62 protein-coding genes, 8 pseudogenes and 1 riboswitch (2 of these 71 running past the window's edge) are annotated in these 57,011 nt (G+C 33.7%); of the genes and pseudogenes, 57 read left to right on the top strand and 13 right to left on the bottom strand.

Going from position 1 to position 57,011, the window contains the following annotated elements:
- Window positions 1-682, top strand: the 3' portion of a protein-coding gene (locus tag AC3WTA_RS23560) for an NAD-dependent protein deacylase (RefSeq protein ID WP_001183796.1). Its footprint begins 47 nt before the window's first position; the window shows 682 of its 729 coding nt (coding positions 48-729); the start codon falls outside the window, past its left edge; it ends in the stop codon at window positions 680-682.
- A 55-nt stretch (window positions 683-737) separates the two neighbouring features.
- Here AC3WTA_RS23560 and AC3WTA_RS23565 read toward each other — a convergent pair.
- Window positions 738-1,315 (bottom strand): annotated as a pseudogene (locus tag AC3WTA_RS23565) (hypothetical protein).
- Between the two features lie 280 nt (window positions 1,316-1,595).
- On the opposite strand from AC3WTA_RS23565, the gene AC3WTA_RS23570 reads away from it, so the two are divergent.
- Together AC3WTA_RS23570 and lepB are read left to right on the top strand one after the other, a co-directional pair.
- Window positions 1,596-3,749, top strand: a complete 2,154-nt coding sequence (locus tag AC3WTA_RS23570) for a peptidoglycan D,D-transpeptidase FtsI family protein (RefSeq protein WP_001249218.1) — start codon at window positions 1,596-1,598, stop codon at window positions 3,747-3,749.
- An 82-nt stretch (window positions 3,750-3,831) separates the two neighbouring features.
- Window positions 3,832-4,353, top strand: coding sequence for a signal peptidase I (gene lepB / locus AC3WTA_RS23575; RefSeq protein WP_000806886.1), 522 nt, complete (start codon window positions 3,832-3,834; stop codon window positions 4,351-4,353).
- Between the two features lie 33 nt (window positions 4,354-4,386).
- Here lepB and AC3WTA_RS23580 read toward each other — a convergent pair whose 3' ends face one another.
- A complete protein-coding gene (locus tag AC3WTA_RS23580; RefSeq protein ID WP_002096491.1) occupies window positions 4,387-5,019 on the bottom strand; it encodes a cephalosporin hydroxylase family protein in 633 nt (210 codons plus the stop codon).
- 251 nt (window positions 5,020-5,270) lie between these two features.
- Between AC3WTA_RS23580 and AC3WTA_RS23585 the strand changes: the two genes are divergently transcribed.
- A complete protein-coding gene (locus tag AC3WTA_RS23585; protein WP_000874724.1) occupies window positions 5,271-5,456 on the top strand; it encodes a hypothetical protein in 186 nt (61 codons plus the stop codon).
- 206 nt (window positions 5,457-5,662) lie between these two features.
- A complete protein-coding gene (locus tag AC3WTA_RS23590; protein WP_078183336.1) occupies window positions 5,663-6,520 on the top strand; it encodes a PhzF family phenazine biosynthesis protein in 858 nt (285 codons plus the stop codon).
- A gap of 49 nt (window positions 6,521-6,569) precedes the next feature.
- Here AC3WTA_RS23590 and AC3WTA_RS23595 read toward each other — a convergent pair whose 3' ends face one another.
- The gene (locus tag AC3WTA_RS23595) at window positions 6,570-7,331 is read right to left on the bottom strand and encodes a class I SAM-dependent methyltransferase (protein ID WP_078183337.1); all 762 of its coding nucleotides are present in this window, start codon (window positions 7,329-7,331) and stop codon (window positions 6,570-6,572) included.
- A 476-nt stretch (window positions 7,332-7,807) separates the two neighbouring features.
- Here AC3WTA_RS23595 and AC3WTA_RS23600 point away from each other — a divergent pair, with 476 nt between their 5' ends.
- The gene (locus AC3WTA_RS23600) at window positions 7,808-8,008 is read left to right on the top strand and encodes a hypothetical protein (RefSeq protein ID WP_000479692.1); all 201 of its coding nucleotides are present in this window, start codon (window positions 7,808-7,810) and stop codon (window positions 8,006-8,008) included.
- Window positions 8,009-8,083: 75 nt separating this feature from the next.
- On the top strand, window positions 8,084-9,067 hold the full coding sequence (locus AC3WTA_RS23605; protein WP_070168928.1) for a hypothetical protein: 984 nt from the start codon (window positions 8,084-8,086) through the stop codon (window positions 9,065-9,067).
- 110 nt (window positions 9,068-9,177) lie between these two features.
- Here the strand turns inward: AC3WTA_RS23605 and AC3WTA_RS23610 are convergent, their stop codons facing one another.
- The 3 genes from AC3WTA_RS23610 to AC3WTA_RS23620 form a co-directional block, all read right to left on the bottom strand.
- Window positions 9,178-9,948, bottom strand: coding sequence for a DNA alkylation repair protein (locus AC3WTA_RS23610; RefSeq protein ID WP_000521688.1), 771 nt, complete (start codon window positions 9,946-9,948; stop codon window positions 9,178-9,180).
- A 33-nt stretch (window positions 9,949-9,981) separates the two neighbouring features.
- Window positions 9,982-10,287, bottom strand: coding sequence for an iron-sulfur cluster biosynthesis family protein (locus AC3WTA_RS23615; protein WP_001026165.1), 306 nt, complete (start codon window positions 10,285-10,287; stop codon window positions 9,982-9,984).
- Between the two features lie 113 nt (window positions 10,288-10,400).
- Window positions 10,401-11,867 carry an amino acid permease gene (locus tag AC3WTA_RS23620; RefSeq protein WP_001083398.1) on the bottom strand — a complete coding sequence of 489 codons (1,467 nt, stop codon included), beginning with the start codon at window positions 11,865-11,867 and terminating at the stop codon, window positions 10,401-10,403.
- A gap of 112 nt (window positions 11,868-11,979) precedes the next feature.
- Window positions 11,980-12,172: riboswitch (Lysine riboswitch) on the bottom strand.
- 323 nt (window positions 12,173-12,495) lie between these two features.
- On the opposite strand from AC3WTA_RS23620, the gene AC3WTA_RS23625 reads away from it, so the two are divergent.
- Window positions 12,496-12,945 carry a GNAT family N-acetyltransferase gene (locus AC3WTA_RS23625; protein ID WP_000764636.1) on the top strand — a complete coding sequence of 150 codons (450 nt, stop codon included), beginning with the start codon at window positions 12,496-12,498 and terminating at the stop codon, window positions 12,943-12,945.
- 39 nt (window positions 12,946-12,984) lie between these two features.
- Here the strand turns inward: AC3WTA_RS23625 and AC3WTA_RS23630 are convergent, their stop codons facing one another.
- The gene (locus AC3WTA_RS23630; protein ID WP_002096492.1) at window positions 12,985-13,995 is read right to left on the bottom strand and encodes a sulfite exporter TauE/SafE family protein; all 1,011 of its coding nucleotides are present in this window, start codon (window positions 13,993-13,995) and stop codon (window positions 12,985-12,987) included.
- A 98-nt stretch (window positions 13,996-14,093) separates the two neighbouring features.
- Between AC3WTA_RS23630 and AC3WTA_RS23635 the strand changes: the two genes are divergently transcribed.
- From AC3WTA_RS23635 to AC3WTA_RS23680, 10 genes are all read left to right on the top strand, one after another.
- Complete coding sequence (locus AC3WTA_RS23635) at window positions 14,094-14,891, top strand: VOC family protein (RefSeq protein ID WP_078183339.1); 798 nt, start codon at window positions 14,094-14,096, stop codon at window positions 14,889-14,891.
- A 14-nt stretch (window positions 14,892-14,905) separates the two neighbouring features.
- Window positions 14,906-15,844: an aminoglycoside phosphotransferase family protein gene (locus tag AC3WTA_RS23640; RefSeq protein ID WP_078183340.1), complete on the top strand. Its 939-nt coding sequence runs from the start codon at window positions 14,906-14,908 to the stop codon at window positions 15,842-15,844.
- A gap of 13 nt (window positions 15,845-15,857) precedes the next feature.
- Window positions 15,858-16,601: a metallophosphoesterase family protein gene (locus AC3WTA_RS23645; protein WP_098708386.1), complete on the top strand. Its 744-nt coding sequence runs from the start codon at window positions 15,858-15,860 to the stop codon at window positions 16,599-16,601.
- A 133-nt stretch (window positions 16,602-16,734) separates the two neighbouring features.
- Window positions 16,735-17,403: a nucleoside/nucleotide kinase family protein gene (locus AC3WTA_RS23650; RefSeq protein WP_001079966.1), complete on the top strand. Its 669-nt coding sequence runs from the start codon at window positions 16,735-16,737 to the stop codon at window positions 17,401-17,403.
- Window positions 17,404-17,446: 43 nt separating this feature from the next.
- On the top strand, window positions 17,447-17,989 hold the full coding sequence (locus AC3WTA_RS23655) for a GrpB family protein (protein ID WP_000358236.1): 543 nt from the start codon (window positions 17,447-17,449) through the stop codon (window positions 17,987-17,989).
- A gap of 236 nt (window positions 17,990-18,225) precedes the next feature.
- On the top strand, window positions 18,226-19,050 hold the full coding sequence (locus AC3WTA_RS23660) for a DUF2785 domain-containing protein (RefSeq protein ID WP_000344673.1): 825 nt from the start codon (window positions 18,226-18,228) through the stop codon (window positions 19,048-19,050).
- A gap of 105 nt (window positions 19,051-19,155) precedes the next feature.
- The gene (locus AC3WTA_RS23665; protein ID WP_098708385.1) at window positions 19,156-20,142 is read left to right on the top strand and encodes an alpha/beta fold hydrolase; all 987 of its coding nucleotides are present in this window, start codon (window positions 19,156-19,158) and stop codon (window positions 20,140-20,142) included.
- A gap of 34 nt (window positions 20,143-20,176) precedes the next feature.
- Complete coding sequence (locus AC3WTA_RS23670; protein ID WP_000870355.1) at window positions 20,177-20,848, top strand: response regulator transcription factor; 672 nt, start codon at window positions 20,177-20,179, stop codon at window positions 20,846-20,848.
- Window positions 20,845-21,840 carry a sensor histidine kinase gene (locus AC3WTA_RS23675; RefSeq protein WP_098708384.1) on the top strand — a complete coding sequence of 332 codons (996 nt, stop codon included), beginning with the start codon at window positions 20,845-20,847 and terminating at the stop codon, window positions 21,838-21,840. The genes AC3WTA_RS23670 and AC3WTA_RS23675 overlap by 4 nt, the downstream gene beginning before the upstream one ends.
- A gap of 62 nt (window positions 21,841-21,902) precedes the next feature.
- On the top strand, window positions 21,903-22,217 hold the full coding sequence (locus AC3WTA_RS23680) for a DUF3892 domain-containing protein (protein WP_001034296.1): 315 nt from the start codon (window positions 21,903-21,905) through the stop codon (window positions 22,215-22,217).
- 86 nt (window positions 22,218-22,303) lie between these two features.
- On the opposite strand, the gene AC3WTA_RS23685 is transcribed toward AC3WTA_RS23680, so the two are convergent.
- Both AC3WTA_RS23685 and pdxR read right to left on the bottom strand, forming a co-directional pair.
- Window positions 22,304-22,744, bottom strand: a complete 441-nt coding sequence (locus AC3WTA_RS23685) for a YaiI/YqxD family protein (protein ID WP_000708784.1) — start codon at window positions 22,742-22,744, stop codon at window positions 22,304-22,306.
- A gap of 81 nt (window positions 22,745-22,825) precedes the next feature.
- Entirely contained in the window at window positions 22,826-24,268 is a 1,443-nt protein-coding gene (gene pdxR, locus AC3WTA_RS23690) for a MocR-like pyridoxine biosynthesis transcription factor PdxR (RefSeq protein ID WP_000454901.1), read from the bottom strand.
- A 124-nt stretch (window positions 24,269-24,392) separates the two neighbouring features.
- On the opposite strand from pdxR, the gene AC3WTA_RS23695 reads away from it, so the two are divergent.
- On the top strand, window positions 24,393-25,304 hold the full coding sequence (locus AC3WTA_RS23695) for a DMT family transporter (RefSeq protein WP_000832964.1): 912 nt from the start codon (window positions 24,393-24,395) through the stop codon (window positions 25,302-25,304).
- Window positions 25,305-25,322: 18 nt separating this feature from the next.
- On the opposite strand, the gene AC3WTA_RS23700 is transcribed toward AC3WTA_RS23695, so the two are convergent.
- Window positions 25,323-25,790 carry an NUDIX hydrolase gene (locus AC3WTA_RS23700; protein ID WP_000623997.1) on the bottom strand — a complete coding sequence of 156 codons (468 nt, stop codon included), beginning with the start codon at window positions 25,788-25,790 and terminating at the stop codon, window positions 25,323-25,325.
- Between the two features lie 96 nt (window positions 25,791-25,886).
- Here AC3WTA_RS23700 and AC3WTA_RS23705 point away from each other — a divergent pair, with 96 nt between their 5' ends.
- Genes AC3WTA_RS23705 through AC3WTA_RS23720 form a run of 4 tightly spaced genes read left to right on the top strand, consistent with a single transcriptional unit; the run spans window position 25,887 to window position 28,681 of the window.
- Entirely contained in the window at window positions 25,887-26,288 is a 402-nt protein-coding gene (locus AC3WTA_RS23705) for a DUF3980 domain-containing protein (RefSeq protein WP_002096493.1), read from the top strand.
- 17 nt (window positions 26,289-26,305) lie between these two features.
- Entirely contained in the window at window positions 26,306-26,776 is a 471-nt protein-coding gene (locus AC3WTA_RS23710; RefSeq protein WP_001198089.1) for a GNAT family N-acetyltransferase, read from the top strand.
- 48 nt (window positions 26,777-26,824) lie between these two features.
- On the top strand, window positions 26,825-27,715 hold the full coding sequence (locus AC3WTA_RS23715; RefSeq protein WP_000444204.1) for an AraC family transcriptional regulator: 891 nt from the start codon (window positions 26,825-26,827) through the stop codon (window positions 27,713-27,715).
- Between the two features lie 24 nt (window positions 27,716-27,739).
- A complete protein-coding gene (locus tag AC3WTA_RS23720) occupies window positions 27,740-28,681 on the top strand; it encodes a serine hydrolase domain-containing protein (RefSeq protein ID WP_492333044.1) in 942 nt (313 codons plus the stop codon).
- A 183-nt stretch (window positions 28,682-28,864) separates the two neighbouring features.
- Here the strand turns inward: AC3WTA_RS23720 and AC3WTA_RS23725 are convergent, their stop codons facing one another.
- A complete protein-coding gene (locus tag AC3WTA_RS23725) occupies window positions 28,865-29,620 on the bottom strand; it encodes a CPBP family intramembrane glutamic endopeptidase (RefSeq protein ID WP_033657654.1) in 756 nt (251 codons plus the stop codon).
- A 169-nt stretch (window positions 29,621-29,789) separates the two neighbouring features.
- Here AC3WTA_RS23725 and AC3WTA_RS23730 point away from each other — a divergent pair, with 169 nt between their 5' ends.
- On the top strand, window positions 29,790-30,821 hold the full coding sequence (locus AC3WTA_RS23730) for an SDR family oxidoreductase (protein WP_000697742.1): 1,032 nt from the start codon (window positions 29,790-29,792) through the stop codon (window positions 30,819-30,821).
- A 55-nt stretch (window positions 30,822-30,876) separates the two neighbouring features.
- Window positions 30,877-31,308, top strand: coding sequence for an SMI1/KNR4 family protein (locus tag AC3WTA_RS23735; protein ID WP_000265502.1), 432 nt, complete (start codon window positions 30,877-30,879; stop codon window positions 31,306-31,308).
- 63 nt (window positions 31,309-31,371) lie between these two features.
- Here the strand turns inward: AC3WTA_RS23735 and AC3WTA_RS23740 are convergent.
- Window positions 31,372-31,458 (bottom strand): annotated as a pseudogene (locus AC3WTA_RS23740) (DUF4240 domain-containing protein); the annotation flags it as partial.
- A gap of 302 nt (window positions 31,459-31,760) precedes the next feature.
- Between AC3WTA_RS23740 and AC3WTA_RS23745 the strand changes: the two are divergent.
- The 6 genes from AC3WTA_RS23745 (at window position 31,761) to AC3WTA_RS23770 (ending at window position 35,433) form a co-directional block, all read left to right on the top strand.
- Window positions 31,761-32,150 (top strand): GntR family transcriptional regulator, encoded by a 390-nt coding sequence (locus tag AC3WTA_RS23745; protein WP_001167594.1) that lies wholly within the window; start codon window positions 31,761-31,763, stop codon window positions 32,148-32,150.
- A complete protein-coding gene (locus AC3WTA_RS23750) occupies window positions 32,138-33,010 on the top strand; it encodes an ABC transporter ATP-binding protein (protein ID WP_000432456.1) in 873 nt (290 codons plus the stop codon). Before AC3WTA_RS23745 ends, AC3WTA_RS23750 begins: the two co-directional genes overlap by 13 nt.
- Window positions 32,998-33,615 carry an ABC-2 transporter permease gene (locus tag AC3WTA_RS23755; protein WP_000933341.1) on the top strand — a complete coding sequence of 206 codons (618 nt, stop codon included), beginning with the start codon at window positions 32,998-33,000 and terminating at the stop codon, window positions 33,613-33,615. The genes AC3WTA_RS23750 and AC3WTA_RS23755 overlap by 13 nt, the downstream gene beginning before the upstream one ends.
- A gap of 29 nt (window positions 33,616-33,644) precedes the next feature.
- Complete coding sequence (locus AC3WTA_RS23760; RefSeq protein ID WP_000202083.1) at window positions 33,645-33,938, top strand: YfzA family protein; 294 nt, start codon at window positions 33,645-33,647, stop codon at window positions 33,936-33,938.
- A gap of 361 nt (window positions 33,939-34,299) precedes the next feature.
- Window positions 34,300-34,767, top strand: coding sequence for an NUDIX hydrolase (locus AC3WTA_RS23765; protein WP_000366258.1), 468 nt, complete (start codon window positions 34,300-34,302; stop codon window positions 34,765-34,767).
- A complete protein-coding gene (locus tag AC3WTA_RS23770; protein ID WP_097860244.1) occupies window positions 34,768-35,433 on the top strand; it encodes an alpha/beta hydrolase in 666 nt (221 codons plus the stop codon).
- 48 nt (window positions 35,434-35,481) lie between these two features.
- Here AC3WTA_RS23770 and AC3WTA_RS23775 read toward each other — a convergent pair whose 3' ends face one another.
- Entirely contained in the window at window positions 35,482-37,425 is a 1,944-nt protein-coding gene (locus tag AC3WTA_RS23775) for an elongation factor G (protein ID WP_000207825.1), read from the bottom strand.
- A 264-nt stretch (window positions 37,426-37,689) separates the two neighbouring features.
- Here AC3WTA_RS23775 and AC3WTA_RS23780 point away from each other — a divergent pair, with 264 nt between their 5' ends.
- From AC3WTA_RS23780 to AC3WTA_RS23905, 26 genes and pseudogenes are all read left to right on the top strand, one after another.
- Entirely contained in the window at window positions 37,690-38,118 is a 429-nt protein-coding gene (locus AC3WTA_RS23780; RefSeq protein WP_000204180.1) for a MarR family winged helix-turn-helix transcriptional regulator, read from the top strand.
- A gap of 18 nt (window positions 38,119-38,136) precedes the next feature.
- Window positions 38,137-38,775 carry a nitroreductase family protein gene (locus tag AC3WTA_RS23785; RefSeq protein WP_492333045.1) on the top strand — a complete coding sequence of 213 codons (639 nt, stop codon included), beginning with the start codon at window positions 38,137-38,139 and terminating at the stop codon, window positions 38,773-38,775.
- A gap of 38 nt (window positions 38,776-38,813) precedes the next feature.
- Window positions 38,814-39,107, top strand: coding sequence for a putative quinol monooxygenase (locus AC3WTA_RS23790; protein WP_492333046.1), 294 nt, complete (start codon window positions 38,814-38,816; stop codon window positions 39,105-39,107).
- A gap of 212 nt (window positions 39,108-39,319) precedes the next feature.
- A complete protein-coding gene (locus tag AC3WTA_RS23795) occupies window positions 39,320-39,595 on the top strand; it encodes a TIGR04197 family type VII secretion effector (protein WP_000503629.1) in 276 nt (91 codons plus the stop codon).
- 40 nt (window positions 39,596-39,635) lie between these two features.
- Window positions 39,636-39,971 carry a DUF3958 family protein gene (locus AC3WTA_RS23800; protein ID WP_098631931.1) on the top strand — a complete coding sequence of 112 codons (336 nt, stop codon included), beginning with the start codon at window positions 39,636-39,638 and terminating at the stop codon, window positions 39,969-39,971.
- A 23-nt stretch (window positions 39,972-39,994) separates the two neighbouring features.
- Window positions 39,995-41,566, top strand: a complete 1,572-nt coding sequence (locus AC3WTA_RS23805) for a DNA/RNA non-specific endonuclease (RefSeq protein ID WP_492333047.1) — start codon at window positions 39,995-39,997, stop codon at window positions 41,564-41,566.
- A gap of 12 nt (window positions 41,567-41,578) precedes the next feature.
- Window positions 41,579-42,112 carry an SMI1/KNR4 family protein gene (locus tag AC3WTA_RS23810; RefSeq protein WP_000359353.1) on the top strand — a complete coding sequence of 178 codons (534 nt, stop codon included), beginning with the start codon at window positions 41,579-41,581 and terminating at the stop codon, window positions 42,110-42,112.
- A gap of 226 nt (window positions 42,113-42,338) precedes the next feature.
- A pseudogene (locus AC3WTA_RS23815) lies at window positions 42,339-42,633 on the top strand (cytoplasmic protein); the annotation flags it as partial.
- 423 nt (window positions 42,634-43,056) lie between these two features.
- Window positions 43,057-43,308 carry a hypothetical protein gene (locus AC3WTA_RS23820; RefSeq protein ID WP_000268086.1) on the top strand — a complete coding sequence of 84 codons (252 nt, stop codon included), beginning with the start codon at window positions 43,057-43,059 and terminating at the stop codon, window positions 43,306-43,308.
- A gap of 474 nt (window positions 43,309-43,782) precedes the next feature.
- Window positions 43,783-44,493: a recombinase family protein gene (locus tag AC3WTA_RS23825; protein WP_001103512.1), complete on the top strand. Its 711-nt coding sequence runs from the start codon at window positions 43,783-43,785 to the stop codon at window positions 44,491-44,493.
- A 157-nt stretch (window positions 44,494-44,650) separates the two neighbouring features.
- Window positions 44,651-44,803: pseudogene (locus AC3WTA_RS23830) on the top strand (IS110 family RNA-guided transposase); the annotation flags it as partial.
- Between the two features lie 112 nt (window positions 44,804-44,915).
- On the top strand, window positions 44,916-45,260 hold the full coding sequence (locus tag AC3WTA_RS23835) for a hypothetical protein (protein WP_000691896.1): 345 nt from the start codon (window positions 44,916-44,918) through the stop codon (window positions 45,258-45,260).
- A 565-nt stretch (window positions 45,261-45,825) separates the two neighbouring features.
- Window positions 45,826-46,422, top strand: a pseudogene (locus AC3WTA_RS23840) (hypothetical protein); the annotation flags it as partial.
- A gap of 12 nt (window positions 46,423-46,434) precedes the next feature.
- The gene (locus tag AC3WTA_RS23845) at window positions 46,435-46,962 is read left to right on the top strand and encodes a hypothetical protein (protein WP_001278749.1); all 528 of its coding nucleotides are present in this window, start codon (window positions 46,435-46,437) and stop codon (window positions 46,960-46,962) included.
- A gap of 254 nt (window positions 46,963-47,216) precedes the next feature.
- Window positions 47,217-47,605: pseudogene (gene cdiI / locus AC3WTA_RS23850) on the top strand (ribonuclease toxin immunity protein CdiI).
- Window positions 47,606-47,842: 237 nt separating this feature from the next.
- Entirely contained in the window at window positions 47,843-48,289 is a 447-nt protein-coding gene (locus AC3WTA_RS23855; protein ID WP_000361832.1) for a hypothetical protein, read from the top strand.
- Entirely contained in the window at window positions 48,289-48,747 is a 459-nt protein-coding gene (locus AC3WTA_RS23860) for a hypothetical protein (protein ID WP_000409333.1), read from the top strand. The genes AC3WTA_RS23855 and AC3WTA_RS23860 overlap by 1 nt, the downstream gene beginning before the upstream one ends.
- A 352-nt stretch (window positions 48,748-49,099) precedes the next feature.
- Window positions 49,100-50,428 (top strand): annotated as a pseudogene (locus AC3WTA_RS23865) (hypothetical protein); the annotation flags it as partial.
- Window positions 50,429-50,455: 27 nt separating this feature from the next.
- Window positions 50,456-51,703 carry a PoNi-like cognate immunity protein gene (locus AC3WTA_RS23870; protein WP_492333048.1) on the top strand — a complete coding sequence of 416 codons (1,248 nt, stop codon included), beginning with the start codon at window positions 50,456-50,458 and terminating at the stop codon, window positions 51,701-51,703.
- A gap of 132 nt (window positions 51,704-51,835) precedes the next feature.
- Entirely contained in the window at window positions 51,836-52,678 is an 843-nt protein-coding gene (locus tag AC3WTA_RS23875) for a hypothetical protein (RefSeq protein WP_001234187.1), read from the top strand.
- A pseudogene (locus tag AC3WTA_RS23880) lies at window positions 52,675-52,989 on the top strand (immunity protein Imm33 domain-containing protein); the annotation flags it as partial. The gene AC3WTA_RS23875 and the pseudogene AC3WTA_RS23880, both read left to right, overlap by 4 nt.
- Window positions 52,990-53,128: 139 nt before the next feature.
- A complete protein-coding gene (locus AC3WTA_RS23885) occupies window positions 53,129-53,593 on the top strand; it encodes a hypothetical protein (protein ID WP_000708803.1) in 465 nt (154 codons plus the stop codon).
- A 211-nt stretch (window positions 53,594-53,804) separates the two neighbouring features.
- A complete protein-coding gene (locus AC3WTA_RS23890; protein WP_070168918.1) occupies window positions 53,805-54,737 on the top strand; it encodes an AAA family ATPase in 933 nt (310 codons plus the stop codon).
- Complete coding sequence (locus tag AC3WTA_RS23895) at window positions 54,734-55,843, top strand: DUF58 domain-containing protein (RefSeq protein WP_001075925.1); 1,110 nt, start codon at window positions 54,734-54,736, stop codon at window positions 55,841-55,843. The genes AC3WTA_RS23890 and AC3WTA_RS23895 overlap by 4 nt, the downstream gene beginning before the upstream one ends.
- Before the next feature lie 15 nt (window positions 55,844-55,858).
- Window positions 55,859-56,587 (top strand): hypothetical protein, encoded by a 729-nt coding sequence (locus tag AC3WTA_RS23900; RefSeq protein ID WP_001284440.1) that lies wholly within the window; start codon window positions 55,859-55,861, stop codon window positions 56,585-56,587.
- 258 nt (window positions 56,588-56,845) lie between these two features.
- On the top strand, window positions 56,846-57,011 hold the beginning of the coding sequence (locus tag AC3WTA_RS23905; RefSeq protein ID WP_000805747.1) for a DUF3902 family protein. 341 nt of this gene lie beyond the right edge of the window; 166 of the gene's 507 nt are visible here — the first part of the coding sequence; the start codon lies at window positions 56,846-56,848; its stop codon lies off the right edge, out of view.

Genomic DNA, 57,011 nt, shown 5'->3' on the forward strand with positions numbered 1-57,011 from the left:
AATTACAGTGTTAACAGGTGCAGGAGCAAGTACGGAAAGTGGTATCCCAGATTTTCGTTCAGCAAATGGATTGTATGCTGATGCGAATGTGGAGATGTATTTATCAAGGGGATACTATAATAGAAGCCCGAAAGAATTTTGGAAGCATTATAAAGAAATCTTTCAAATTAATACGTTTCATCAATACAAACCAAATCGTGGCCATCGCTTTTTAGCTGAATTAGAAGAACAAGGGAAAGATATTACGATTTTAACGCAAAATATTGACGGCTTACATCAATTAGGTGGTAGTAAACATGTCATTGATTTACATGGAACGCTTCAAACAGCACATTGTCCGAAGTGTAAAGCGGGATATGATTTGCAGTATATGATTGATCATGAAGTGCCTCGTTGCGAGAAGTGTAATTTCATTTTAAATCCAGACGTCGTTTTATACGGAGATACATTACCGCAATATCAAAATGCAATAACACGTTTATATGAAACAGATGTGCTTATCGTTATGGGAACGTCATTAAAAGTACAACCTGTCGCTTCATTCCCGGAAATTGCAAAGAGGGAAGTCGGGGCAACAACAATTTTAGTAAATGAAGAAAGAACAGGACAAGAATATAACTTTGATTTTGTTTTTCAAAATAAGATTGGTGAATTTGTTGAAGGGTTATCTTCGGCTAAATAAGTTATCGGAAAAACTGAGGTATCTACCTCAGTTTTTTATTTGAGTAATTACTGTTTTAAGCCATATGAAAACATTTCGATAATGTAGTAACCACATCTCTATAATTTATAAAAAAGACTTTGGTAGGTAAAATGGCAGAGTAAGAAGTAGTATTACCTTTAACGAATACACAGTCGTCATAAAGTAAGCTAATATGTAGATGTTGTAAAGGCTCTATTTGGTGTTGCTTTACGTATAAAACTAAATCATTATAAAGTTGCTCAGTATACTCACTTACAGAATAGTCTATCGAAAGCTGACCTGCTATGCTAGTCCACCATACTTTAAAACTACATACTAACTCTTTAAAGGATTCTTCATTACATAATTGGGTGTCAAAAAACTTCTCATAAAAGATGTGGTTTTCCTCATAAAAAATGTGGATATCATTTTTGTCGTCATTAATTTGTTTGCGAAGAGTATGCCATAATTCTTTGAAATTCACTTCAAATTCAGTGGAGAAATTTAATTTTCTTGCTATGTAAGGAAACCGCAAATTTTTTTCTCTTTTTGGTTGAGATGAATATTTTGAATATAAATCATAAAGTTTAAACAATATGACGTATTAGTATGTATTGTAAATGAATCTGTCATTTCATTTTCTCCTTAGTAACGTTTTTTATTGTTAGTATACAGAGAAATGTAAATGAATGGTATAAAAAAACAATTGTATACACTTATTCTTTCAGAAGAAAATTCATGTTATGACGTATGAAGGGGAATGGTAATAAATAGGGTATAAAATTAAAATACTGAAAATTAAATCTTTTATTTCTTTAGTAATTAATATAAAATTCTATATATATCATATAAATAAATTTGATACATAATGGTTCTATGTAGAAATGTTAATAGAATGAAGCGAGGGAGCGAAATGAGACAGAAAAAGGAGCAGAAGAAACAATCGAAAAAGAAAAAGACTCATATTCCTTTTCGATTAAATGTACTATTTTTTATCGTCTTTCTTTTATTTTCAGCTATTATAATTCAATTAGGTAAAGTACAAATCATTGATGGAGAAACGTATAGAAATGAAGTGAACAAAAAGGAAGATGTAACGGTAAGCACACCTGTTCCTAGAGGGAAAATGTTTGATCGGGTAGGTCAAGTGATTGTAAATAACAAACCGCTACGAACCGTTACATATACGAAAATGAAAGGAGCAGATTCGAAAGAAGTTTTACAAGTAGCAAGAAACTTAGCCCAGCTAATTGAAATGTCGCCAGAAGATATAAATAAGTTGACAGAAACAGATAAAAAGGATTTTTGGATGCAGTTAAATGAAAAACGAGCAGCAGAAAAAGTGACGAAAGAAGATGAGAGTACATTTAGGAAGCAAGAGATAGAAGGGAAAGAATTAGATAAAAAAGTAGAAGAGTTGCGCCGAGAAAGAATTACGCAAGAAGAATTAAGCGAACTTTCAAAAGAGGACTTAGAAGTACTAGCAATTAAAAGTAGGATGAATGCGGGATATAAAATGACGCCGCAAATTGTTAAAAAAGATGTAAGTCAAAACGAATATGCAATCGTAAGTGAAAGATTGGCAAGTTTGCCAGGAGTGGATACGACAGTGGATTGGGAACGTGAATACCCAAATGATAAAATACTTCGTTCCATACTTGGTAGCGTTTCTACTGAAAATGAGGGTTTGCCAAGAGAACAGTTAGATTATTATTTAGTGCGCGATTATAACCGGAATGATCGCATTGGTAAGAGTTATATCGAGAAACAGTACGAAGATGCATTACATGGAACGAAAGAACAGTCTAAAAATATTACGGATAAAGCGGGAAATATTATTCGGACAGAAAAAGTGACTGAAGGAAAAAGTGGAAATAATTTAATGTTAACAGTAGATATGGAGTTACAGAAAAAAGTAGAGGAAAGTCTTGAAAAGAATTTACGAGCATTTCATTCTGCAGAGCCGATGATGGATCGCGCGTTCGTTGTAATGATGAACCCGAAAAACGGCCAAATTTTATCAATGGCAGGAAAGAAAATTGTAAATAAAGATGGCGGAATGCAAATAGAAGACTTTGCTTTAGGAACGATGACAAGTTCTTATGAATTAGGGTCAACTGTGAAAGGGGCTACGTTATTAGCCGGATATCAAACTGACACAATTAAGCCGTATACACATTTTTTTGATGCACCGATGTATTTTAAAGGCAGTACTAAGCCGAAGAAATCGTGGAAAGACTTTGGTGATATTGATGATTTAAGAGCTTTACAAGTTTCATCAAACGTTTATATGTTTAATACAGCTTTAAAAATGGCAGGTATAAATTATGTACCAAACAATCCGTTAGATATTAAAAAAGAGACATTTAATAAAATGCGCTACTACTTTAGACAGTTTGGCTTAGGTGTACCGACTGGAATTGACTTACCGAATGAATCGATTGGTCAAATGGGTAGAACAGATAACATACCTGGTTTTTTACTTGATTACGCGATTGGACAGTATGATACATATACGCCGCTTCAACTTGCTCAATATATGTCAACAATTGCAAACGGCGGATACCGAATGAAACCACAAATTGTGCAAGAAGTGAGAGAGCAACCACATAGACCAGAGGATGTTGGAAAAGTTGTTCGGTCTATTGAACCAGTTATTTTAAATCGAGTGGATATGGATACTTCATACATTAATCATGTAAAAGAAGGATTTAGAAGAGTTTTTCAAGAAACTGACGGAACAGGTACTGCAACGTTTAAAGGATTACCGTATAAACCAGCTGGAAAAACAGGAACAGCTGAAACCGTATATGGTGGAGAAAGTGATATTGGAAGAGATGAAAACAATAACCGAAAAAAATGTTATAATTTAACTCTTGCCGGTTATGCACCATATGATGCTGATCCGGAAGTAGCTTTTTCAGTTGTTGTACCTTGGGTGAATGATGACAAATCAGGAATTAATTCCGCGATTGGTAAAGAGATTTTGGATGCGTATTTTGAATTGAAAACGAAAAGAGCGGGTGGAAATCCAGTCCCAGTAGAACAGCCGAACAAGGCCCAGTAAAAATAGTATCACTGCATGGAGACATATTGTGCAGTGATATATTTTTTGAGTTAAAAAGCGTTTAAATAAGGTGGGAATGGATATGAAACAGGAGATTAAAAGAGGCTGGGGGAAATACATACTCTTCGTGTTTGTTTTGGTAGTAGCATATCATTCTTTTACTTTATGTAAAGTGGAAGGGAAATCGATGCAACCGACTTTATATGAAGAAGACTACGTATTTGTAAATAAAGCAGCAGTACATTTTTCTAATTTAGAGCACGGAGAAATTGTCATTATAAAGGAAGAGGATGAGTCGAAATATTATGTAAAACGAGTAATAGGACTTCCTGGTGACGTAATTAACATAACGAATGGATCAGTATATGTGAATGATAAAAAGCAAGAAGAACCGTATACAAATAAAGATTTATTCAATAATACGCAAGTGTTTTATAACTTTCAAAAGACAAAAATCCCGCCAAATAAGTTATTTGTAATGGGAGATAATCGTGAACTTAGTAGAGATAGTCGAAACGGCTTAGGATATATTGAAGAAGATAATATAATAGGCAAAGTGGAATTTGTATATTATCCTTTTTCAAAAATGAAGATTATAGAATAAGTGGGGTTATACACAACCCCACTTATTAAAGTTTCACTTTATCTTCTTTAAAAAACCTTTTGGATTAAATGAGATGAAAAACTTATGCTTAGATTCATCGATTATGAAATTGTTATTTTTAGTTAAAAACTCTTCTACAGCTTCCATTGGACCTGCCCCCCAATCGGGCGAAACAGGATTTCCATTAATAGATGTATCCTCTACAATAATATAACTGCCAGTAGTAACGATAGACTTATAAAGTAAAAGTTCTTTTGAGACATGCTCTTTACTATGATCAGAATCTAAAATAACTAAAATTACATCATCAGGTTTGCGCATACTTAAAATGGTTTGGACGGCCTGTACAGAAACAGAAGAAGCTGTTACATACGTAATGCGGTCATGAGATGGACGATTTGGTTGTGGGAATATATCGATAGTAAGAACGTGACCTTTTCCAATTAGATCTAATATAGAAGCTAAATACAACGCACTACCACCATAACAAGTACCACATTCAATAATTAAATCGGGTTTTAATTCGTAAATAATTTCTTGATACAAAAAAAGATCAGTGGGAAGTTTGAGAATGGGGACCCCAAGCCAATGTGTATCATATAACCAGACTCGACTATCGTAATATTGTTTTAAAAATTCGCTACTTATGTTATCGATTTTGAACACTCCTTTCTGAAACGAAAGTTGTACAATATATTATGTGAAATATAATTATAAGGAGAATGTTTTTTAATAAAAATGAGTAAAATACCTCATTAAAAACCAATTGTTTGTATAATAAAAAACTTAATTCAGCAAGTTCTAATCAAAATGCAATTTAAATATGTAGATGAGGGGAAAAGGAACGTATGTATAAGTACACAATTTGCTTCATTAGAAAAGGAAATGAAAATGATGTGAAGGAGATAACTTAAATTATGGCATTCAAAAGTGAAGAAGAACTGAATAAAGCTTTCGAGGCAGCTAAAGCGACTCTAGCAATAGAAGGTATGATTATTACAAAAGAAATGGAAAAAGTTATAAAAGAAAAGTTAGCTGGAAAGATAACGTGCAAGCAACTTATTACATTAGCTGATGCGATTGCGAGACGTGAACGTACTTAACAATCTAGAAGCCACCACAAAATTTTTAAAAATAAACGGGAAAAAAGAGATGATAGATCCAACTCTCAGGCTCTAGACAAACTATTTTTTGGAGAGTTCAGATGCTAAAAAATAGTTTGTCTCTTGCTTTATGGTTAATTTATCCAACAATATATATATGTAGTACGTTCTATGCTACAATTTATTATAGGGGAGGAAGGTATCTTATGAAAATATCTGTTTATGTTGCAAGTGCATTTAGCAAGGATCATAAAGGCGGAAATAAAGCAGGAGTGGTATTTATGGAGAATACATTGACCACTACTCAAAAAATGGCAATAGCCAAACAACTGGGCTATGCGGAAACCGCATTTATATCAGAATCTGAAATTGCTGATTATAAAATTGAGTATTTTACACCAAAAGAGGAAGTTGATTTATGTGGTCATGCCACAATTGGCTCTTTCGCGATACTGATGCATGTAAATAAACTTTTCAAGAATCGCTATACGATTGAAACGAACAGCGGTGTTCTTACTATTACCATAAAAGATGACATCATATTCATGGAACAAAACGAACCGATATTCTATGATGTTATATCTCCAAACGAGTTCATCGACTGTTTTGATAGTAAAGCTATAGACAATACATACCCAATTCAAATTGTCTCCACGGGCTTAAAAGATATTTTAATTCCTATAAAAAGCGAAACACAATTACATACACTGCAACCTAATTTTGAAAAAATTAAAGAAATCAGCAAGTATTATAATGTTGTCGGGATGCATCTATATACTTTTAATGACAATCGAATAATATGTAGAAACTTTGCTCCACTATACGACATCAATGAAGAAGCAGCGACTGGAACTTCAAACGGTGCATTAGCTTGCTACCTTTATGAACAGCGCTACTTACAAAAAGAAGTCTATGTATTTGAACAAGGTTATTCTTTACACTCGCCTTCCGAAATATTAGTTAAATTAGCAACCGATAGTGATAATAAAATAGAAAAAGTTTATGTTGGTGGCAAAGGCTATTACTGTGAAACGAAGTGTTTAAATATAGAAAATATTGAGTGAAAATAAAAAAAGAGATGGTAGATCCATCTCTTTTTTATATGCTCCATGATTAACTGCGAATCGCCTTAATCATAAAACGATGTTGCTTTACATCAAAATAACCTTTTTGTAAGATGATTTCATGTATACGATATAATTCCTCATAGTAACCTTCGACAGTAAAATCAGGAATTTGCCACGGAATCGCTTTTAAATAATAGACGATAGCGCCAATGTCGTAAAAGCGTTGAAAAGGGAACTCTTTTTTTTCTTCTAAAATAGTAAATCCATTTTCCTTTAACTCAATGCATGCTGCTTCGAGCGACCAACTTGCAAATTCGCTATTTAGCGGTGCGCTAAACTGTTCATTTAGTTCCGCACAATCGAGACCACCAACTTGTTGTGTAAGGAAAATTCCATTTGGAGAAAGAATTCTGTTTAGCTCAGAGGCAGTATACGATTCACGTTGATTTATGATTAAATCAAACTGACCATCTTGAAATGGTAAAGCAGTATCATCTGTTACCTCTATAACTGTAACCCCTAAAGGTTCTAATTTCTTCCGAGCAATTGGCACGTTTGGAGCATAGCCCTCAGTCGCAAAAATAGTTGATGGGAACGGTTGTAACATAGATAAAAACTCTCCGCCGCCAGTACCCATATCGAGCATTGATTCTGCACGCTGCATAAGTTGAAAAGCAGTGCTGCCGTACGACCACGATAAAGGCTCGCTCTTCATTCGACCAGTTTCTGAAATAAAAGAAAAATCCCAACCGCTAAAATTTGTATTAGCACTTTCTAATAAAGTTAAAAATAATAAATCACGTTTCATAATTATATCCTCCTATTTTGTAAGTAAATGATATGATGAGAAAAGAAAAAAGGAGGACCTCTTATTAAAGTGGAACGGTTTTACGTTTCATGTTCGAATAGATTCATATAAATTCGCTCCTTGTTAGAGTGGTTATTTGTATATTCGGGATAATCGAGTGGAAATCCTTTGAAGTTATAAGGGAAGGTGAGAGTGCAACTAAATTTTGGATGGGGTATATAGTGAAACTGCATTGTGCCAACATATTTTGTGAAATATGATATTTCACATTTCTGTTACATAACAATAAAGTCGTACTGTTTATAAAAAAGTGGAACCGTTCACTCCCTTTAGATTTACTTATCTATGGGGATGTTTTTATTAATATAAGAAATTGATATATATACTGAATATAAAAATTTTATTCTTTGAAAATATTCCATAATTTAGTATTGTTTATATATGGAATATTTAGTTTGTACGAAAGGGGGAATAAGATGTTTTTACAAAAGTATAAGGGTTTGATTCTAGGGATAGTGGGTGCTGTATTAGGAATAATATCCTTTATTTACCTTAAAGATTTGGATTATATATATAAGACGGGCCTTAAGTTATTATCTGTAACATTAATCGTTATAGGATGGGTTATTGCCTGTGATTCGACCCGTTTCTATAAAAAAGAGAATAATAATGTATAGGTGTTATTATTCTCTTTTTTATACAGTCTTTAATTAGCGAACATTTCTTATGCAAGGAAGAGGGCAAGGTGCTATATGAAAAGAATGAAAAATGTAATGTTGCTATTGTTATGTTTCTTATGTTTAAGTGGTTGTAATTATGAAGATGAAGATCAGGTGAAAAAATATGTGAAAAAAAAGCACGGAATGGATGTGATTGTAACAGATTGGGGTGCTATACATGAAGGGAATATGGGACATACATATCATACTGTTCAAGCGAAAAATAACAAAAATATTCAATTTAGAGTAGAAGTAGATGGCATCTTATATTCAAGAATAAAAGGTGATGAATATCAATACGGGAAAAAAACATATGAGGAATATAAGAAATTCAAACCCATGCTAGAAGAAATTAAAAAATTAGGTTACGTGGAACCTGAAAATAAAAATGTTTTTCAATATATAGTGGATGATGATTATATAGAGGAGAAACCAACTGATAAGTTAGTATTAACTTTAAAAACGAGTGACAAGATTGATTACAGTCAATTTGAATCAAAAGAATTAGATCGTTTATATGCTTTATTCCAATTCATTCAGAAGAGTAATAAAAAGATAACAAAACTTGAAATTGAGGATCATAATGGTGAATCTATAGGCTTACCTTTTCATAATGTGCAAAAAGCTATAACGAAAGAAGAACTGCTTTTAACAATGAAAAACACTGTAAGCGGTTATTGGACATATTTGATTCAAACTGAAACAAAAGTAGGCGAAAGGTTAAATGAAATTCAAAATGATCGTTTTGTAATTGAAGATATTACTTGTTCAAACCCGAAAGACGGCAATTGTCTAGAGTATGAATTGACTTTAGTTTTCAATGATAGTGAGATAAAATATAGAAATGATTCCTATGTAATAGAGGATTTGAGAAAGGTAGTCACTATTCTTAAAGAAGAACTATATAATAAGGAATTTAACATATTTTTAAGGAACAAGGATGGAACAAGTTATTCACTCTGGCTATCATCAGAAAAAATCAAGAAAAATGATAACATAGAAGAGCTAGTAAAATAAAGGTATAAAGAAGAATTTTAAAGCACTTTTTACGTTTATTATTGCTTTATTCAAAAGGAAAAAACGCTTATACTTCATTTTTGAAGTATAAGCGTTTTTGTTTAAAATACTTAAAAAGAAAAATCTTTTGGCAATGTCCCACTTTTTATTACCGTTCTTAACCCATGTTTTATAATCCAAGGGTTAACTGGATGCTGTTTATGACGTAAATGTTGTAACCATTGAAAAACGAGTTCTTTATCTTCTTTCGTAATATCGTTAATATGATTGGCTACTGATTTTTGGACATATTTAGAAGGATCATTCATTAATGGCTCAAGAAGCTTTAAATTATTTGTAAAGTCACCTTTCAGAGCTCCCATTTTTTTAGCCCACGGAAGTCTTGGTCTTGTACCTTCGGAAACTAATCTTCTAATGTGGCTGTTTTCGTCATGAATCCACTGTTGTAATATGTGTAGTGTGTCTTCATGGTATGTTTTGAGAAAAGGCCGAATGGCATATTCAGCAGTATTCCTTTTTGTTATTGCATACATGGCGTTACATGAGGTTTCAAAATCGTTAAGCCCATATTTTTCAACGTATTTTGCAATAGGCATGTACATATATCCGTTTGTAAATGTGCCTACTTCTGTTGTGTTTTCTGGCCCCAATGTTTTCAGTAAAATATGTATTGCTGCATTAAAATCTTTTTGTAATGCATCGTGTAATTCATCTGCTATTACTTCTATACGTTGCTTTAACTCTAATTTTTCAACTTTACATGTTACGGAAGATACGAAGTTTCTTTTCGGAAAATTAGGATCGTGTTTACAAATAGAATCAGCCATTATTTCTGCTAATTCTTCATTAAATAAAAATTTTAACGGAACATATTTACCCATTTTTTCACCTCATTTGTCAGCTGAAAACAATTTTTATTTTTTAATCGACAATCCATAAACTAAAGTCTCACTCGGAGTCGTAATACTAAAACCTGTCGTCTTATAATCAAGTTTCACCGTATCACCAGTGTAGTCTTTCGTGAATGAATCCATTTGTACGATAAACTCGGCATCTTTATATACAACATCATCTGCATCATATGTATCCCAAATTAAATCAACATCAACGAAAATACTACAAGAGTTTGTCATTGTTCCTCTAATGCGAATGATCTTTTTATCTTCACGTTCTAATTTATGTATAGCTGCTTTTGCTTCATCAGTAATACGAATGTTCATGGTATCCCAACCTTTATATATATTTCCTTTATTATTGCAAAAACAGGAGAAATAGGGAAGGGAGAAGCATCGGAATAAAAAACGAGCAAACATATTTGTTTGCTCGTTTCACTTTATTTCAATTCACATTTATCGAGCGGAATCACTTTCGTTTTCTTCGTAAATTTATATCCTAACCATAGTACTAAGAAGAGTGGTAAACCGATGTAAGAAACGAGTACACCGTTCCAATCGATTGATTCGCCCATAAATGCGCCGTAGTTTTGACCTAAAATTACGATGACACAAAGTGCAAATGCGAAAATTGGACCGAACGGGAACCATTTTGCTCTATATGGTAAGTCTTTCAAATCTTTTCCTTGTGCGATATATGCTTTACGGAAACGGTAATGACTAATTGCAATTCCGACCCATGCGATAAAGCCAGACATTCCAGATGCGTTTAATAACCAAATGTATACAACACCGTCACCGAATAAAGAGGCAATGAAAGCGATACTACCGACAATTGACGTTACGATTAATGCGTTAACAGGTACACCGCGGCTATCTAATTTACCAAGAAACTTTGGTGCTTTTCCTTGGCGAGCTAAGTCCCAAAGCATACGAGTTGATGCATACATACCAGAGTTACCAGCAGACAATACTGCCGTTAAAATAACAGCGTTCATAACAGAAGCAGCAAAGGCAACGCCCGCTTTTTCAAAAATAAGTGTAAATGGACTTACTGTTACATCGCTTGCAGCAAGGCTTTCAGTCGTATAAGGAATTAATAAACCGATAACGAGAATCGCAAGGATATAGAATAAAAGAATACGCCAAAAGATAGAACGAATTGCTTTTGGAATGTTACGCTCTGGATCAGCAGTTTCACCAGCAGCTACACCTAATAATTCAGTTCCTTGGAATGAGAACCCAGCAGCCATAAATACACCGATAATTGCCATAATGCCGCCATTAAATGGTGCATCTGCAACAGTGAAGTTTTTAAAGCCAACAGATTCGCCGCCCATAATTCCGAAAATCATCATAAAGCCGACAATTAAAAAGATAATAATAGTAACTACTTTAATAAGTGCGAACCAATATTCAGATTCACCAAACCCTTTAACAGATAAATAGTTTAAAAGGAAAATAATAGCTAAACATAATCCACTCCAAATAAGAGAAGGGGTATCTGGGAACCAAAATTTCATAATTAATGTTACAGCAGCGAGTTCAGCAGCAATTGTAATGGCCCAGTTATACCAATAGTTCCATCCAAGTGCAAAGCCAAGGGATGGATCAACAAATTTTGTTGCATACGTGCTAAAAGATCCGGTAACAGGCATGTAAGCCGCGAGTTCAGCTAAGCTTGTCATTAAAAAGTAAACCATAATTCCAATTGCGGCGTATGCGACTAGTGCACCGCCAGGACCAGCTGTATGGATGACACCACCGCTGGCAAGAAATAGTCCGGTACCGATTGTACCACCGAGAGAAATCATCGTAAGGTGACGAGATTTTAATCCGCGTTTTAATTCACCTTGTCCTTGTGTAGTTTGCGTTTTAGAGGTAGATTGATTTGTTGCGCTATTCATGTTCAACACTCCTTTTCTTGTAGGTTAGGAAGGAGCGGGGGAGAAAAATACAAAAAACCGCCAAAGGAATTAGGCGGAACGTTTCACAAATAACCACCCCATCATACCCTTCCGTTAAGATAGCACCCCACGTTTACACGGTAATTTTGTAAACGTGACAGTTCTGTTCCTTTCGGAGACAGCCCCAGCTCATATTTCCAGAGAAGAAATATAAACTTCGGCAACTTTTCCTTTCAAACGGAGTTGGTGACATTCTCTGTGTCTCGTCCGTTTTACTCATAAAAGTCGCAACCTCTACCTCATCGGATTGATGAGGATTTGATATATTGCTAAGATTTTTAATATATGGCAATTGTAATGACTTTCTGAATATATTGCAAGATATTTTGTTAGGAAAAGTCAAAAAATATCGGTTATTGTATAGGAAACGCTTGCAAAACTCCACCCGAACCTACTGTTATGTAACAAAAAACAAATAAATAAATTGTTATACAAATGTTTCGCAAAAAATATTGAAAAACCCTTTAAAAATAAAAGAAAATTCTGAAAAAATAATTCGACATTCATAATAAGGTCATATTTTTTGTTATAATTAAAAAAACGTTTAAGCAAAAAAGGGGAAATTAACATGAAATTAGAAACAGAAAGACTCTATATAGTACCGTGTACAGAAGAGAGTATGCAAGTTGCTAACGAGCAAGGATATAACAGTGGTCCGCATATTGTAGGGCATGTAGAAAATGTAAAACAAAATAAGGTTTTATTACCTTGGGGCGCGTGGTATGTCATTCGCAAAGAAGATGACATCGTTCTAGGTGATATAGGATTTAAAGGGAAACCAAATGAGGAACATACAGTAGAAATTGGTTACGGATTTATTGAGAAATATTGGAATAAAGGGTATGCGACAGAAGCTGTAAGAGAATTAATAAATTGGGCTTTTCAAACAGGAGAAGTAGAAACGATTATTGCGGAGACACTTCTTGAAAATGATAGCTCGATTCGTGTATTAGAGAAATTACATATGAAGAGAATTGACACTACAGAAACGATGATTAATTGGAAAATAGAAAAATAAAAAATACCGCTCGAAGTATATCGGGCGGTATTTTTATCGTTATGGTAGCATTTGTTTTTGATCATTCGGATATCCGGCTGTCGATGCGTTAGAACGCTTGGAATGATTGCGAACAGCAATGAAAATAGAAATAATAACGACAAGACCAACTGCCACGTAAGAAAGTGAAATAATAGTTGGATCAACTTTAAATGTAGTAAGCAATGTACGAATGTTTGTAAAGATAATAAGGCCACCAACTAATACGCCAAGTAAATGAGAAGGAACGATGCGTACTAGCCATGCAGCGATTGGTGCCGCAACGATACCACCGAGCATGAGAGAAAATACCCAAACCCAGCTTACTTGTTCCCATCCAAGTGAAATGAAAAATCCAATTGTTGCAGCGAGTGAAACAGGAAATTCGCTCGTATCTACAGATCCGATAACTTTTCTAGCTTCATTTCCTCTTGCCAAAAGTACAGGTGTCGTAATCGGACCCCAGCCACCACCACCAGTTGAATCAACGAATCCAGCGAATAAGCCAAGCGGAACAAGCTGTTTTGCAGACATACGTTTATTTGAAGTAACAATTTGTTTTTGAATGATGAATCGTAATAAAATATAAACCCCTAAAGTAAATAAAAATACGGAAATGTACGGTTTAATTACATCGCCAGGTAAATTGCTTAAAAAACATGCCCCAATAAATGCGCCAATTGCTCCTGGTAATGTAAGCCTGGAAACGGTATATTTATCAACGTTTCCAAATTTGATGTGAGATGCACCAGAAGCGGCGGTTGTAACGACTTCAGCTAAATGAACAGATGCGGAAGCTACAGCTGGTGCGATACCAAACATTAATAATAGTGAGGTAGATGTTACCCCGTACGCCATTCCAAGTGCCCCATCAATCAATTGAGCGAAAAATCCGATAATAGCAAAGACAATTAATTTCTGCATAAATAATCCCCCTGTAATAATAAATGAAAAAGGCACTTTTCCCGTATGAGAAAAGTGCCTTTGGTTTTTCCAATCAGCAATAATTAAATTTGTTTCATTATAATACATATTAATCGTATAAATCAACTGGGTTTTAAAGTTTTTTGAATTGAATGAAAGAAAAATAAAATATACAATAAAAGGATGGAGAGAAAGGGGAGAAAGACATGTTACGATTTGATCATCTCGTACACGCAGTATATGGTACACCGGAGGAAGCGGCAAAACAAATACAGGAGCGTGGATTTCATACTGCAATAGGCGGAGAGCATATTACTTGGGGTACTTGGAATAGTTTATGTTATTTTGATTTATCCTATATAGAATTTTTAGCAGTTCAGCATGAAGAAAAAGCGAAGAAAGCAGACAATCCATTAGTACAAGAAACAGTAGTAAAATTACAAGACGGAGAAGGAATGCTACAAATCGCAATTCGAACAGATGCCATTGAAGACCTAGCAAATAATTTTAGTAAGCACGGTTTACATACGATAGGACCATTTGAAGGAAAACGTATAAGAAAAGATGGCCGTCTTTTAGAGTGGAAAATGTTATTTGTAAAGCAAGAGGAAAACAGACCGAAATTACCTTTCTTCATACAGTGGAATGAAACGGATGAAGAAAGAAGAAACGATTTACGTAACATAGGAACAATCACTGAACATAAAAATAAAGTACAACAAATTGAAACGATTCATTACGCAGTGAAAAATGTTCGAGAAACAGTACGGAAATGGAAAGAAGTAATGGGGCTAACTGCAAGCTCAATCACAAAGAATGAAGAATGGAATGCGGAGTGTCAAAGCGTATCATTTGGTGATGTTCATGTGCAGTTTTGTGAACCAATAGGAGAAGGGTTAGTACTAGAACGTTTGAAGCATCATGGCGAATATCCATTTGCAGTGGAGTTTAAAGGTGAAAATAAACGAGAGCATGAAGTGTTAGGTAGTTTGTACATATATTGATAGAGGTGAATGTTGTGAAGGAAATGCTTAGAGAGATAGAGAGACAACTAGAATGGCATCGTATTGTAAAGTGTACAGCTATTTCAAAAGGTTTTTCACATGAAGAAAAATATAAAGTTGAATTAAAGAACGAAGAAACTTATTTTGTGAAAGTATGTGATGCTGTTCATTTTGAACGTAAACAAGAAGAATATACGTATATGAAACAATTAGAGTTATTACATATTCCAACGCCCAAGTTAATTCATTTCATAAAACTTGAGGAATTAAATAAATGTGTACAAGTATTTGAATGGGCCCAAGGTGTAAATGGTGAAGAAGGTTTAGGGAAGCTATCGGTGGAAGAACAGTATAATGCAGGAAGAAAAGCAGGGGAAGTATTAAAGAGGATCCACTCAATTGGAAGAGAAAGTGCAAGTAATAAATGGGGAACGGTTCGATGGAATAAATACGAAAGATACGTAGAAGCGTTAGCAAACTATGAAATAGACTTCCTTAATTTGAAGCCAGTATTAAGTTTTGTAGGGGAGCATAAACAATTATTGAAAAATCGCCCTATTACCTTTTTACACGATGACTTCCATCCAGCAAATAGTATGATTCATAATAAGGAATTTATCGTTATCGATTTTGGAGGATATGATTTTGGCGACCCAATACACGATTTTTATAACGTAGCGATTTTTACTACAAGAATAAGTAAACCATTTGCGGTTGGACAAGTTCACGGTTATTGCGTGGGAGAACCGTCACTTCATTTTTGGCAACTGTATTCATTATATGCAGCAATGACATTCCCAGCTGATATCGTATGGACAAACCGAAGCACGCCACATTTAGTAGATGATATGAAGGAAAGATTGAACGTAATTTTAGAAGATCATAACAATTTTTCATCCTATATTCCAAAATGGTATCAATCACAACATGAGGATAGAATAAACAATAAGTAATGGAGGGATTCATATGGATAAAATAGCGGTAATTTCAGATATTCACGGTAATATTCCAGCATTAGAATCTGTGCTGCAAGATATTAAAGTAAGAGGAATAAAGCACATTATTTGTCTTGGAGATTTAGTCGGAAAAGGTCCTCATTCTAGCGAAGTAATTGAAATCATTCGTAAAGAATGTGATGGAGTTGTAATGGGGAACTGGGATGATTTTATTACAAAACCGACTGAATTTGAAGCGTTAAAATGGCATCAAAAACAATTATCGGAAGAACAAAATGACTATTTAAGAAGCTTACCATTTTCAATCGAATTTTTTATGAGCGGCAAATTGATTCGTATGTTCCACGCTTCACCTAGAAGTTTATATGAAAGAATTCAACCACACGCTGCAAGAGAAGAGCGTATTAGTATGTTCGAAAACAGTGAGCTCACAGAGAATATAGAAGGGGAAAGAAAACCCGATGTCGTTTGCTACGGTGACGTTCACCAAGCATTCGTTCAAAATTTCAGAGGGAAAACGTTATGCAATGCTGGTAGCGTAGGTAATCCTCTTGAAATTACACAAGCTTCTTATTTAATATTCGAAGGAACTTACAATGAAAAAGAAGCCGCAAGCTTTTCTATTCAACTCGTACGTGTACCGTATGATATTGAATTAGCTATCAGACTAGCAGAAGAACTCGATATGCCAGAAATTGAAGAATACAAACAAGAATTACGGACTGCTTTATATCGGGGGTTTAAGGGAAAGTAAGCCAATTATAATATATCTATCGTAACTTCAAATATATTAACGATTCGAAATAGGATATCGCCTTACCGACAAATAATGAAACGGATTGTTACCTATAATTATATTATGTAAACTGATTGTAGGAGGAAATATCTTGAACCGAATACAACGCATGAAAGAAATTGTAGATCATATTTTAAAATTAAACTTAACCCATCCAACAAGAGTTGGAGTAAGTGGTATTACAGCTTCAGGAAAAACAACATTTGCAAACGAAATAGCTGAAGAAATAAAAAAACGAGGATTACCAGTAACACGCGCCAGCATTGATGATTTTCATAATCCGAGAGCGGTTCGCTATGCAAAAGGTAAAGAATCTGCAAGAGGGTATTATGAAGATGCACACGATTATACAGCTTTTAAAGAAAGATTATTAAAGCCTTTAGAGCTTAACGGGAATTTACAGTATGAAACGATTTCTCATAACTTAATAACGGATATGCCTGTACATAATAAGCCACAAGTGGCCAAGCAAAATATGATATTAATAGTAGATGGAACGTTTCTATTGAAAAAAGATGTTGAGCATTTATTTGATTACAAAATCTTTGTAGATACAGATTTTGAGATGGCGAGAAAACGTGGTGCAAAGCGAGAGACTGAGACTTTTGGAAGTTATGAAGAAGCAGAGAAAATGTTTTTAAACAGATATCATGCTGCCTGTAAGATGTATATAGATGAGCATAATCCGAAAAGTTGTGCGGATGTTATATTTCGGAATAATAACTTTGATGATCCAGTAGTTGTATTTAAAGAAATTTAATATTGTTTATACAGCAAACAATTCGTGAAAGGAGATGTTTTGGATGGATAAAAAAGAGAATCCGAACGATTGGCCTGTATGGGCGAATGAGTCAGTAGAGATAGTGAATGCAAATCCTGATTGGCAAGATAAAGGCAGATGTGAAGAGCAGCAACTATATGAACTGCTTGCTCCTCTCGGTATAAGCAAAGTAATACATATAGGAAGTACATCCATACCTGGTTTACCTGCAAAACCTATCATTGATCTAATGGCTGAAATAGACTCATTTGATAGAGTACTAGATATTTTAGCGGAATTGGACTTATATAATTGGCATTATGTAAGCCCAGAATTGGATGAAAGACCTTGGAGAAGGTTCTTTGTGAAAGTTAAGAATAATAGGCGTGTAGCTCACCTTCATTTAATGGTTAAAGGAACTGAGCAATGGGAGCATCAACTTTTATTTCGTAATCGCTTACGAGAAAATCCACAATTAGTTTATGAGTATTCAAATCTTAAACAAGATTTAGCTAAAAGATTTAACCAAGATAGAGAAGCCTACACAAAAGCTAAAACAGAATTTATTAAGCAAGTTCTAAAATGATGCAACCTTTGATTGTAACTACGTTTGAATACAAAAGAAAAAACATCCTTTATTTTATAAATTAAACTTACATGAAATGCATGTAAATAAGGTGAGAGACTGCGATGTTCTAAAGTATTTCCTTTTATTTATTAGGATAAATTATATATAATTGAATCAAGTTCATATAAGGATAGGCAATTACAGGGGATAAGGCGAAAATATGTTAATAAAGTAAAAAGGGGACAGAAAATATAATGGATGAAGTACTAGAATTAAAAGAAGAACTACTACAAATTAAAAATAATAATTATGCTGTACCAGAAGACGTAGATGCATATCCATATGCGCAGTGGATGTTAGATTATATCGGTTCACCTGATGCTGAATTACGTGATGATTTAATTTATAGTACGCTTCACACATGGATTACAAATGATGTGTTTAGACAAAAAGAGTTGCGAGGATTAATGTTACAAGCAATTAGTCCTGATTATTTATTTTATAAAATTGGTGAAAAGGGCACAGACTCTGTATTTAAACGTGCATTCTCCGTATTAATTCCGCCACTTATTTTATCTGTTCATGAAAGAGAACCACTGTTATCTGAAGAACAACTATACAGTGTGGCAGAACAAGTACTAGAATATGTATATTTAGAAGAAGATGTAAGAGGATACGTAGAAGGAAAAGGCTGGGCACACTCTACGGCGCATGCGGCTGATGCACTAGATGCGTTAGCACGTACTATACAAAATCGTGAGTTTTCATATGCAATACTAGCTGCTGTTCGCCAGAAGGTTCGATTAAGTGATTACGTATATGTGCACTTTGAAGATGAGAGATTAGTAGCGCCAATTATGTCGTTACGTAACCAAAATATTTTAACTGGAGAAGAGTGGAGCAATTGGCTACATAGTATAGCAACTGTTGAAGATATCCGACATCCGCAGCATGCTATTTTAGTACAAAATATTAGAACTTTCTTAAGAAGTTTTTATTTTAGAGTTTTAGAGGCAGAAGGTAGTACAGCCTTTACAGATGATATATTGGAGACTTTGAAGGGTTTGCGTAGGTATTAAAAGTGATCCATCCTTAGAAACAATGAATAGATATTAAATTTGAAAATTTATTAGAAATTTATTTTTATATTGTACCCTTTCAATATAGGTTGAAAGGGGTGTCAAATGAAAAAATTATTAAAGTCAGTGAAAATAATATTTTTAATGTGTATTAGTATGATTTTCTTTGGAACAGGCGCTATATTTATATATCATAACTATCAATTAAAAATGGAATCGAAATTAATGAACAATGAAGGCGAACTTGTTAATTTCGATAATAAAAAAGTGAATGTTTATAATGAGGGGAGCGGGGAGGATACGTTTGTATTTATGGCCGGATCTGGAATTGCCGCTCCTGTTTATGAATTGAAAGGCTTATATAGTAAATTTCCGAAGGAAAACAAGATTGCTGTAATTGAGAGAGCGGGTTATGGATACAGTGATGTTTTTCGAGATGATAGAGATATTGATACGATATTAGAACAAACGAGAGAAGCGCTTATTCGAAGTGGAAATAAACCACCTTACATTTTAGTACCACACTCTCTATCGGGTATAGAGGCTATTTATTGGGCACAAAAATATCCAAGTGAAGTAAAAGGGATTATTGCGTTAGATATTGGTTTACCTAAACAGTATGTGACTAATAAAATAGGTATGGTTGATTCATTAAAAATAAAAGGGATGAATATTTTAACGAAAATTGGTTTTCAGAGATTAGCTCCCTCTATTACTTATAATCCCGAAGTCATTCGTCAATCCTTTTTAAACGAACAGGAAAAAGATATTTATAAAGCGCTTACGTATAAGAGGGCTTTTAATGATGATATGAAGCAAGAACTTTTACAAAGCTACAATAACGGTAAAAAATCAAATTCTTTATCGATCCCAAAAGAAACACCTATGTTATTTATAGATGCGATTGCTAGGCAATATAAAGATTCGAAGTATACAAAGCAAAAAAACGAAGACTATAAGGAGTTTGCTAGCAAGTTATTAATAGCTGATGTAAAAATAATTGAAGGTACACATAGTATTTATTTATATGCTCCTGATGAAATATACAAAATTGCTATGGATTTTATTAAGAATAAAGTAGTGAAGAACTAAGCAATTGTTATTTTAGCGATGAAAGGTCTACATAATGAAAGTATATAACATATTAATTGTTGAAGACGATTTGATTATAGGAGATTTATTACAAAAAATTTTACAGCGTGAGAAGTATAATGTGTGTTGGGAGAAAGAGGGAAGGAAAGTTTTTGATGTAATTCATGAAATAGATTTAGTCGTAATGGATGTTATGTTACCAGGTGAAGATGGTTATCAAATTACAAAGAAAATAAAAAATTTAGGATTAAATATTCCAATTATATTTCTATCAGCAAGGAATGATATGGATAGTAAACTAAAAGGTTTGACTATTGGAGAAGAATACATGATAAAACCTTTTGACCCTAGAGAGTTATTGTTAAGGATTCAGAAAATGTTAGATAATCAATATGGTACGTTCACGCAAATTAACCATTTATTTATAGATGCAGAATATAAAAGAGTTTTTATTAATGATTTGCGTAATGAAGTTGCTTTTACAGCAATTGAACGTAAAATATTTTTCTATTTATATGAAAATAGAGATAGAATTTTATCTAAAGAACACTTCTATGATTACCTATGGCAACTCGAAGATAGAAATCAAAATATCATGAACGTACATATAAAGAAAATCAGAACCAAAATTGATGATAAAACAGGTGATATTATTCAGAACATATATGGAGAAGGGTATAGATTAAATACCTATATGAAGAAATGAACTTAAAGAAAAAATATCAGTTACTATTATTCTCCGCTATTATTAGCGTACCACTGTTATTGTTGTCAATTAGTATCTTTGTATCCGTTATTTATAATGTTGTCTTTAAAACTAAAAATCAGAACATTCCTTTTCACGAATCCTATGCATATCCTACAATGTTAATCATATTTTTATTATCACTATTAATATTAGCTTTTGTATTTTCAAAATCGATTAATACAGTATTAAATAAAATTAATGTATTAAATCAAACGATTCGAGATTTAGCTAGTGATAAAAAAATACCTAATATAATAAATGTTAAAAGCGATGATGAAATGGGAGAGCTGATTAAATCAGTGAACTTGCTTATAGAAAGAACAACTTATCGAGAATTAGAACTACAACAACAGGAACAAATAAAAAAGGAACTATTAAATAAATTACGGCATGATATTAATACACCCTTAACAGCGGTCAGATTACAATTATATTATTTAGAAGGTGAGTACAAGGAACAAGCACCAGTACTTGAATCAATGTATGAGCAGATACAATATATAAGTGATTTAACTAACGAATTTAATATTCAATCTACAGAGACCTTAGAGAATACTTATATTGTGAATGATGAAGTGAATATACATAATTTAATAGAAAATATGATTAAGAAATGGAGCTATTTGTATAGCATTCATAAAATTGAATTAGTATTTAATCCACAAGATAAAGAGTTGATATGGAATAGTAATGAGTTATGGATTCAAAGGTTATTTGATAATATTTTTCAAAATGTCCTTAAATATTCAAAAGCAAAAAAATTCAAAATTATTATACATGAAGATATTGTTTCCTTTAGAGATAATGGGATTGGGTTTGATATAAATAGTAAAGGTACGGGACTTGGTTTGAAAAATATTGAAGATATATCAAAGATGTTCGAAATAAAATACACTTTACAATCAAATAGTAAGGGTACTATGTTTTCATTTGAAAATACAAAAGTTTAGAGCAAATTACATAAAACCAACACCTCCCAACCATACTAAAAAATGTGTTGGAGGTGAATGTTATGAATAAAAAAGACTTTGAAAAAGTTTATAATGATTATTTACATCAAGGAGAAGAGCAAGCTCAATTTGAAGTAGACGATGAAGTCAATTCAGGAGCAGAACAAATTGTTGCCGTTCGTAAAAATGATGATGGTGATTTAATAGCGTTTAAAACAAGTAGCGGGAGAGAGTTAGATTATATGACTGCTCTTAGTGAAGCAAAATCAGGGAAGTTAGCTCATGTAGACGTATTTCATAAGTATGGTAGAGATATTATACGTAGTGAACCTGATGGGATAAAGGAAAATAACTTAGATAATTTACCTTCATTTTAAAAGGGTAAACCTCAAGAAGAGAATGTTTATTTTGATATTCTCTTCTTTTTTTAATAAAGCTTTCCCTACAAATAGAAGGTTCATTTTTAAAGAGCGATCATACTTTTAAAGAGTGCTCGAAATTTCTCTTTATCTTCTGCTGTAAATGGTTTCGGTCCCTTTGTACGTTTACCGCTCTTTCGAACCATTGCACTTAAATACCGTGTTTGTAACAATTGTTCAATGTTGTCATTCGTATACTTATAGCCTTTATGATGTAGTACGATACAGCCTTTTGCTAAAGCGAGTGAAGCAAGACCGTAATCTTGGGTTACGATTAAATCTTCTTTTTTTGCTAACTGCATAATTCGGTAATCCGCAGCATCTGCTCCAGAATCAACATAAATTGTTTCCACACCTTTTGGCTGCTGAGCATTAGAATAATGAGAAAAACTAGTAACGAGGGTAACAGGGATTTCTACATTCGTAGCTTCGGAAATAATCACATCTTTTACAGGACAAGCATCTGCATCAACGTAAATTTTCATTGGTATCACTCCTATAAATAGATTCGAGTTGATGATAATGGTAGAATTTTCTTTTGTCAAACGAGAAAGCTTTATTTAAAGTTATTTTTCACATACCAAAATAGCCTCACGTAAACGAGAAATACCTTCCTCAATTTGATCAATATCCACTTTTCCATAAGATAAACGAATATAACCATCTTTCGCGCCGAAAATACTACCTGGCATAAAAGCAATTTCTTGTTTTAAACTTTGCATAATAAGTTGTTTTTCGTTTATCGGTTCTTTTAATTTTCCCCATATGTATATACCACCGGTCGGGTTTGAAAAAGAGATTTTATCGTGAAGTTGCTCGTTTAGGGCGCGAACGATAATGTCTCTTTTTTCTGCTAATTGTTTTCGTAACGGTACGATATGAGACTGAAATGGTACAGTTTCGAAAAATTGCTGCATAAGCCACTGCGGGAATATACTCATTCCTAATTCCATTTGGTGCCTTGCGTCAGATAACCTTTCTACTACCGATTGCGGGGCGACAAGCCAGCCAACTCGTAAGCCTGGCGCAACCATTTTTGATAAAGAATGTACATAAATGACTGTTCCATTTTCATCAATCGATTTCAAAGTAGGGCAAGGTTGTTTCTTTTCTAGCGTAAGTAAGCTGGACGGATCATCTTCCACAATCGCAATTCGTAAGTCTGCGCAAAGTGATAACAGTTTTTTTCTACGGTTTGGATGAAGCATTGTGCCCGTAGGATTTTGGAAGTTTGGATTTAAAAATATCATTTTAATACGGTGCTTTCTATATAACTCTTGCACATCGTCTGGGTTAATACCGTGTTCATTGACAGGTAATGGGAAAATACGAATACCTGCTGATTGGAATAACGGTAAGGAATAACAGTGTGAAGGACTTTCGAAAGCAACTGCATCACCTGGATTTAATAAACATTGAACGATAAGGTGAAGTGCTTGCTGTGCGCCAGATGTAATCATTATGGATTGTTCAGTCGCTTCAACTTTTAAATATTCTTTCATATATTTTACGACCGCTTGTCTTAGCGGGAGATAGCCTTGCGGATGATCATAACTTAATGAATGCGTTAACGGTTGTTCTCGTAAAATTGTCTGTAGTTGATCGTGAGGATAAAGGTTACAACCGAGCTCGCCGTTTGCGAAATCAATGATATTTTCATTTTGTTGTACTTCTGCCCGAATATGGCGAAGTAACGGTAAGTTTGGTAAAAAAGTACCACCTTCTACGAAATTTCTCCAATTCGGAGTTAATGTTGGAGAAACGCCCCACATATGTGTACTTACACGTGTCCCTTTACCAGTCGTACTTTCCACAATCCCCATAGCACGTAGTTCATTATAAGCAGTCGTTACCGTACTTCGGTTTACATTTAACTGCGTAGCTAATTTCCGTTCGGAAGGGAGGAAGCTTCCAGGAGGAAGTTCTCCGTATGTAATACGTTTCTCAATAAAGTCAACTACTTGCTGATAAATTGGGATTTTACTGTCGTTATCTAGCTTCCATTCCATACAAACGCCTCCGCATCTCTTATATACATTAAGTATAACAAATTGGCTGGGGAAAAAAACAGCCAATTGGACGGTGCTATATCCAGCCAATTTTACTATGCTAAATATGGAAGGGGAGATTCGGATGAAACGATGGCAAATGGAGTGGCTCCTAGTATCAGTAGCATTAGTATGGGGAGCGAATTATACAATTGGAAAGTATGGCGTGGCATATATGTCATCCATTCAATTTAATAGTTTACGATTTTTAGTAGCATCTCCGGTATTATTACTTATTACATTTTTAATGGAACGCTCATTACGTATTGAAAGAAAAGATTGGTTACGACTAGTAGCAGTCGGTATCGTTGGTACGGCAATGTATCAAACGATGTTTATGCTATCTGTGAAATATACTTCAGCAACGAACGCCTCATTATTAATTGCGATGTCACCTATTTTTACAGGGATATTAGCAGTATTGCACAAACAAGAACGTTTTTCGATGAAAGTACAAATAGGTTCAATAATAGCGTTTATTGGTGCAGCATTCGTTTTATTAACAGGACATACAGGAGGAGCTACTTACGAATATGCGTGGCTCGGAAATGTAATTGGATTAGTCGCAGCAATTGCGTGGGGATGGTATCCAATATTAGCGCAACCTCTTATTACAAAATACTCCGCAATGAGAGTTACATCATGGTCTACTTTAATTGGAATTGTACCACTTGTTATATACTGTTTATTCAACGTAAACTCTTTAACATGGCCAGTAGATACGCCAAGCTGGGGTTCACTAGCATATTCAATCATCTTTGCGACCATCTTCGGACTAGCAATGTGGTATGTCGGTATTAGTCAAATAGGCTCAACGAAAGTAATGGTTTATATGTATCTCGTACCATTGTTCGCAGTTATCTTTGCGGCAGTAACAATTGGAGAGCAAATTAATATGATGCAACTCGTTGGCGGTCTTATAATCTTCATCGGCTTATATGTTGTAAAAAAAGGCGGAATCAAAAAGCCTGCACTCAATTTGAAAAAAGTAAGTTAGTAGTAAAAAGGATCTCTTTCATATAGAAGGAGATCCCTTTTGTTTTCGTAATAAAAGAGCTTGTTCAACGGCCCATTTTTGATGATCATGAATGAGAAGCTCTACAGCAAGTAAAGGAGACATCCACCTTAGAACATGATCATCCTCACAGTTTTCAGTTTGTTTCTGCACCATGTTCGCAATATAAAAGAACCCGTCATTTAAATAATATATATCTTCCTTTTCTGCATAAAAATATCGAGCCGCATTACCGATATATTGATCAATTTCAATTGCCAATCCTAATTCCTCTAGTAGTTCACGGTGCAAACACTCTTCTTTTGTTTCATTACCTTCCATACCACCACCAGGTAAAAAGTAACGGTCTCCTTTTTGGATAACAGCAATCATTGAAGAAGATGAATGGAAAATAATCGCATAACAACTAGGTCTTAATACATAATGAGCGGTAGATTTTTTCAAGCCAAACGTAAGTTTTGAAATCATAAAACACGACCTTTCTCTATAAAATACATAAAAGGAATATTAAGGTAAATGCAGAATGGTATAAGTATAATCTTAATAGATTGGAGTGGTAACAACATGATAAATCGAAAATGTTCAAGATGTAAAGAAATAACAGGTACATTGCATGGTGGTAAAAAAATTAAGGAAGAATTTCTATGTGAGGACTGTTTGCAAAAAGGAATTGCGAGCGGGGAAATCGAATTATCACAAGTGGAGAAAGAACAAACTTCGTATCTTTCTATAAAAATATTAAAAATAATGAGTGTGATTTATTTAATAGTATCAATTATAACCGCTTTTTCTGCTGGAGCATTTATACAGGATCCAGGGCTTGGTGGAATATCTTTTTCAATAACAGGTGCAGTTAGTGTTATGATAATTGGATCGATATTCCAGTCTGTTCTTGTATTTTGCGGGATTTGGGTATTCATCCTTTTAGTAGAAACCGTAATTAAAATATATGAAAAAATGAAGTGAGTGAGAGGGAGAAATATATGCAAGTAAGAAACATCCAAGGGGAAGATTATGTAAAGATTCATTCTGTTTTAAATGATTGGTGGGGCGGGAGAGATATGGCTGCTATGTTGCCAAAACTGTTCTTCGTTCATTTTCAAGAAACGAGTTTTATTATTGAAGAAGAGGGCGAAACGTTAGGTTTCTTATGTGGATTTTTTTCACAAACATATAAAGATGAAGCATACGTTCATTTTATCGGTGTAAATCCGAAGTATAGAAGAAGAGGAATCGCATCGACATTGTATTCTTATTTCTTTGATATTGCTCGTGCAAATAACCGTAAAGTTGTAAAAGCAATTACGTCACCAACTAATAAAAAGTCGATACAGTTTCATCAAGAAATCGGTTTTCGAATTGAGGCTGGGGATGATGAGGTAGAGGGTGTATCGGTACATAAAAATTATGATAGGAACGGTGGTAGTAGAGTTTTGTTTTTGAAAAATGTGTAAAAGTAGGCTAGCTTAACGTTAGCCTTTTTGTTGTGAGGAGATAAAAGTATGGAGAGTAAACAATGTAGAAATGAGTACTTAAGACGCATTTATAAAGTGCAAGATTATATAGAATCACACATAAATGATTCACTTTCAATTGAAGAGTTAGCAGATGTAGCAGGATTTTCAAAGTTTCATTTTCATCGGATTTTCAAGGGGATAGTAGACGAGCCATTATCACGGTATGTAAACCGATTGAAGTTAGAAAGGGCAACAAATCTACTTACATATCGCACAGATATGACGATTACGGATATCGCTTACCATTTTGGCTTTACAGATTCAGCAGTTTTCTCTCGAACATTTAAAAGTCATTACGGAATAAGTCCATCTCATTATCGAAACGACAATAGCAAGAATTGCAAAGACGTAAGCGGAACTTCTCAATACAATGAGTGTAAGAAGGTTCGAGGAAATGTTGAAATTGTAACAGCGGACGATATAAACGTCGCATACATAAGGCATATCGGTACATATGAAGAGTTAACGCTAGTTTTTCCAAAAATGATAGAGAAATTATTTCATTACGCAGCGGAGGAAAACTATCATGTATTTGAGGATACGAAAGTATTAACCATTTACCACGATCATCATGAATTTACGGAGGACAATCATTTAAGAACTAGTTTATGTATAACAATTCCGGATGGGTCCGCAGTAGAAACGAACGACATTGGAATAATGGTAGTACCTTCTGGAGAGTATGCGGTAGGTCATTTTGAAATATTCCAAGATGAATATAAAGGAGCATGGGATTTCTTATACGGTGAATGGCTTCCAAATAGCGGAAATAAACCGAGAGATTCGTATCCTTTTGAAATGTATAAAAATGACCCAAGGCAGCACCCGGAAAATAAACATATAGTTGATATATATGTACCTATCGAACCTTTTTAATCATAGGTTAAAGGGGAATGAATAATGAAAACTGCTGAAAAGTTAGATCTGATTATAAAAGAAGAATACAAAAATATTAATGGTATGTTAGTAGTGCAGAGAGGTAATGTTGTTTTTGAAAATTATTATAATGATCACGGTCCAGATGATGCATTTCATATAGCGTCAGTCACAAAAACGATAATTTCTGCGTTGATTGGACTATGTGTAGATAAAGGGTATATACAAAGTGTTGATCAAAAAGTAATAGAATTTTTCCCGGAATATAACGTTAATTCATCTGAAATAACGGTACGACATCTGTTGACAATGACAGCTCCACATCCTTTCGTAGACTGGCAGGAACCGTTAGAAGAGCTATGTACGCAACAAGATTGGGTACAGTATACGTTAAATAGGATAGGAGCAGGCGGAGAAGTTGGGATTTTTAAATATTCATCTGCAGGAGTTCATTTATTATCAGCAATCATAACGAGCGCAACAGGAAAAAGTGCCCGTGACTTTGCAAATGAGTACTTATTTCAACCGCTCGGTATGAGAGAAATTCCAAACTATAATATAAAAGCATTTGGATTCGATGACTTATTCGGAAAAGATGTAAAAGGATGGGTTCACGATCCAAACGATATTTCGACGGGCGGATGGGGACTAACGTTAACGATTAGGGATATGGCTAAGTTTGGACAGATGTATTTGAATGAAGGTATTCATAATGGAAAACAAATACTATCAAAATCATGGATAAAAGAATCAACAGAAATGAACCAAAATCAATATGGTTATTTATGGTGGTTACGAGAAGAAGATGGAATCTTTTCATACTGTGCTATGGGTGATGGTGGGAATATGATTTGTTGTGTACCGGAGAAGGATTTGGTTGTAGTAATTGCTTCTGAAGTTATGCCGAATGCACGGGATAGATGGGAATTAATTAAAGGGTGCATACTTCCTTATTTAAAAGATTAAAATGGTTATTTTTATAAAAATAAGAATGAAAGGTTTAGTTAAACTTGCTTTGTTCTTCATGATAGAAAAAAGTGTTGTATTAACCAAGTTGAGTAACTAAAATTATAACACTTCAACACCTATACGATTATTGAATAATTGCAAGGTGTTGAAGTACTTTATAATTTGTTTAGGTATTTTTAACTATTTTTTAACTTTTCGATGTATTAGATACATCATGCCAAACACGATTGCCAGCAAGATAAATTTAATTAATTCCATTAGGCTAATATCCCATTTTGTTTCTACTCCATCTGTTAAATAAAATACATTGAACATGCCATGTAAAATTGCAGGTGTTATCACAGAATGGCTATACTCTCTCGTATACGTCAAAATTATAGATAATATAAATAATAACGAGAGATAGCTTAATATTCCTACAAACCATAATTCATAGTTTTTATAAAAGATTGATACTGGTAAATGCCATAAAGACCAAAGCGATGCAGTAATGATTGCTGTTTGTTTTAATGAATATTTTTTTCGTAAATGGTAATGAAAATTTCCACGCCATATGATTTCTTCTAAAAATGCAGACAAAGCAGCAATTGTAAGACCAATGAGTAGGAGAAATCCCAATTCATTACAATGATTAAATAAGAATTTTATATTATAAATATAAAAATAGAAATGCAGACATAGACCTAGAAGTAGTGGAAATAATATGGAGAAAATTAGTGCTTTTATTTTTGGACGTGAAATTCCAAATGTATGAACTATTTTTTGTTTCTTATATAATTTCTGATATAAAATAGCAGCTAAAAGCGGAATAACCATCGTAAACCCTAAATAATTACGACCATTTTCTATGTTCAGTAAGATGATATATACAAGCGATGTAAGGCAATACATACATAGTGTTGAATGATAAACTATGTTTCTATTAATATTGTTCACCTACTTACATGTATAAGTGATTAATCAAATATCCGATATTTTAATTATATATGAAATGGAAATTACATATGTTGAACTTGTAGAAAAAGTTAGACTAACCCCGTAACTTTTCACAACAAAAAATCGTTTAACAAAAGAAAGGATTTTCAATCACGAATGGGGGAGAACTATGAAGATTTTAATTCTAGGTGGTACACGGTTTTTAGGAAGAGCTTTTGTAGAAGAGGCTGTAAAAAGAGGGCATGAAGTTACATTATTTAATCGCGGAACGAATAAAGAAATTTTTCCTGAAGTAGAGCAGTTAATCGGTGACAGAAATGATGATGTTTCAAGTTTAGTAAATCGAAAATGGGACGCGGTAGTCGATACGTGTGGATTTTCTCCGCATCACATTAGAAATGTTGGAGAAGTCTTACGGGATAATATAAAGCATTATATATTCATCTCAAGTCTTTCCGTATATAAAGATTGGATTCCGCATCATATAAAAGAAGATTATATATTACAACCCGAACCAACGGGGAATCAAATAAAGGCTGTTGAGAATGGTGAAGTTTCTTCTTATGAGTATTATGGTGCGCTGAAAGTATTATGTGAAAAAGAAGCAGAGAAGTATTGGCCGGGGCGTGTTTTACACGTAAGAGCAGGGCTTCTTTCAGGGATGTTTGATTATACAGATCGGCTTCCATACTGGATTGGGCGTGTAGCAAAGGGAGGAGAAGTGTTAGTTCCAGGAAGAAAGGACCGTCCAGTGCAGATAGTTGATATAAAAGACGTCGCAAACTGGGGACTAAACATGGCAGAAAATAATAATGCAGGTACATTCAATGTTACAGGTCCAAATTATGAATTGACGATGGAAGAGCTATTAAATACGTGCAAAAAGGTTACGAATAGTGATGCCGCATTCGTTTGGGTTGATGAATCGTTTATGAATGAACATAAAGTGCAGCCTTGGACAGAGATACCTTTATGGCTTCCAGAAACTTTTTCATTGGAAGGTGAGACAAAGCCGTGGAAAGGTGGGTCTTCTATTAGTATTGAGAGTGCTGTTAAAGAAGGACTTAATTTTAGGAAATTAGAACATACAGTTACAGATGTATATGAGTGGATGAAGAGTGTGGACGAATGGGAATTAAAAGCAGGTATTTCAGGCCAGAGGGAGAAAGATTTGATAGAAAAGTGGTATCAATCAATTTAGGGAATCCTCTTTGTCTATACTTGATTGAACATAAGCGATGGAAGGATAAAAAGCTATGTGGAAAATTACCATTCGTAGTATTTCACAAAACTTAAGTTTCAAAAATCCAGCTACAAAGAATGAACTCGCTGAAGTTCACAAAAATTTGCAGGTGGAATTACCGAATGATTTATATCAATTATTACAGGAAACAAACGGTGTACAAGGTGAGTATGGGGACTTTATATGGTCTGCTTCAAAAATTAAAACTGAAAATATGAATATGAGAAGTATAGTTGATTTCAAGGATTTATATATGCCTTTTGACTGTTTATTATTTTTTGCTGATGGCGGAAATGGTGATTTGTTTGGTTATTCCATTTTGAACGGAATCGTGCAAAGAGATGATATATATGTATGGAATCATGAAAATAATAGTAGAACTTGGGTTGCTCCTTCGTTAGAAACTTTCATGAAGTGGTGGGAAAGTGGGAAGATAACAATTTAAACATAGTATCATGAAAAACGCCTTGTTACGAAAGAAACAAGGCGTTTTTGGCAATTAACAAATCTACCACTCTATCGATTCTTCCCCATACATGTCCCATAACTTAGGAAACATCTTTTTTAATCCTTCTTCGTCATCCTCATCCTAGTCTAACTTGATATCAACTTCCTCAAATTTTTCTTCTATTTCAAACTCTTTCTCTTTCACACTATCAGTTGTGCCAATTTTTCTGTAAAACACAACGAAGTCTTTATCGTGTATTAGCTAGTAGCAAGACCTCCACCTCAAAATCCGGCTAATACAAGGAAGGCCCGTATAAATAAGTTGTATTAATTACATTATTAGATTGTGTTTGTAACTATATTTTGGAAATTTTCTGTTGATTTGAAATGTGCGATAGTATATATTGTATATAAAGTATATATACAATATTTTTCAAAAGAGGTATTTGCATGCAAATCGTTATTACGAACACTTCAAAGGAACCTATTTATGAACAAATTGGTGTCCAAATAAAAAAACTTATTTTACTAGGTGATTTAAAGCAAGGAGATGCTCTTCCTTCAATGCGTCAGTTAGCAAAAGATTTAAGAGTAAGCATTATTACAACGAAAAGAGCATATGAAGAACTGGAAAAAGACGGTTTTATTTATTCAATTGTCGGAAGGGGGTCCTTTGTAGCAGAACAAAACATTGAAACTATGAAAGAAAAAAAATTAAAGACAGTTGAAGAAAAGTTGTGTGAAGCGATTCAAAATGCTAAACAAATGGATGTTTCTTTAAATGAGCTAAAAGAAATGCTTACAATTTTATACGAGGAGGAAAACTCTTGGAAAACGTAATAGAACTTCAAAATGTCAGTAAATCTTTTAAAGGGTTTCAAATAAACAATTTTTCGATGGAAGTAAAAAAAGGATTTGTTACGGGTTTTATTGGAGGAAATGGATCAGGTAAATCTACAACGATTAAAATGATTATGAATCTAATAAACCCGGATAGTGGAAACGTCTCCTTATTTGGCATGAACTATTCGACTGATGCGAAACGAATTAAAGAAAGAATTGGCTTCGTTTATGACGATAATGTGTTTTATGATGAACTCACATTAAAGGAAATTACTAAAATTATTGCGCCTGCTTATAAAAAATGGGATTTTAACCAATTTACATATTATAAAGATCTGTTCGAATTACCATTAAATAAAAAAATGAAAACATTCTCCAAAGGAATGAAAATGAAAGCCTCTCTCGCAATTGCCCTTTCACATCATGCTGAACTAATTATTATGGATGAACCTACATCTGGACTTGATCCTGTATTCAGAAGAGAATTATTGGATGTTCTACAAAATATTATGCAGGATGGAGAGAAAACTATCTTTTTCTCATCACATATTACAACGGATTTAGACCGCATTGCCGATTATATTACATTTATTCAAAATGGGAAGCATATTTTTACAAAAGATATTTATGCCATTGCAGAAGATTATATTTTGGTCAAAGGACCACTAGATATGTTAGATTTTGATACTGAGCGTGAATTTATATCTGTATGTAAGGCAAATACAGGTTTCGAGGGATTGATTGAAAATGTAAATTCTATCGAAACTTTATTTAATAAAGAAGTGGTGATTGAAAAACCAAGTTTAGAGGATATTATGTATTTCATGAAAAAGGGGGAGTCAAGATGCTTAATTTAATTAAAAAGGATTTGATTTTACAAAAAACTTTTTTACCTGCTTATCTCTTATTTCTAGTTACCTATTTGTGGGCCGGCATGGATGTAGCATATGTCATAATCATTTGTAGTGCCGTTTTTGTAATTAACACATATCAATCTGATGATAAAGATAATGCTAATATTTTAGTAAACTCATTACCGTATACTAGGAAGGAAATTATAAGTTCAAAATACGTTGGAACCTTATTTTTTACAATAGTAATCATCCCATTTTGTTTAGTTGGAAAATATTTCATTTTAGACAGCATGGAATTTCAACTTTCCTTAGAAAGTTACATCCTAGGCTTCTTGGCAGTCATGCTGATTACTGCATTTTACATCCCATTTTTTGTTGCATTTAAAGTGAAAAAACTTGTACCAGTTTTTATATTTTTATCTATTGGAGTTATATATTTAATGCGAAATACTCCATATTTATTAAATAAATATGCTAATGGCGTACTGACCTTTTTAAAAGAGATTTCAGATTTGAAATTATTTCTTATATTTGCTGTCATAGCAGTGGGGTGCTATGGGGTTTCATGGATATTATCTATTCGTATCTATCAGAACAAGGCTCTTTAATAGCAAGTTCTAAAAGGAGGGTGGTTTAAATGACATCAAAAAAAGAGCGTCCTAGTCGAATACGAAATTGGCTGAAAACTATTGGAGCATTTTTCGTTATGCAACTAATTTTTATCATCCTTGATATGAATTCGTGGATACCGAACTTCAAGGAAGGAGGAGTTGGGGATCGTCTCGTTAATTCAGAGTTCTTTACGGAATGGTTCGCTCCTTATAAAACAAAGCAATTTAATGTACTAACGGCAGTTATGGCTATTTTATTATTCCTAAATGTATTAACAAGTGCAATAAAAGACGCTTTTTCTAGAAAAAGAATTAATTAGCACATAAGTTGACCTTGCGTCTTTTTTAATAATGTCTTAACAATATTTAAAAACAACAGGGGAAAGATAAAAACTCCATTTATTGAAGTTTTACTTTATCTTTTATAATGATTCCTTAAAAATTATTTGATTTTTCAGTTTTGTATATTGATAGAGATGCATTCGTCCCCCATAATGCTTCCAAAGTGTGCGCAGTAATTGTGACATATGTATTTATACTTGTGATGACAAATGATGTGTATCGTTTTTGGAAAGTTCGAAAATTATTGAACGAACTAGAGAAATTTAGTAATCTTATTTGTACAGCACATACATAATAGTTTTATAGCGATTTTTAAATAAAGTATAGGGGGCAATCGGTGTGGATCTAACATTTAAAGTTGAAGAAACATGTTTTAACTACCGCGTCGGAGCAATTTGTAAATATGATAATAAAATACTCATTCTGCAAGGTGACGGTGAAGATTTTTGGTACGTACCAGGCGGAAGAGTGAAAATGTTAGAAAATAGTGAAGATGCGTTAAAACGAGAACTTGCTGAAGAGTTAGCGGTTCCTATTGAGGTAAAGAGATTAATATGGTCGGTAGAAAATTTCTTTACACTTTCTGAGAGGAAATTTCATGAAATTAGTTTTTATTATGAAGTAGAGCTTCATGAGTTACCTGCAAATGGGGCAGAGGAATATATTTTGGAAGAAGAAGGTAGAACATATTTCTTTAAGTGGGTACCTGTAGAAGAGTTAGATACATATAACTTGCAGCCAGCGTTTATAAAAGAGAAAGTAAAGGATGTATTAGTTCATACAGAGCATATCGTTTTACAAAAGTAAATGTATGCGGAGGAGAAAAGGGTGAAGGGGACTAAAAAAGAGGTACATATAAATGACAAAGTAATTCGTTACACACATATCGAAAAAGGCTCTAATACGGTTTGCTTTATGTTTTCAGGTTCAGGATACAATTATGATAAGCCGTTATTTTATTACGCGACAATGTTAATGCTTGAACATAAAATAGATGTTGTACATATTCATTATTCTTATGATGGACAATTAATGAATAAACCAATGGAAGAAGTAACGAAAGTAATGATGGATGATATTAATCCTGTAATAAATGAAGTATTAAAAGATGAGCAATACAACTATATTATGTTTTTAGGGAAATCACTCGGAACAATTCCGATTGCAAATGATTTAATGAAGAGAGAAGAGTTTTTACAGTCAAAAATGATACTACTTACACCTTTACTAACGTTTAGTTCCATTTTTGATTCGATTTTACATAGTCGTCACGAAGGGCTATTAGTAATTGGAGATAAAGATCACCAATATAATGCAGATCAAATCGATCGGTTACATAAAACGAATTTACAGATTGAAGTTGTCAAAAATGCAAATCATTCTGTAAATGTTGGGGAATATGAAACAGAGAATTCAATTGAAGCGATAGCAACAATAATAGAAAAACTTAAAGAAGTTGTTAGGACAAACTAACCTATCAATACATGCAAAAAGAGGTGCAATTTGCACCTCTTTTTTTACTTAATAAGCCCTAAGTACATGAAGCAAATAATCCTTACGATTCAGTGGATTATAATCAACACGCTTTCGAGTAGGGAAGGGGGCCTTCAGTTCTTTGTAACCAGATGACTTCGTTGTAAAAATGCCTTCTCCTTCAGTGAATGAATGAAGCATTCGCTTAAAATTATCTGTTTTCGCAACAGGTAATGAACCTGTTAAATGGTAGGAGTCATTATTGAATATAGGCTCGCTAAAAGTTGCTGGAATAGCAGCAAGCTTATACATTGCGGTACTAATTGCACGTTCTGGTACAGTTAATTCAAATGCGTTTACTGGTTCATATACACATGTTTCAGCTTGCTTTAAAGCATCCATTAAAACGAGTGGTGTTAAATTTCTAAAGTCACTCGCTGTTGTAACAGGGCTTGCATAACCAGTATGTGTTAACGTGACGATAATGTCCGTAACTTCCCATCCGTACAAACCTTGTTTTAACGTTTGAAATACTGTATCTTCAATCGCTTTATGAAATGCTAAAGGTAGTGAGCCGAGCTCAACACCTAATTTATATGTTATGCCAGAATTAAGTTCACCACGTTCGATTTTAAAGCCAATTGTTGCGTAAAATGGATTCGCTTTTTCGCCCATTACTTCAACGCTATTCCCTACACCAATTGGTTTCTCAATACATACAACTCGCGTATTTGAGAAAGTAACCTGCAAATTATATTTCTCAAAAAGTGTTGTTTCAATTACTTCTTTTTGTACTTCACCGAAAAGGCGAATATATAATTTATTATGAATATCATCTTTCCACACTTTAATGAGCGGATCTTCTTCACATAGTTCCATAAGAGCAGCGTATAAATCATGAATTTGCTCTTTTGGTAATGCTTCAATAGCAGCTTCCATTTGTGGTTCGGCAAAGTGAATGTCTTTTATATAATTCGTCCGTTCACCGATAATATCACCAATTTTAATATCATTCAGTCCCCACACTTTGCAAAATTCTCCGCTAGGAACGATAGAAGATTGAACAACATTCCCGTTATGAAATAGGCATGTTTTCTTAATCTTTTCTTTATGCCCCAGAACGTCCCCGCGCTGTATATCAACATATTTTCTTACGTGTAAACGACCAGAAAAAACTCTTACATAAGCAATCTTTTCTCCAGAAGGTTCACGTTCAATTTTAAACACAACACCGGATAATGTTTCGTTTTCTGCCGACTTATTAGCTGGAAATAAGGTTGAAGTATTTTCGAGCAGTTCAGTTACACCTATACCTGTCATGGCTGAACCGAAAAAGATTGGGTACACATTTGCTTGCTGTATTTGTTTTTCGAGTTCTTCTCTTAATAATACGTCCGGTACGATTTCATCATTTACATATGACGCAAGTAACGATTCATTATATGGTGCTAACAGTTCCATACAATCGTCATATGATTTGTATGGAATAATCCGGGCTTCTTTCGTTCCTTCGTTTTGGGCAGAGTAGAAAGGGAATGCTTCATTTGAAAGAATCTCTTTTATTTGTTTCATAACTTTTTCAGTATTTGCGCCATTACGATCAATTTTATTTACGAATAATATTGTTGGTATGTTTAGTTTCTGCAATGTCCGCATTAAAATTTTTGTTTGTGCTTGCACACCTTCAACGGCAGAAATAACTAAAATTGCACCGTCTAAAACGCGGAATGATCGCTCTACTTCAGCGATAAAATCAGCGTGTCCAGGTGTATCAATGACATTTACTTTTACATCATCAATAAAGAAAGATACAACAGATGCTTTAATCGTAATTCCGCGTTGTCTCTCTAATTCCATTGAGTCAGTTTGCGTACTTCCACTATCAACTCTGCCAATTTCTTTAATTACATTCGTTTCATAAAGAATACGCTCAGTCAAACTCGTCTTGCCAGCGTCTACGTGCGCGACAATCCCTATATTTATTGTTGTCATTTGTGAATATCCTCATTTCATTTTCCATTTTTAATTCCTCATTTCTATTTGTGTATTGCCGCATTACAATCACTCTCCAGTCATTTAAATTAGTACTATTATAGTGCAATTAACATTATTTGTAACGCGACAAAGCGCCTTAATTTGGAAAAAATAAAATGAAAACAAAATGCTTGCATTCTAAATCGATATAGATTATATTAATTGACATATCAACTATTGATACATCAAACGTTTTTGAATTGGATGTAAAGGAGGGGTAATTTGACAAGTTCATGCTCAAAAGAAGCGATTATTTTATATAAATTACACTTTCTAAATAAAGAAGTAAGTTCGAAGTTTGAAGGGTGTACGGGTATGAGCCAGTCTCGATTAGAGCTTATACTTCAGTTATATGAAGTAGGTGAAATTAGTCAAAAAGCACTTCAGCAAGAAGTGAATATTGATAATGCGGCGATTACGAGGCATTTAAAACAGTTGGAAGCAAACGGAATGATTGTAAGACGAAAAAATCCAGACGATAACAGAATTACGTTAGTTTCTCTAACTGAAGAGGGACGAAATAAAATTCAAGCGTTTCAAGAGGAAAAAGAACGTTTTGCAGCATCTGCATTTAAAGGATTAAGTGAAGAAGAACGCGACAATCTTTTAAATATGTTAAACCACATTCAAGAAAATATAAAAGAATTATAAAAAAGGGAGAATACAACTATGACTAACTCAGTAAAAACAAATGATTTTAACGAAATTTTAACAGGACGCCGTTCAATTCGTAAATACGATTCTTCAGTGAAAATTAGCAAAGAAGAAATGACAGAAATTCTTACAGAAGCAACACTTGCGCCATCATCTGTGAACATGCAACCATGGAGATTTTTAGTGATTGAAAGTGACGAAGCAAAAGCAACACTTGCACCACTTGCGAAATTTAATCAATCTCAAGTAGAAACGTCTTCAGCAATGATCGCTATATTCGGTGATTTAAACAACTTTGATAACGCAGAAGAAATTTACGGTACAGCAGTAGAGCGCGGTTTAATGCCAGCAGAAGTAAAAGAAGATCAAATGAAGAAACTTTCAGGTTACTTCTCAATGGTTACACCAGAAGTAATGAAAGATACAGTACTAATTGACGGTGGTCTTGTAGCGATGCAATTTATGCTAGCAGCTCGTGCTCACGGCTATGATACTTGTCCAATTGGCGGATTTGAAAAAGACCAAATCGCAGAAGCATTCGGATTAGATAAAGAACGTCACGTACCAGTTATGTTAATCTCAATCGGAAAAGCTGCTGACAGTGGTTACCAATCAGTTCGTCTTCCAATTGAAAAAGTTGCTGAGTGGAAGTAATTTCAAAGAAATAAGTGGAATATGAGAGGGGAAACACCATGATTATTATTCACGCAATATTTCAAGTAGATCCAGCAAAACAACAATCATTTTTAGAAGAAATTCGTCCGCTCATTCATAGTTCAAGAGAAGAAAGTGGAAATGTATCTTACGACTTATATAAAGATACCGAAAAAGAAAATGTATATACGATGGTAGAAGTATGGAAAGATGAAGAGGCAGTTGCGAGTCATAATACGAGTGAACACTTCACATCTTTCGTTAGTAAAGTAAAACAGTTTTTAACTGCTCCACTTGATATAAAAGCTTATAATGGAGAGTTAGTGAAATAATAAGGTAGAAAAGATGACTTTAGCGTATAGCTGAGGTCATCTTTTTTTGTATAAGTAGAACCTACTTCCGACACAGTTATGTTGAAAGATAAGTATTGCTTTTAACTTCAGTAATAGTGGTGAATTGTATGTTAAATTCGAACATTCGGTTTATTAGAATATTTTTCCATGGTATAATTTTCTTGGAAATATAAGGTAGAGGGGAGTAAGTGATGGGAGAATTTCAAAGTAATTTGCATAGGGCAACGCAACTTGCAACGAAAATGAGAAATGCTTCAGATAGAATGCAAAGTGCTACTAGTCGCTCTATAAATAAGGCAACGCGTACGACACTATCTGTGAACTTTAAAGCACAAGAAGCAAATCAACAAAATTTACAGATCACGACACAATTTTGCGCTGCTTTTCAACAAACGATTGATAATATCCATTCCGTAGCAAATGAATTTGAGAAAATGGATACCGGACTTCAAAAGACTTTTCAATAATGTAACAGCCTACGTAAAGGGGAAAAGGTAGGGAGAAAAGATGAGTCAAGAAATTGAAACGAGAATCAGTCAATGTAATCAAAAATTACGAATTATATTTGAAGAACAAAATGAAAACCGAATGGCGCTGCAAAATCAAGAACGAGCTGAGGCTAGTTTTCATGAATGGAAAAATAGAAATAATCGTTTATTTAACAGAATACTAGAAACTTGGTATGGTGACAAAGAAGCATTTCACCTTTTTACGAATATGCGGCAAGAGATCGGACAGTATGAAAGAAAACTTACATTCGAATTAGAAAACGAAAAAGAGACATTGCTTAAAGAAAAACGGCATCTCAGTGAGAAAGAAAACGACCTTTCCTATGAACAGTAGCAACTACAAAGGGAGGCCAATACATGAGTTTAAACATGTATTTGGGAGAAGTACAAAGTCAAACTCAAAGTATGAACGCTATATGTAATGCTACGATTCAAAGTATGGAACAAGCTATTCAATCTATTGATGCCTTTGCGATAGACACAGTATTACAAGGACAAACATACAGTAGTGCAAAAGCCTACCTTGTCCAAACATTTCGGCCATTAGCGCAAGGAATCATATGCTTATGTGAAGAATTAATTCGCCAAAACGAAGCATTTCCAAACGATTTTCAAGCAAAAGTTGCTTCAACAGATGTTATCGAACATGAAATAAGACAACAAATACAAGAAATCAATCAATCCATTGCAAGTATAGAAGCAATAGAAGTACTTACACCAATGCCTGGAGTAGACGCAATTATTGCAGTCTTAATTGCAATGAGAAAAAAACTAGAAGAAAAACTAGAGCGTCTATATGAATTCAATCATTCATCCAGCAACAACTACAGCACCGCCCTCCAATTAGCCGCTAGTATCACAGTCGGACTCGCTGAAGTGCAAAGCGGGAGAGGGTTTAGTCCTGTGAGTGGGACGTTTCATAGTGAAAAGTTAAATATGGAATGGGCAAAGCAAATTCAAATAATTATAGAAGAGAAAATACGGAAATCTGACAATGGTATTGGAAAAAGTGTAGACTTAGAGCACAATGTGTATAACGACATTGAAGGAATAAGTAGCGAAAGTAAATCTATCAACAATAGATTTACAAAAGAAGAGATAGAAGCGACACAAAAATACCTTGAAGGAATTAAAAATGGTACAATAAAAGGGAATATAGGTGAGGATTTCCAAGTTGAAACCGATGATTATGAAATGGAGCATAACATTTTTGGCCAGCCAGTCGGTGGTAAAAGACCAGTACTCGATCCTTTTTTAATCGGTGTGGCGAAGTTTGGGTTCGATTTTCTATTTGGTGATCTTTTCACACTCTTTGACCCAGAAGCTACCTATGGTGAAAAACTCCTAGCAGTTGGGATGATGACTCCATATGGGAAAGGTGTAAAAATAGTTGATAAACTTCATGATTTAAAAAAGGTTGGAGATGTGAAGAAAGCAACGTCTGGGAGTGCGGGGGTTGCTAAGGGTACGGGTGATCTAGGAATATCTAAAATAACTCAAAATTCGCCTAAAAATGTTATTTTTGGTGAATTGGATAACCTGGGTCGACCAACTGGAGTAACAGCTACAATTACACAGGACATGATTGGTACTGGTAGTAAAGCTAGCCAATCAATTAAACCTCCTGGTTTCTTAGGTGGTGGACCAGGGAGTCCAGGTCATGCCCGAGGGCATTTATTAGGTAACCAGTTAGGTGGATCTGGAAAAGATGCTCGAAATTTAGTCACGCTTTATCAGACACCTGTAAACTCACCTGTTATGAGAGATTTTGAGAGTTCTGTCCGAGCAGCTGTTGAAAAAGGTGAAGTTGTAAGATATCAATCAATTCCGATCTATGGGGGCAATAATTTAATGCCTAAAGGTGTTACGTTAAAAGCAAGGGGAACAAATGATTTTTCTTTAGATGTTACAATAATAAATAAAAAATAGGAGTCGATTTATTTGGATAAATTAATTAAAATACTCCCTCCTCCAAAATTTCCACAAAAAACTGGGGATAAAGAACAATGGGGGGAATTTTTCGGTATTCTTGGTACGGGTCTGCCTACAGACTATGTAAAATTTATTGAAACTTATGGTACAGGTGGTATTGACAATTTCTTGTGGATATTAACTCCTTTTGTAAACGATGAAAATGTAAATTATCTTGGTAGGCAGAAGGAAATGATGAATTCATATATACAATCTAAGAAAAGTTTTCCACAATATTATAAACATAATGTTTACCCTTCAAGTGGGGGGATACTTCCATGGGCATACACTGATAATGGTGACGAATTGTACTGGTTAACAGATGGAAAACCTGACGAGTGGAAAATTGTGGTATATGAATCGAGATCACCAGAGAATTATACTTACTCACTTACGATGGTAGAATTTTTATATCAAATAATAACGAAAGAATTAATATGCAATGCATTTCCTGATGATTTTCCAAGTGATGAAACTACATTTGTTTCAGTAAATGTTGAGTAGTTATTTAACCTTGATTGGCTATGTGCCTTTCAAGGTTTTTTAGTAAACTAAAAGGTTTTATTCTTTGAGAAATTTCACGTGTGAATCAAAAAATTATGATAGTAAATTGATATTCAAATATAGCGACAAACCTTACAGGAAAATAGTTATCTGTTAAAAGAAATCACAATTCATAAGTGTTGATTTCTTTTTATGGATTTGAATAACAAATATTATATCTCTCCTTGGATCAAGGCAAATAGCTACCACAATATTAGGCGATAAGGCACTAAATAAAAATAGGCCATATCGCAAAAGGAGCAAAAGCATCAAGTGGAGTAAGTACAATTGCTAATGCAGTAACACTAGCAAAAGAATTGAAGCCAATGCTTGAAATGTTACAATCATTTAAGAGGGATGCGTCCTATGCATTCTCTAGTGTTGGTGGAACTATTGTAACCAAAATACCTCAAGGTGAATTGATAGAAGCTTATTATAAGTTTGCGAAGTCAAAAGATGGTGCTAAGGGTACGGGTAATTCTATACAATATGCTGAAACTGGTGGAAGAAATATATCCCCAGAGCAGTTTTTTAAGGAAGAAGCTATTACAGAAGAAATGTATGAAAAATTTAGAAATCTAGGAACAGAAGATGTGAATGCAATTGCTAAAAATACAGGCTTTTCTGTTGCTAGAATACAAAGGATTAAAGATCATGTTTTTAATAACTCTCATATAAAGGATCATGGAGTTGGGAGATTTGATCCGGACTACGAACTAACTCAAGCATGGCAAAGATTGATAGATGGGAAACAAGTAGATTCTGATATACAATTATTACATCACGAAATTTTCGAGTCAAAATTTGAGGGTATATTCCAGACTAATTATAGAACAGCTCATGACAAAACTATAGAATCTGGAAGACCATGGAATTGGGAGAAAAACTATGAGGAGTGAAGATTCATGGCAGTTTTTGTTTTAATGTTGAAGGAATTTGAGGATGAAGAGAGGGTGGTTTATCAATATGGACCGAATGAAGATTTAATGGGACGAATTGAATATGATAAAATAAATGGAGTTATCAACCAACTATCGCAAATTGATTCACAAGAGTTCGTTGATGAATTCTTCTTTAAGAGAGCAGGAAGACGACTTTCAAGAATGATTATTAAAGAAAATCAAAATTTTGTTGATCGAACAACTATTGAATCTTAATTGCCTGCTCATGATTTTATAAATTTTTTATTAGATATAGGTATTTAAGAGATATAGCACAATATAAGGACCTTGATTGGCTAAATGCCTCTCAAGGTTTTTTACTTTAATTTATATTAAAACAGTTGATAATTGAGTGAGACAATAAGAAAATGTTTTGCTTGAGAATCGAGAGCTCATGATGGTAGTACCATCATGGAGTTTGGTTTTAATACTCGGATAGAGTGATAAGTACGATAAATAGGCGAGATGACATTTTACAAGGCAGGGGTAGTTATTATATGGAGTGGGTAAAAAACTAACGAGATTGACAAAGCTCGTGGCGATAAACAATGGATAACGTGAAAGTGTTTGCTTGTGCTACCTTGGCTTAAAGTTTTGGGTTGTATTTTTACAAGAGAAGGTCGTATAATACTCGCTATTCGTTAAAAAGCGTTACGAAAATTACAATTTATGTAACGGGAGGGTGAAAAGTTGAACGTTGTTGGGTATATACGAGTCTCAACTCAAGGGCAGGCAAGAGATGGATATAGCTTGAAATATCAAGAAGAGGAAATTAAAGCATATTGTAAGGAACAAGGCTTAAACTTGATACATATTTTTAAAGATGAAGGAATTAGTGGCGCAAAACTAAATGAAGAAGCATTCGAAATAGACAGGGTGGGCTTACAGGAGATGTTGGCTCACCTTTCGTCTGTCCAAATTGATTATGTGGTGGTGCTGAACACAAGCCGATTATGGCGGTCAGATATTGTGAAGGTACTGATACAACGAGAGCTGAAGAAATATAGCTGTGACATTAAAAGCATTGAACAGCCATTTTACAGCATTCACAAAAAAGACCCAAACGATTTTTTGGTCAATGGCTTAATGGAGTTATTAGACCAATACCAACGGCTTGAAATAGCGCTGAAGCTAACGAAAGGAAGAAATAAAAAGGCAAAAGAAGGTGGATATGCAGGGGGAAGGGTAACATTTGGCTATATGAAACAAAAAGGTGAAAAGGAACTAAAGATACATAACAATCATGCAGAAGCATTGAATAAAGAAGGCTATCAAACAACCCAAGGGAAAGCATTTACGAAAGTGCAAGTGAAACGCATTTTAGACCGAGAAAGTTTTTATCAAGGGATATATACATACGGACAAATACAGGCAAATGGAAAACATGAAGCAATAATTTAAAAGGTTACTTAAAAAAGGGACACATTTTCTTATATATCCCTATGTAAAGGTGAAAATGGATAGGCTTTCGTACCAATGCGCATCGGATGGTGAACGCTCGAACTAAGGTTGCCGGCATTTTCATTCAATAATTGACAGCTGAATAGGAGGATGAACCATGCATGAAAAACAGAAACACATTTATGTGGGTGTAGACTTACATAAACATCAGCATGTGGCAGTGATTATTAATTGTTGGCAGGAGAAGCTTGATGAAATAAAGGTTGAAAATAAACCGTCCGCTTTCTCAACATTTTTACTAGATATTGATAAAAATGGTTAGTATCTGAAGAAAAAGCTGTAGAACAACTAAAAAGGTTATTTAAGAAAATGGATATTGATATAGAAGTGAAGTATTATCCAGAATAGAAAGGGGTAGCACTATGAAAATAATAAGTGAATTAGAATTGAAGAAAATGATTGAACTAGAAAAAGATAACTTAGTCGTTAGAAAGGATATTAGTGATGAAAAATTAAAGAGATTTTTAAGTTATTATGAGTTCTTTACTAATAATGTAATAGATTTAGTGGAAAAAGAAGATAAAAATACCATATTGTACAGTAAATATTATTGGTATACAAAATATAAGAAAAGATATTTTGAAGTTTATGGATATGATGCTGGTATTGAACAAGAAGGGTTTAAGTTGTTAGAAGAACTTGAAAATGAGTTGGAAGATGGTATTGATTGGGTAATAATACAGGACATTGAAGAGAGAGGAAAATAAAACTAACTGTTTGTCTTTATATATGAGAACGACTAAGCTTGTGATGCTAAAATTAAATGTGCATAAGCACATATACAGAAACGAATACTGAAGTATATTTGCATTTAACTTAAAAATAATAAGGTATTTGAAAATACGTACTTCATGAAGGGAATACCATCATAGAGTATTATGTGCAATAATAGAATAGAAAACGAAGTACGAGCTTAGGCGAGATGACATTTTACTGGGTGATGAATATAAACACATGGAATGGACAAAAAACTAGCGAACTCGTACAAACTCGTAAGTTTTAACGTAGTAGTTGTCATGATATACAAAAGGTGTCATACTGTTACTACAAAACTTACAAATTTATGCTACTTAAAAACATATGAACTTAAAGCACTTTGTTGTCTATTTGAGGCAATAAAGTGCTTTTTTAATTGAAAGGTATGCTATAAATTTATAGAAATTATTTTTATGAATTAAAGCTAACAGTATATGCACATAGGCTTCAATTGCAGTTATATAGTATGCTTTTCAATGTCAAAAAACATTAGAAAAAGCAGGACAATATTATTAAATAGCCGGTTCCATTGTAGAAATGTTTGAAGCTATTTCGCTCATAGGCGGATCGAATTTCTTAACTATTGTGGCAGAAGTAGGAACTGGTGGGTTAGCATCACCAATTGTTATTCCATTAGATATAGCAGCAACAGCTGCTGGGGCTAGTCTTTTTGCACATGGTGGATTTGTATGGGATAAATCGATTCAAAATACTAAGGATACTATTCAAAAAATCCAGTCTTCTGGTGGGGGTAAGGGTACAGGTGTTGATGGTCAGGGAGCCAGTGTAGCAGGGAACATTGGAAAAAATGATAAACTAGCAAGTCAAGGGCATGTTGATGCTGGCGTTTCAGGTGCTCCAAAAGTTGATGCAGGAAAACAGGGTAAACATGTTCCTGGTCATGGGAATAATGTCTCAACCAAATCGCAGTGGGGAGCAGGGAAAAATGGAGTAGTAGAGACACAAGAAGCATGGGTGAAAGGAACACCAGTAAAGCCAGACGGAAGTGTTAGAGTGCATGATTTTGGAAAGCCAATAGGTCCAAATGGAGAAACGAGGGTAAAGGTTCATATGGATGGTAAAGGAAATATACATGGGTACCCTGTACAATAAAGGAGAATAATTATGAGTGATGAGATACTAAAAGTTGTTAATAAATTATATAAACAAGGTGATTTCCAATATGTTTTGGGGAAATTTGTTGATAAACATTTTTGGGATGGAGAAATTAATAAAATATCAAATATAAACGTTGATAATATTACTGATTTTAGTTATTCAACATGTTTTTCTTACATTCTTCAACCACTAGATGTGAAATTTCGTTTTGGTAGTGTAGAATTCAGTGAGTACGTTCGGAAGCAATCAGAAATTAATTGTGTAATGCTAATGATTTCGGCAATCGCGCCATATGCAGTGGTTAAATATTTAAGATATAGATATACTAATGGTACAATCGAGCTAGTTGAAGAGTCCTCGCCATACAATGATGAATCTAAGAAAATAGGAAGTAGTATTTTAAAATTATTAGATAGTAACGGAATAAAGAATCTTGATAAAGAAACGTTAAGTATTGAAGTGGAGGATGTTTCGTTAGAGTTAAAGGAAACAGGTGTTACTATATATAATTGTCTATTTGAAGATGAGTATTAAAAAAGAGGCATTAATAATTGTGCAGAACTTAAAGGGATACAAATAATAGAGGTAGATTAGTAGTTATTAAGAAGTGATTACAGTTCGAAAATGTAGCCTCATTGAAAAGAGAGGCCCTCGTTAGTAAACGGTTATAACTTACCCTATGGGGTGAATTTTCCCTGTGGGGTGTGCTTGTGGGAGTTTAAGAGGGTGGAGGTAAGGGAGCCAGCGTTGCCGAGGATATTAAGATACAATATTTATAGGAGGATAAAATGAATAGTAATTATGAATTTATTGAAGATAAAGAGAAAAATGATGAATTGATGTCAATATATTTTAACTTTATAAACGGTAAGTACTTGGAAAGAGCTTTGAGTTTTTTGTAAAAAAGGAGGGGTTTGGACAAGAAATAGTATTCGTTCATTTTCAATCTGATTTAGATGAATTTGATATGTCACAGCTACCTACACCTTTAGATGATAAACATGTGTTAGTTGAATTAGATTCTCCAGCTGTTGAGTCTGAACAACAATTGTATTTGGACTTTGAAACTTTTTGTAATTATTTGGAAGAACATGTGAAAAAGGAAGTGGAAAAAAATCCAGAAAGAAATGGATTAATAGACTTATTAGTGCAAGTTAAGCGTAGCTTAAATTTGTAATAGCTTATAGCTATTTTGCTAAATTCTGAGGGCAGAAAAGAACTTTTTCAAAAATATGTTTTCATTAGTATTGTAGTATATTTCAATAAGGCAGATTGTCTGGTATTGAATTAGTAAAGAGGAAGTTATAGATGAAGAAGAGTCAACAAAAGAGACCTCATATTTGAGGTCTCTTTTGTTGAGTGTATTGAAAAAATCCCCAATTAAACATTAGCATGAGATAACAACTATAAGGGTATGGATAAAACACTATCTAAAAAGAAATCAATACCCGATTTTGTGAAAAAACAATGGGAAGCAGGGAATAGATTTAATAAGGAAAAGCGCTCTCGATATCCTTATAATGAAGTAGAGTTAGAGAAAAAGGAAATCAATAGGAAGAAATATGTTGTGGATTCTTATATTCCGGGTGAAGAAATTGTCTCGAGGAAATTTATCCAATTGGCTGAAGTAAAAGAAAAGACGGCATTAAGTTATTTAAGTGAGTTTACTAAAAAGTATTCTTCCGGTTCAGAAATTTCTTCAGGTAAATTTAATCCTAATGCTTTAAAAGGTGGTCGACTAGATGGAGAATTAATTTTGGAAGTCCCTGTACAAACAAAACCAGTTCCACAAAAAATTATTGAAGAGGCGAATGAGAAAGGGATTATTATTCGTGATATTAATGGGAAGGTGTATAATTAATGGAAATTTATTATTGTGATAAGTGGTCTAATATAAAGAAGAAGCCTTGGAATATTATTGATGAGAATGCAGCCAAGATACTTCATGGAAATCGACATTCTTATACTGCTGTTCTCAATGATGGAGAGCAGCCAAAGTATTTAGTAAATGTCACTGATAAATGGGTATCGGTAAGTTTTTTGGATGATTTTCTTCGTAAATATTTACACTACGATTTTATTGTTAAAGAAGATAATAGAATATTCCTAAGGACAATAATGTATTGGGAATATGACGGGGATACACAGTTAAAAAATATGATTTTGGGGTATCAAGAAAATGGTCATATTGCTATGGAGCAAAAAGATTCTAAAACTGGAGAAGTAGAAGAGCGAGAGACAAAAGATGATGTATCTAGAAATTGGGATACATTCCCTGAGTTTGGCCAATACTTATATTTGTGCAAAGAAGAGAGGTAATTCTTTTGAATATAAGAACAATAACTAGGCGAGATAGCTATTAGTGGGCTAAGAATATAAATAAATGGAATAAACATGAAACTAATGAATTCGTAAGTTTTAAAGATATTGTAAAGTTAATTGAAAATTCCCTGAAATAATCCTACTTAATAAGCAGATAAACTTAAAGCACTTGATTGCCAACTAAAAGCAACAAGTGCTTTTTGTTTCGGAATTACAATATTTGGTACGGTGAATTATATATCCCAAAATACAAAAACAAAATTTTCAAATGCTGAAGTGCTTCCACAATTCTCTTTCATGATATAAAGAAGTTTTCAACGACTGGATTATCGTAGCAGTTTACTCTACGAGACATGCCAATCAATCGATCGCTAGTATAGAAGCAGTAGAAGTACTTACACCAATGCCCGGAGTAGGTGCAATTGTAACGGTATTAGGTGCAATGAGAAAAAAACTAGAAGAAAAACTAGAGCATTTATATGAATTCAATCATTCATCCAGCAACAACTACAGCACCGCCCTCCAATTAGCGGCTAGCATCACAGCCGGACTCGCTGAAGTGCAAAGCGGGAAAGGATTTAGTCCTGTGAGTGGGACGTTTAGTACACAAGGGTTGAATATGGATTGGGTGAGTTCGATTCAGGGGATTATAGAAGAACAAGCTTGTCAAACCGAGATGAAACAAATTACTTTGCAAAAACAACAATTTAACTTACAAGAGCAGGAAGACAATAGATCATGGCATGAAAAAACAGCCATTTATGCGCAAACATTTTTGCATGGAGTTATCGAATTTTTTCAAGGTGCTGGTGATGCAGCACTAGAAAACTTTTTTGGACTACAACCACATGAGAATGATAAATTAGAAAGTAAGACAACTTACCAAGCTGGAAGGTTGGCTGGAAATGTTATATCAATAGCCGGGTCCATTGTAGAAATGTTTGAAGGTATCTCGCTCATAGGCGGATCTAATTTCTTAACTATCGTGGCAGAAGTAGGAACTGGTGGGTTAGCATCACCAATTGTTATTCCATTAGATATAGCAGCAACAGCTACTGGGGCAAGTCTTTTTGTACATGGTGGATTTGTTTGGAATAAATCGATTCAAAATACTAAGGATACTATTCAAAAAATCCAGTCTTCTGGTGGAGGTGCGGCTAACGGTAAACATAGCAGTAACAAAAACACAACTGTAGATAATTTTGATGCAAAAACAGCTACCAATAAGCAAAAAGGGAATTATGGTGAAATAAAATCTAGTGACAATTTATTGAATAATCAAAGTTTAAAAGAAGCTGGATTTGATTTAAAGCCAGTCGGAAAAAGTACACCATCAGGCATAAATGATAAAATAGTAAAAGGGATTGATGGATTATACGAAAATGCAAATGCAGAATCAAAGATCAAATACGTTATAGATGAGGCTAAGTTTGGTAGTTCACAATTGGGGAAAACTAAAGATGGACGACAAATGTCAAATGATTGGTTGAACGGTTCTGAAACTGGAAAAAGTAGAATATTGAAAGCTGTTGATGGAGATGAAGTATTAGCAGAAAAGATTGCGAATGCATTGGAAGATAGTGAAGTTGAAAGAGTATTATCAAAAGTCGATAGTAGTGGAAACGTAAAAACATATAGGTTAGATGAAGAAGGAAACAATATTGGAGAATGGCCATAATTTAGAAGCTAGGAGGAATTAAATAGAATGAGAGATCAATTATGCATAGAAGAAAAATGTAAAAAAGGAATAGAACTCCATAAAAAGTTTATTGAAGATAATAGAGAGGAGATTAGAAGTTTAGAAGAAGATGAAAAGAATGGTATACAAAGAAAGCCTAAAGATAATATAAGTATTATAGAAGGAAGATATTTAAGGAATTTTATACATGAGATGAACGACATTAGAGCAATGTATTCTTTAGGAGAAGACATTAGCACAATGGAAGTATATTTTTATAATGCAATGGATGATTTAGAGCATACAGGAGCTAGCAAAGTGGGTTATATATATATGCTTTGGATAATTTCTTTAGGAATTTTGTTAGAAACGGATAAAAAGAATATAGAAAGATTAAAAAAGATAGTTGATACAAAAAATATGAATGACGCAGTAATTGATTTCCTCTTATGCGCTAGTGATATCGGATACACAAAAATGACGAATGTTTATTTTAAAGAAAATCCATATGCAAAAACGAGAGAGATTATAGAACTTGCACAAACAGATAAAAAAGAAGCGTCTAAAAGATTACAAACGTACATGGAGAAAGAATGGTTTAGAGGCCATTATGATTATGAATGGAAAAATGCGCATAAAGAACCTGGATATGTAGGATATTGGAGTTTTGAAACGGCAGCGCTTGCGAAAATTTTGGAACTTGATGATAAAAGTTTAAAAGATAATAATCATTATCCATATGATTTGGCACATTATAAAAATGAAATGAAATTTAAGCATATAGACCTAAGTGAATGTCACTATGAAGATGAGACAGAAGAAATTGAGGAAATAGTAGAAGGAATTGAAAATAATCCTGCATTGGAAAACATTATTCCGCCAAAATGGCATTCATTGGTCAATGAATTGATCCATGACTATGAGAATATGGAGGATAGTAGTTTTTATGAAAAATACAAAAAAACGATAGGAATAGGTCAAGTGTGGTTCTTACCACAAGAGTATGAAGAAGAAAATGAGCAAAAAAATCTATTAGGAAGTTTAATTGTGTTTGCCCTGACGATAAGAGATTATATATTACAATTGGACTATAAAGAAGATTTAGAGGACTACATTGATAATCTTAAAAATTTCTGGAATGGATCAGAAACAAAGTTAATTCAATTTATTTTAGAGAATGATCAAAATTATTATGCATGGGTACCAAAAGAAGCAAACATCCCAAATATGTATGAAGTGAAGATTAAGAGTGTCGATGTAGAGGAAGTTCTATAACGAACAAATTGAAATGGTTGTCATCATATGTAATGTTAGAATACATTTTACTAGTTAATTGAAAAAAATGCATGCGTTGGAGAAAAAAGAGCGTATAGTTACTAAAAAGTAAAGGGAAAGAAGGCTGTTGAATTGAGATTGGCAGATTTTATTAAACTAGATAAAAATGAAGTAATTCACTTTGATATTAAAAACCTTTCACCATCATTTGAAGTGCAAAAAGAATTACATCCTGTAAAAAAATTTATTTTGTACAAAAAAGATTATCAAGAAAGAATTTTAAACAGAGTAAAAGAAAAATTTGACTGTGATAGATGTGATCTTGTTTTAGAGATATATTCTAAAATATATGTAAATAAAAACTTGAACAATGTAGATTTAGATACTATGAATTCTTTTTATCAAACGTACCGGCTTTTATTGCTATCAAGTGATAAGTCATTTTGGGAAAATGATTTTAATACATTCTGTAATAATCGTGGTGTAAAGCCTAAATCAATTAAAAAAAATGCCTTAAAGCTGTTAAGGTATGAATGGTTATTGTCTGAAAAAGTGTTTAATCATTATGAAAATATTAATAATCATCCCGATGTTATGCGTTTTGCTACAGTGACACATACAATAGGAAATATGACATTATTGCCTAAAGGATTTAACGTTGGGCGTGCTATTGCAACTAGAGATTATTGGGATTTAACATTAATGTCACTACAAAGTTTTTTAGGCCGTTCTTTCGATACTTTCGTAACAGATTATTATATGCAAGACTTTATTGATGATAAATTAGAGTTATGGAAGGGACATTGTTTTGAATACCCATTGCCAAATTCATTTAATAAAGTAAAGGCTCGCAAACTATCGGAAATTCAAAAAAATCAAATTGTTCAAAGCAGAATTTTTGAATTTATGGTAAATGCAAATAATAAAATCGAGAAACGTTCTGAACGATTATATAAAGCGTTACTAGTTAAATAGAGAGACAATTAATAAAATTTAACGATAAGATTGTGATAGCGAAAAATGTGTTGCAACAAGAAGAGGTGTTTTTACAAAGATCTATTGGTTGTGATGAAGGTGATTCAGGTTGGTATATAGGTCCTAACAATGAAGAAGTATCAGGAGAATTGGAAATCATATATGCCCATGAATTATTAAAAATGAAACCTGAAATTATTTAAGTGCTAGCCTTACCGTATAATTATTTAGTAGTATTTGAGAAGGACGAAATGAAAGTGATTTTAAATGAATGTGATGTTGATATTTGGGGTGACATAGATAAGAAATGAAGTGAATATCAATTGAGACTATTAACGATCATGGTAAGTCTATAAGTGTTGACTTACAGTATTTGTTTTATAGAATATGATGAAAAAAATAGAAAAGAGGTATATTTTTAAGAGGTTTATAAGGTAGGGACTATTAACTATGAAAATTTATTATTGTGACGAGTGGTCAGATATTAGAAAGAAACCTTGGAATATGATTGATGAGTGTAAAGCATATTTGTGTCATCAAAATAACGAACCATATACGGCCTTGTTAATTGAAGGTGAAAGGATTAAGTATGTTATTAATATTACAAAAGATTGGGTTTCAGTTGGGTTTTATGATGAATTAGTTCGTAAGTATTTAAATTATGATTTTGAAGTTATAAATGATAATAGAATTTTCTTAAGAACAGCTATGTATTGGGAATATAATGATACGAATGAAAAAGAAAAAACTAGCATGATTTTCAATTTCCACGAAAATGGTTATACAGTAATGGAAAAGGTGGATGTGAATAGAGGGTTAGTTGAGGAACGAGAGAATTATGATGATCCTGAAAATAAATGGGATGTGTTTCCTGATTTTGGTCATTATATTCATTTGTGCAGAGAGGAAAGATAATGTATTTATATAAGGTGTCAAATGCCCAATATGAAAATCACGTGAGTTAAGCACTTCATTGTCAACAGAGGACAATAGGTGCTTTTTTTACGTGAAGTAAAGTAAAAATATAAGTTTGCTTGTTGCTCTGTTTCAACTTTGTGCTATATGTTATAATTTGGAAAGTATATATTCTTAATTTTTAGAAAATTTAAAGGTGGTAGGTTAATATATGAGTACATTAAAGAAAATTACTAACAATATTTCGAAGGTTATTATAGGTAAGGATGAAGCGATTGAACTTGCAGCTATAGCTCTTATAGCAAGAGGGCACATTTTATTAGAGGATGTACCTGGGACGGGGAAAACAACATTAGCGAAAAGTTTGGCTAAAAGTGTAGACGCTAAATTTCAAAGAATTCAATTCACAGCGGATACTTTGCCGGGCGATGTTATTGGTCTTGAATATTTTGATGTGAAGGAATCGGAATTTAAAACGAGGTTAGGTCCTATTTTTGCAAATATAGTAGTAGTGGATGAAATTAATCGTGCTGTACCGAGAACGCAATCTTCGTTATTGGAAGTGATGGAAGAACGTACTGTTACGATTGCGAAACAGACACATTCATTACCAGAACCTTTTTTAGTAATTGCAACGCAAAATCCTCTTGAATCGGCCGGTACATTTCCTTTACCTGATGCTCAACTAGACCGTTTTTTACTAACTATACGTCAAGGCTATCCTACGAGGGAAGCAGAAAAGGAGATGATGAATCGTTTTCAAATGAATGATCCGTTAGAAACGTTACATTCAATTATTTCAACTGAAGAAATTATTACAGTGCAAAAACGAGCAAGAGAAGTGTTAGTAGGGAATGATGTGCAAGATTATCTACTTGAAATTATTGAGGCAACGCGTAAACATGAGTTAATTGAAATTGGTGTAAGTCCGCGGGGGACGTTGGCATTTATGAGAGCGATTCAAGCACGAGCAATATTAAATGAAAGAGACTATTGTACGCCAGATGATATAAAGACGCTCGCAGCATCTGTTTGCGCTCATCGTTTAACGTTAACGATTGAGGGGGAGATGAAAACAACGAGAGAACAAATCATGAAAGAAATTCTTCATACGATTAATGTGCCAGTGGAGAATGTACAATGAATCAACAACTTGTGTATACACCTTTAGCGGAGCCTTTCGTAATGGGAGTTATGTCAGTTGTAGCCGTTATTTTATGTGTATTTTCAAGTAATCTATTGTTTTTATCTCTCGTATTTTTGTATGTAATTTTAATAGGTGCGATGCATGTATACATACGTAAAGTATCTCTTGTTGAATGGGAATACAGTCAAGGGAATTCAAACGTTTTTATAGGTGAAGCGAATGTGTGCAAAATGAAAATTTCAAACAAGTCGTTATTCCCTATTTTCAATATCGTATTTCGATTTAAATGTGAAAATAAGTTAACTTGGAATCATGATGAAATAAACAAAAATACGAATACAGGTTCAAATTATTATATGAATTTACATTTAAAAGGAAGAGAGTCAGTTTCATTTGATTTACAAGCTGTAGCTGTAAAAAGAGGACTTGCGAAATGGGAAGAAGTAGAAATTGTCATTACTGATCCCTTTGGATTCATAACGAACCATATAACATATAAACAAGTTGAAACGCCGTCCTATTTAGTTTTACCAGCTGTTCCGAAAATGCAAGTACCTGAATTACAAGAATGGTCACGAGGATTTCGAAAAGCGATGTCATCACCCTTATATGACGAAACGAAAGTAATGGGAGTGAAGTCGTATGAAAATGAAGATTTTCGTTCTATCCACTGGAGTGCGACAGCGAAAACAGGGACGATAACCGCGAAAAAGTACGAGCGAACACAATCAGATAAATATGCGATATATCTCAACTTGCAAAATAAAAGCGGTATTTCTTTGCGAAATGATACAGAGGAACTAATTGAATTAACAGCAGGCATATGTAAACAACTGCTTATGCAAAACTGTTCATTTGAAGTTTGGATCAATAGCGTAAAAGACAATGGATTGTTGCATATAAAGAACGGTCATAACCGGAAACATTTGCAAAATGTATTAAAAGTACTTGCCTCAATATCGGACCAAGATACTCCTGTATCTTCCACTTATTTTTACACAGCAGGTTTTCGTCGAAAAGAATTGGATGCAGTTCCTTTAATTCTGGGTACTTCTCCAAGGAAATACACCAGAACGAATAAATGGGTTGTAATTAAAGAATAAGAAGGGGTTTATGTCATGGCTAATAAAGAGCGACATATGAAGGTGAAGATTTGGAGTATTAGAGTTTTCATGATACTTTTCTTTACGGTTAGTGCGATAACGTTATCACAAGGTGTTGTGCATCTACAAGACATAGTAAAAGGGCTTTTTTCTAGTAAGACGGAGACAATATCGGAAAGAAATTATGATTTTACTAGTTTAGACGAACAGTTTGATGAACCTGAAAGAATTATAGATGAAGAAACAGGAGTTGTAGATACAAGAACAAAAATAGATAGGAAAATTCCACTTTTTGTACGAAAAAATTCATGGACTGATGTGTTTTCTGTTCTTTCAAATGCATGGATTAGTGTCGTTTTTTATGTAATTATTGCAGTTGTCATTCTATTTGCTTTTTATAAATTAATGAGGAGAAAGGTAACGAAATTAGAAATAGAACAGGATAAACAATCGATAACAAAAGAAAATATGGATAGAACCGAAAAGAACAAGAAAGTGAAGCATCAGTTAGAACAGCCGTTACTTAAAGATAAGATAAGGCAAACTTTAGTGGAATGGGAAAGAACATTACCGTTTCATGAACAGAGAAGGTCATATGAAACGATGCAACAATGGTTAAGCAGAATTTGTAGAACGCGAGATATTATTCCGATATATGAGTCTGTCCGATATGGAGAAAAGACGTATACGGAGTTAGATGTAGAGAAGACTGTTCGATGGATAGAGCGAGACGGGAAGGCGTGACATTAATATAAGTAAATGAAATTAACTGTAAATTAATTTCATTTACTTATATTTAATTACATGGTAATGTATACTTACTTTTTTATATCTCTACCAATGGAAAAAGGTAGCCTTTGTAGAGTATTGCTCGTTGAATTTTTTTTGAGGTTATCTTCACTTCATCAATATAGAATGAAAAAGTGATGAATCCATTACGGGTATCATGTAAATAAAAAAATATAATTTATATTTAAATTTTTGTAAGGGTGTGAAAATAGAATGAAACCGGTATTGAAAAACATACTCCTTTCCTTTGTTTTTTCTGCAGCAGGGATGTGTTGGTTTCTGTTTATGTTAGTTAGAGGAGGTGGAGACTGGTTATTGTCTTGGGTAGGTGTATTCATGGCCTTTTTATCTTTATACACGTTAATAGATTTATATTGTA

It is taken from the genome of Bacillus sp. EB106-07-01-XG149 (genome assembly GCF_058791555.1).

Bases quoted from the DNA above. Each gene is read 5' to 3' on its own strand.
- AC3WTA_RS23570 (WP_001249218.1), top strand. From the start codon at position 1,596: ATGAGACAGAAAAAGGAGCAGAAGAAACAATCGAAAAAGAAAAAGACT.
- lepB (WP_000806886.1), top strand. From the start codon at position 3,832: ATGAAACAGGAGATTAAAAGAGGCTGGGGGAAATACATACTCTTCGTG.
- AC3WTA_RS23585 (WP_000874724.1), top strand. From the start codon at position 5,271: ATGGCATTCAAAAGTGAAGAAGAACTGAATAAAGCTTTCGAGGCAGCT.
- AC3WTA_RS23590 (WP_078183336.1), top strand. From the start codon at position 5,663: ATGAAAATATCTGTTTATGTTGCAAGTGCATTTAGCAAGGATCATAAA.
- AC3WTA_RS23595 (WP_078183337.1), bottom strand. From the start codon at position 7,331: ATGAAACGTGATTTATTATTTTTAACTTTATTAGAAAGTGCTAATACA.
- AC3WTA_RS23600 (WP_000479692.1), top strand. From the start codon at position 7,808: ATGTTTTTACAAAAGTATAAGGGTTTGATTCTAGGGATAGTGGGTGCT.
- AC3WTA_RS23605 (WP_070168928.1), top strand. From the start codon at position 8,084: ATGAAAAGAATGAAAAATGTAATGTTGCTATTGTTATGTTTCTTATGT.
- AC3WTA_RS23610 (WP_000521688.1), bottom strand. From the start codon at position 9,948: ATGGGTAAATATGTTCCGTTAAAATTTTTATTTAATGAAGAATTAGCA.
- AC3WTA_RS23615 (WP_001026165.1), bottom strand. From the start codon at position 10,287: ATGAACATTCGTATTACTGATGAAGCAAAAGCAGCTATACATAAATTA.
- AC3WTA_RS23620 (WP_001083398.1), bottom strand. From the start codon at position 11,867: ATGAATAGCGCAACAAATCAATCTACCTCTAAAACGCAAACTACACAA.
- AC3WTA_RS23625 (WP_000764636.1), top strand. From the start codon at position 12,496: ATGAAATTAGAAACAGAAAGACTCTATATAGTACCGTGTACAGAAGAG.
- AC3WTA_RS23630 (WP_002096492.1), bottom strand. From the start codon at position 13,995: ATGTATTATAATGAAACAAATTTAATTATTGCTGATTGGAAAAACCAA.
- AC3WTA_RS23635 (WP_078183339.1), top strand. From the start codon at position 14,094: ATGTTACGATTTGATCATCTCGTACACGCAGTATATGGTACACCGGAG.
- AC3WTA_RS23645 (WP_098708386.1), top strand. From the start codon at position 15,858: ATGGATAAAATAGCGGTAATTTCAGATATTCACGGTAATATTCCAGCA.
- AC3WTA_RS23655 (WP_000358236.1), top strand. From the start codon at position 17,447: ATGGATAAAAAAGAGAATCCGAACGATTGGCCTGTATGGGCGAATGAG.
- AC3WTA_RS23660 (WP_000344673.1), top strand. From the start codon at position 18,226: ATGGATGAAGTACTAGAATTAAAAGAAGAACTACTACAAATTAAAAAT.
- AC3WTA_RS23665 (WP_098708385.1), top strand. From the start codon at position 19,156: ATGAAAAAATTATTAAAGTCAGTGAAAATAATATTTTTAATGTGTATT.
- AC3WTA_RS23670 (WP_000870355.1), top strand. From the start codon at position 20,177: ATGAAAGTATATAACATATTAATTGTTGAAGACGATTTGATTATAGGA.
- AC3WTA_RS23675 (WP_098708384.1), top strand. From the start codon at position 20,845: ATGAACTTAAAGAAAAAATATCAGTTACTATTATTCTCCGCTATTATT.
- AC3WTA_RS23680 (WP_001034296.1), top strand. From the start codon at position 21,903: ATGAATAAAAAAGACTTTGAAAAAGTTTATAATGATTATTTACATCAA.
- AC3WTA_RS23685 (WP_000708784.1), bottom strand. From the start codon at position 22,744: ATGAAAATTTACGTTGATGCAGATGCTTGTCCTGTAAAAGATGTGATT.
- pdxR (WP_000454901.1), bottom strand. From the start codon at position 24,268: ATGGAATGGAAGCTAGATAACGACAGTAAAATCCCAATTTATCAGCAA.
- AC3WTA_RS23695 (WP_000832964.1), top strand. From the start codon at position 24,393: ATGAAACGATGGCAAATGGAGTGGCTCCTAGTATCAGTAGCATTAGTA.
- AC3WTA_RS23700 (WP_000623997.1), bottom strand. From the start codon at position 25,790: ATGATTTCAAAACTTACGTTTGGCTTGAAAAAATCTACCGCTCATTAT.
- AC3WTA_RS23705 (WP_002096493.1), top strand. From the start codon at position 25,887: ATGATAAATCGAAAATGTTCAAGATGTAAAGAAATAACAGGTACATTG.
- AC3WTA_RS23710 (WP_001198089.1), top strand. From the start codon at position 26,306: ATGCAAGTAAGAAACATCCAAGGGGAAGATTATGTAAAGATTCATTCT.
- AC3WTA_RS23715 (WP_000444204.1), top strand. From the start codon at position 26,825: ATGGAGAGTAAACAATGTAGAAATGAGTACTTAAGACGCATTTATAAA.
- AC3WTA_RS23720 (WP_492333044.1), top strand. From the start codon at position 27,740: ATGAAAACTGCTGAAAAGTTAGATCTGATTATAAAAGAAGAATACAAA.
- AC3WTA_RS23730 (WP_000697742.1), top strand. From the start codon at position 29,790: ATGAAGATTTTAATTCTAGGTGGTACACGGTTTTTAGGAAGAGCTTTT.
- AC3WTA_RS23735 (WP_000265502.1), top strand. From the start codon at position 30,877: ATGTGGAAAATTACCATTCGTAGTATTTCACAAAACTTAAGTTTCAAA.
- AC3WTA_RS23745 (WP_001167594.1), top strand. From the start codon at position 31,761: ATGCAAATCGTTATTACGAACACTTCAAAGGAACCTATTTATGAACAA.
- AC3WTA_RS23755 (WP_000933341.1), top strand. From the start codon at position 32,998: ATGCTTAATTTAATTAAAAAGGATTTGATTTTACAAAAAACTTTTTTA.
- AC3WTA_RS23760 (WP_000202083.1), top strand. From the start codon at position 33,645: ATGACATCAAAAAAAGAGCGTCCTAGTCGAATACGAAATTGGCTGAAA.
- AC3WTA_RS23770 (WP_097860244.1), top strand. From the start codon at position 34,768: ATGTATGCGGAGGAGAAAAGGGTGAAGGGGACTAAAAAAGAGGTACAT.
- AC3WTA_RS23775 (WP_000207825.1), bottom strand. From the start codon at position 37,425: ATGACAACAATAAATATAGGGATTGTCGCGCACGTAGACGCTGGCAAG.
- AC3WTA_RS23785 (WP_492333045.1), top strand. From the start codon at position 38,137: ATGACTAACTCAGTAAAAACAAATGATTTTAACGAAATTTTAACAGGA.
- AC3WTA_RS23790 (WP_492333046.1), top strand. From the start codon at position 38,814: ATGATTATTATTCACGCAATATTTCAAGTAGATCCAGCAAAACAACAA.
- AC3WTA_RS23795 (WP_000503629.1), top strand. From the start codon at position 39,320: ATGGGAGAATTTCAAAGTAATTTGCATAGGGCAACGCAACTTGCAACG.
- AC3WTA_RS23800 (WP_098631931.1), top strand. From the start codon at position 39,636: ATGAGTCAAGAAATTGAAACGAGAATCAGTCAATGTAATCAAAAATTA.
- AC3WTA_RS23805 (WP_492333047.1), top strand. From the start codon at position 39,995: ATGAGTTTAAACATGTATTTGGGAGAAGTACAAAGTCAAACTCAAAGT.
- AC3WTA_RS23820 (WP_000268086.1), top strand. From the start codon at position 43,057: ATGGCAGTTTTTGTTTTAATGTTGAAGGAATTTGAGGATGAAGAGAGG.
- AC3WTA_RS23835 (WP_000691896.1), top strand. From the start codon at position 44,916: ATGAAAATAATAAGTGAATTAGAATTGAAGAAAATGATTGAACTAGAA.
- AC3WTA_RS23845 (WP_001278749.1), top strand. From the start codon at position 46,435: ATGAGTGATGAGATACTAAAAGTTGTTAATAAATTATATAAACAAGGT.
- AC3WTA_RS23855 (WP_000361832.1), top strand. From the start codon at position 47,843: ATGGATAAAACACTATCTAAAAAGAAATCAATACCCGATTTTGTGAAA.
- AC3WTA_RS23860 (WP_000409333.1), top strand. From the start codon at position 48,289: ATGGAAATTTATTATTGTGATAAGTGGTCTAATATAAAGAAGAAGCCT.
- AC3WTA_RS23870 (WP_492333048.1), top strand. From the start codon at position 50,456: ATGAGAGATCAATTATGCATAGAAGAAAAATGTAAAAAAGGAATAGAA.
- AC3WTA_RS23885 (WP_000708803.1), top strand. From the start codon at position 53,129: ATGAAAATTTATTATTGTGACGAGTGGTCAGATATTAGAAAGAAACCT.
- AC3WTA_RS23890 (WP_070168918.1), top strand. From the start codon at position 53,805: ATGAGTACATTAAAGAAAATTACTAACAATATTTCGAAGGTTATTATA.
- AC3WTA_RS23895 (WP_001075925.1), top strand. From the start codon at position 54,734: ATGAATCAACAACTTGTGTATACACCTTTAGCGGAGCCTTTCGTAATG.
- AC3WTA_RS23900 (WP_001284440.1), top strand. From the start codon at position 55,859: ATGGCTAATAAAGAGCGACATATGAAGGTGAAGATTTGGAGTATTAGA.